Origin of the sequence: Prevotella sp. P6B1 (genome assembly GCF_000702825.1) — a bacterium.
Classification (GTDB): Bacteria; Bacteroidota; Bacteroidia; order Bacteroidales; family Bacteroidaceae; genus Prevotella.
Genome location: NZ_JNKF01000011.1, coordinates 57,672 through 115,342, shown reverse-complemented (window position 1 = coordinate 115,342; position 57,671 = coordinate 57,672). Strand labels below are relative to the sequence as shown.

At 45.8% G+C, this 57,671-nt stretch carries 57 protein-coding genes, 1 other RNA gene and 1 pseudogene (2 of these 59 cut by a window edge); 32 read left to right on the top strand and 27 right to left on the bottom strand.

What is annotated here, in order from left to right; all coding sequences use genetic code 11:
• The 3 genes from T495_RS0104480 to T495_RS15550 all read right to left on the bottom strand — a co-directional run.
• Nucleotides 1-82: the 5' end (the start) of a DUF2238 domain-containing protein gene (locus T495_RS0104480; protein WP_033147776.1), read on the bottom strand. 533 nt of this gene lie to the left of the window's left edge; 82 of the gene's 615 nt are visible here — the first part of the coding sequence; it begins with the start codon at nt 80-82; its stop codon lies beyond the left edge, outside the window.
• 16 nt (nt 83-98) lie between these two features.
• Nucleotides 99-677 carry a DapH/DapD/GlmU-related protein gene (locus T495_RS0104475; protein ID WP_033147775.1) on the bottom strand — a complete coding sequence of 193 codons (579 nt, stop codon included), beginning with the start codon at nt 675-677 and terminating at the stop codon, nt 99-101.
• Nucleotides 678-925: 248 nt separating this feature from the next.
• The gene (locus tag T495_RS15550) at nt 926-1,066 is read right to left on the bottom strand and encodes a nitroreductase family protein (protein WP_081773315.1); all 141 of its coding nucleotides are present in this window, start codon (nt 1,064-1,066) and stop codon (nt 926-928) included.
• A 90-nt stretch (nt 1,067-1,156) separates the two neighbouring features.
• Here T495_RS15550 and T495_RS16125 point away from each other — a divergent pair, with 90 nt between their 5' ends.
• From T495_RS16125 to T495_RS0104460, 4 genes and pseudogenes are all read left to right on the top strand, one after another.
• The gene (locus T495_RS16125) at nt 1,157-1,762 is read left to right on the top strand and encodes a GNAT family N-acetyltransferase (RefSeq protein ID WP_033147774.1); all 606 of its coding nucleotides are present in this window, start codon (nt 1,157-1,159) and stop codon (nt 1,760-1,762) included.
• A pseudogene (locus T495_RS15780) lies at nt 1,763-1,873 on the top strand (nitroimidazole resistance protein NimJ); the annotation flags it as partial.
• On the top strand, nt 1,870-2,424 hold the full coding sequence (locus T495_RS0104465) for a sugar O-acetyltransferase (RefSeq protein WP_028903514.1): 555 nt from the start codon (nt 1,870-1,872) through the stop codon (nt 2,422-2,424). The pseudogene T495_RS15780 and the gene T495_RS0104465, both read left to right, overlap by 4 nt.
• Nucleotides 2,421-2,759 (top strand): hypothetical protein, encoded by a 339-nt coding sequence (locus tag T495_RS0104460; protein WP_028903513.1) that lies wholly within the window; start codon nt 2,421-2,423, stop codon nt 2,757-2,759. The genes T495_RS0104465 and T495_RS0104460 overlap by 4 nt, the downstream gene beginning before the upstream one ends.
• A gap of 414 nt (nt 2,760-3,173) precedes the next feature.
• Here the strand turns inward: T495_RS0104460 and T495_RS0104455 are convergent, their stop codons facing one another.
• The 4 genes from T495_RS0104455 to T495_RS0104440 form a co-directional block, all read right to left on the bottom strand.
• Nucleotides 3,174-5,459: a glycoside hydrolase family 2 TIM barrel-domain containing protein gene (locus T495_RS0104455; RefSeq protein ID WP_051651894.1), complete on the bottom strand. Its 2,286-nt coding sequence runs from the start codon at nt 5,457-5,459 to the stop codon at nt 3,174-3,176.
• Nucleotides 5,460-5,553: 94 nt separating this feature from the next.
• Nucleotides 5,554-6,882, bottom strand: a complete 1,329-nt coding sequence (locus T495_RS0104450) for a TolC family protein (RefSeq protein ID WP_051651851.1) — start codon at nt 6,880-6,882, stop codon at nt 5,554-5,556.
• Between the two features lie 99 nt (nt 6,883-6,981).
• Nucleotides 6,982-10,059: an efflux RND transporter permease subunit gene (locus T495_RS0104445; RefSeq protein WP_033147771.1), complete on the bottom strand. Its 3,078-nt coding sequence runs from the start codon at nt 10,057-10,059 to the stop codon at nt 6,982-6,984.
• A gap of 29 nt (nt 10,060-10,088) precedes the next feature.
• Nucleotides 10,089-11,111, bottom strand: a complete 1,023-nt coding sequence (locus tag T495_RS0104440; protein ID WP_033147770.1) for an efflux RND transporter periplasmic adaptor subunit — start codon at nt 11,109-11,111, stop codon at nt 10,089-10,091.
• 161 nt (nt 11,112-11,272) lie between these two features.
• Here T495_RS0104440 and T495_RS0104435 point away from each other — a divergent pair, with 161 nt between their 5' ends.
• The gene (locus tag T495_RS0104435) at nt 11,273-12,169 is read left to right on the top strand and encodes an AraC family transcriptional regulator (protein ID WP_033147769.1); all 897 of its coding nucleotides are present in this window, start codon (nt 11,273-11,275) and stop codon (nt 12,167-12,169) included.
• A 19-nt stretch (nt 12,170-12,188) separates the two neighbouring features.
• Here T495_RS0104435 and T495_RS0104430 read toward each other — a convergent pair whose 3' ends face one another.
• From T495_RS0104430 to T495_RS0104415, 4 genes are read right to left on the bottom strand one after another with little or no spacing between them, the layout of a single operon-like run.
• Nucleotides 12,189-12,920: a peptidylprolyl isomerase gene (locus tag T495_RS0104430; RefSeq protein WP_033147768.1), complete on the bottom strand. Its 732-nt coding sequence runs from the start codon at nt 12,918-12,920 to the stop codon at nt 12,189-12,191.
• Between the two features lie 14 nt (nt 12,921-12,934).
• Nucleotides 12,935-13,855 carry a bile acid:sodium symporter family protein gene (locus T495_RS0104425; RefSeq protein WP_197020354.1) on the bottom strand — a complete coding sequence of 307 codons (921 nt, stop codon included), beginning with the start codon at nt 13,853-13,855 and terminating at the stop codon, nt 12,935-12,937.
• Between the two features lie 38 nt (nt 13,856-13,893).
• Entirely contained in the window at nt 13,894-15,813 is a 1,920-nt protein-coding gene (locus T495_RS15085; RefSeq protein WP_051651850.1) for a PAS domain-containing sensor histidine kinase, read from the bottom strand.
• A 19-nt stretch (nt 15,814-15,832) separates the two neighbouring features.
• On the bottom strand, nt 15,833-17,767 hold the full coding sequence (locus tag T495_RS0104415) for a PAS domain-containing sensor histidine kinase (protein WP_033147766.1): 1,935 nt from the start codon (nt 17,765-17,767) through the stop codon (nt 15,833-15,835).
• Between the two features lie 175 nt (nt 17,768-17,942).
• Here T495_RS0104415 and T495_RS0104410 point away from each other — a divergent pair, with 175 nt between their 5' ends.
• Both T495_RS0104410 and T495_RS0104405 read left to right on the top strand, forming a co-directional pair.
• A complete protein-coding gene (locus T495_RS0104410; RefSeq protein WP_033147765.1) occupies nt 17,943-18,266 on the top strand; it encodes a nucleotidyltransferase domain-containing protein in 324 nt (107 codons plus the stop codon).
• Between the two features lie 3 nt (nt 18,267-18,269).
• Entirely contained in the window at nt 18,270-18,611 is a 342-nt protein-coding gene (locus T495_RS0104405; protein WP_033147764.1) for a HigA family addiction module antitoxin, read from the top strand.
• 113 nt (nt 18,612-18,724) lie between these two features.
• Here T495_RS0104405 and T495_RS15545 read toward each other — a convergent pair whose 3' ends face one another.
• The 4 genes from T495_RS15545 to ssrA form a co-directional block, all read right to left on the bottom strand.
• Nucleotides 18,725-19,135, bottom strand: coding sequence for a DUF86 domain-containing protein (locus T495_RS15545; RefSeq protein WP_081832015.1), 411 nt, complete (start codon nt 19,133-19,135; stop codon nt 18,725-18,727).
• Complete coding sequence (locus T495_RS0104395) at nt 19,107-19,409, bottom strand: nucleotidyltransferase family protein (RefSeq protein ID WP_033147763.1); 303 nt, start codon at nt 19,407-19,409, stop codon at nt 19,107-19,109. The genes T495_RS15545 and T495_RS0104395 overlap by 29 nt, the downstream gene beginning before the upstream one ends.
• An 88-nt stretch (nt 19,410-19,497) precedes the next feature.
• Nucleotides 19,498-19,842 (bottom strand): HU family DNA-binding protein, encoded by a 345-nt coding sequence (locus T495_RS0104390; RefSeq protein ID WP_255347594.1) that lies wholly within the window; start codon nt 19,840-19,842, stop codon nt 19,498-19,500.
• Between the two features lie 193 nt (nt 19,843-20,035).
• Nucleotides 20,036-20,436, bottom strand: a transfer-messenger RNA (tmRNA) gene (gene ssrA / locus T495_RS15540).
• A gap of 181 nt (nt 20,437-20,617) precedes the next feature.
• Here ssrA and T495_RS0104385 point away from each other — a divergent pair.
• From T495_RS0104385 to T495_RS15535, 8 genes are all read left to right on the top strand, one after another.
• Nucleotides 20,618-23,146, top strand: coding sequence for an SLBB domain-containing protein (locus T495_RS0104385; RefSeq protein ID WP_033147761.1), 2,529 nt, complete (start codon nt 20,618-20,620; stop codon nt 23,144-23,146).
• Between the two features lie 461 nt (nt 23,147-23,607).
• Nucleotides 23,608-24,492 (top strand): lipopolysaccharide biosynthesis protein, encoded by an 885-nt coding sequence (locus T495_RS0104380; protein ID WP_231495054.1) that lies wholly within the window; start codon nt 23,608-23,610, stop codon nt 24,490-24,492.
• 191 nt (nt 24,493-24,683) lie between these two features.
• Nucleotides 24,684-25,559, top strand: coding sequence for a chain-length determining protein (locus tag T495_RS0104375; protein ID WP_197020344.1), 876 nt, complete (start codon nt 24,684-24,686; stop codon nt 25,557-25,559).
• Entirely contained in the window at nt 25,549-26,751 is a 1,203-nt protein-coding gene (locus T495_RS0104370) for a hypothetical protein (protein ID WP_033147759.1), read from the top strand. The genes T495_RS0104375 and T495_RS0104370 overlap by 11 nt, the downstream gene beginning before the upstream one ends.
• The gene (locus T495_RS0104365) at nt 26,748-27,590 is read left to right on the top strand and encodes a glycosyltransferase family 2 protein (protein WP_051651847.1); all 843 of its coding nucleotides are present in this window, start codon (nt 26,748-26,750) and stop codon (nt 27,588-27,590) included. Before T495_RS0104370 ends, T495_RS0104365 begins: the two co-directional genes overlap by 4 nt.
• Nucleotides 27,587-28,309 (top strand): glycosyltransferase, encoded by a 723-nt coding sequence (locus T495_RS0104360; protein ID WP_033147758.1) that lies wholly within the window; start codon nt 27,587-27,589, stop codon nt 28,307-28,309. The genes T495_RS0104365 and T495_RS0104360 overlap by 4 nt, the downstream gene beginning before the upstream one ends.
• Before the next feature lie 33 nt (nt 28,310-28,342).
• Nucleotides 28,343-29,479, top strand: a complete 1,137-nt coding sequence (locus T495_RS0104355) for a glycosyltransferase (RefSeq protein WP_033147757.1) — start codon at nt 28,343-28,345, stop codon at nt 29,477-29,479.
• A 167-nt stretch (nt 29,480-29,646) separates the two neighbouring features.
• Entirely contained in the window at nt 29,647-31,125 is a 1,479-nt protein-coding gene (locus tag T495_RS15535; RefSeq protein ID WP_231495053.1) for a sugar transferase, read from the top strand.
• Here the strand turns inward: T495_RS15535 and T495_RS0104345 are convergent.
• Nucleotides 31,122-31,529 (bottom strand): lipocalin-like domain-containing protein, encoded by a 408-nt coding sequence (locus tag T495_RS0104345; RefSeq protein WP_197020342.1) that lies wholly within the window; start codon nt 31,527-31,529, stop codon nt 31,122-31,124. The genes T495_RS15535 and T495_RS0104345 overlap by 4 nt on opposite strands.
• 47 nt (nt 31,530-31,576) lie before the next feature.
• Nucleotides 31,577-33,103 (bottom strand): capsule assembly Wzi family protein, encoded by a 1,527-nt coding sequence (locus T495_RS0104340; protein ID WP_033147755.1) that lies wholly within the window; start codon nt 33,101-33,103, stop codon nt 31,577-31,579.
• A gap of 160 nt (nt 33,104-33,263) precedes the next feature.
• Between T495_RS0104340 and T495_RS15530 the strand changes: the two genes are divergently transcribed.
• Nucleotides 33,264-34,136, top strand: a complete 873-nt coding sequence (locus tag T495_RS15530) for a hypothetical protein (protein ID WP_033147754.1) — start codon at nt 33,264-33,266, stop codon at nt 34,134-34,136.
• Between the two features lie 3 nt (nt 34,137-34,139).
• On the opposite strand, the gene T495_RS0104330 is transcribed toward T495_RS15530, so the two are convergent.
• Nucleotides 34,140-34,646, bottom strand: a complete 507-nt coding sequence (locus T495_RS0104330; RefSeq protein WP_028903852.1) for a histidine phosphatase family protein — start codon at nt 34,644-34,646, stop codon at nt 34,140-34,142.
• 87 nt (nt 34,647-34,733) lie between these two features.
• On the opposite strand from T495_RS0104330, the gene T495_RS0104325 reads away from it, so the two are divergent.
• Nucleotides 34,734-35,378 (top strand): DUF308 domain-containing protein, encoded by a 645-nt coding sequence (locus tag T495_RS0104325; RefSeq protein ID WP_231495051.1) that lies wholly within the window; start codon nt 34,734-34,736, stop codon nt 35,376-35,378.
• Here T495_RS0104325 and udk read toward each other — a convergent pair.
• The 3 genes from udk to T495_RS0104310 are packed head-to-tail and all read right to left on the bottom strand — an operon-like array spanning nt 35,365 to nt 37,597.
• Entirely contained in the window at nt 35,365-35,979 is a 615-nt protein-coding gene (udk, locus tag T495_RS0104320) for a uridine kinase (RefSeq protein WP_033147753.1), read from the bottom strand. The genes T495_RS0104325 and udk overlap by 14 nt on opposite strands.
• On the bottom strand, nt 35,976-36,554 hold the full coding sequence (locus tag T495_RS0104315) for a uracil-DNA glycosylase family protein (protein ID WP_028903855.1): 579 nt from the start codon (nt 36,552-36,554) through the stop codon (nt 35,976-35,978). The genes udk and T495_RS0104315 overlap by 4 nt, the downstream gene beginning before the upstream one ends.
• Nucleotides 36,551-37,597, bottom strand: coding sequence for an endonuclease/exonuclease/phosphatase family protein (locus T495_RS0104310; protein ID WP_028903856.1), 1,047 nt, complete (start codon nt 37,595-37,597; stop codon nt 36,551-36,553). The genes T495_RS0104315 and T495_RS0104310 overlap by 4 nt, the downstream gene beginning before the upstream one ends.
• 150 nt (nt 37,598-37,747) lie before the next feature.
• Here T495_RS0104310 and T495_RS0104305 point away from each other — a divergent pair, with 150 nt between their 5' ends.
• The 4 genes from T495_RS0104305 (at nt 37,748) to T495_RS0104290 (ending at nt 41,616) form a co-directional block, all read left to right on the top strand.
• Nucleotides 37,748-38,002, top strand: coding sequence for a type B 50S ribosomal protein L31 (locus T495_RS0104305; RefSeq protein ID WP_013064062.1), 255 nt, complete (start codon nt 37,748-37,750; stop codon nt 38,000-38,002).
• A 105-nt stretch (nt 38,003-38,107) separates the two neighbouring features.
• Nucleotides 38,108-38,659 (top strand): glutathione peroxidase, encoded by a 552-nt coding sequence (locus T495_RS0104300; protein WP_028903857.1) that lies wholly within the window; start codon nt 38,108-38,110, stop codon nt 38,657-38,659.
• 29 nt (nt 38,660-38,688) lie between these two features.
• On the top strand, nt 38,689-39,621 hold the full coding sequence (gene trxB, locus T495_RS0104295) for a thioredoxin-disulfide reductase (RefSeq protein ID WP_028903858.1): 933 nt from the start codon (nt 38,689-38,691) through the stop codon (nt 39,619-39,621).
• Between the two features lie 408 nt (nt 39,622-40,029).
• Nucleotides 40,030-41,616, top strand: coding sequence for a response regulator (locus tag T495_RS0104290; protein WP_197018853.1), 1,587 nt, complete (start codon nt 40,030-40,032; stop codon nt 41,614-41,616).
• Here the strand turns inward: T495_RS0104290 and T495_RS0104285 are convergent.
• The gene (locus tag T495_RS0104285; RefSeq protein ID WP_028903860.1) at nt 41,537-42,970 is read right to left on the bottom strand and encodes a sodium:solute symporter; all 1,434 of its coding nucleotides are present in this window, start codon (nt 42,968-42,970) and stop codon (nt 41,537-41,539) included. The genes T495_RS0104290 and T495_RS0104285 overlap by 80 nt on opposite strands.
• 113 nt (nt 42,971-43,083) lie before the next feature.
• On the opposite strand from T495_RS0104285, the gene T495_RS0104280 reads away from it, so the two are divergent.
• Nucleotides 43,084-44,445, top strand: coding sequence for a TrpB-like pyridoxal phosphate-dependent enzyme (locus tag T495_RS0104280; protein WP_028903861.1), 1,362 nt, complete (start codon nt 43,084-43,086; stop codon nt 44,443-44,445).
• Nucleotides 44,446-44,505: 60 nt separating this feature from the next.
• Here the strand turns inward: T495_RS0104280 and T495_RS0104275 are convergent, their stop codons facing one another.
• Both T495_RS0104275 and T495_RS0104270 read right to left on the bottom strand, forming a co-directional pair.
• The gene (locus tag T495_RS0104275; protein WP_028903862.1) at nt 44,506-45,288 is read right to left on the bottom strand and encodes a hypothetical protein; all 783 of its coding nucleotides are present in this window, start codon (nt 45,286-45,288) and stop codon (nt 44,506-44,508) included.
• 198 nt (nt 45,289-45,486) lie between these two features.
• Complete coding sequence (locus T495_RS0104270; RefSeq protein ID WP_028903863.1) at nt 45,487-46,008, bottom strand: hypothetical protein; 522 nt, start codon at nt 46,006-46,008, stop codon at nt 45,487-45,489.
• Between the two features lie 191 nt (nt 46,009-46,199).
• Here T495_RS0104270 and T495_RS0104265 point away from each other — a divergent pair, with 191 nt between their 5' ends.
• The 6 genes from T495_RS0104265 to T495_RS0104240 all read left to right on the top strand — a co-directional run bounded on the left by T495_RS0104265 (nt 46,200) and on the right by T495_RS0104240 (nt 52,757).
• Nucleotides 46,200-47,063, top strand: coding sequence for a helix-turn-helix domain-containing protein (locus T495_RS0104265; RefSeq protein ID WP_033147752.1), 864 nt, complete (start codon nt 46,200-46,202; stop codon nt 47,061-47,063).
• A 171-nt stretch (nt 47,064-47,234) separates the two neighbouring features.
• Nucleotides 47,235-47,531: a type II toxin-antitoxin system HigB family toxin gene (locus tag T495_RS0104260; protein ID WP_033147751.1), complete on the top strand. Its 297-nt coding sequence runs from the start codon at nt 47,235-47,237 to the stop codon at nt 47,529-47,531.
• A gap of 3 nt (nt 47,532-47,534) precedes the next feature.
• Nucleotides 47,535-47,900: a type II toxin-antitoxin system HigA family antitoxin gene (locus tag T495_RS0104255; protein ID WP_028908559.1), complete on the top strand. Its 366-nt coding sequence runs from the start codon at nt 47,535-47,537 to the stop codon at nt 47,898-47,900.
• Nucleotides 47,901-48,539: 639 nt separating this feature from the next.
• Nucleotides 48,540-49,367, top strand: a complete 828-nt coding sequence (locus T495_RS0104250; RefSeq protein ID WP_028903865.1) for a hypothetical protein — start codon at nt 48,540-48,542, stop codon at nt 49,365-49,367.
• A gap of 22 nt (nt 49,368-49,389) precedes the next feature.
• Nucleotides 49,390-50,244, top strand: coding sequence for a hypothetical protein (locus T495_RS0104245; protein ID WP_155950111.1), 855 nt, complete (start codon nt 49,390-49,392; stop codon nt 50,242-50,244).
• A 197-nt stretch (nt 50,245-50,441) separates the two neighbouring features.
• Nucleotides 50,442-52,757: a hypothetical protein gene (locus T495_RS0104240; protein WP_155993438.1), complete on the top strand. Its 2,316-nt coding sequence runs from the start codon at nt 50,442-50,444 to the stop codon at nt 52,755-52,757.
• Between the two features lie 44 nt (nt 52,758-52,801).
• Here T495_RS0104240 and T495_RS0104235 read toward each other — a convergent pair whose 3' ends face one another.
• From T495_RS0104235 to T495_RS0104225, 3 genes are read right to left on the bottom strand one after another with little or no spacing between them, the layout of a single operon-like run.
• Entirely contained in the window at nt 52,802-53,263 is a 462-nt protein-coding gene (locus T495_RS0104235; RefSeq protein ID WP_028903867.1) for a DUF4293 domain-containing protein, read from the bottom strand.
• Nucleotide 53,264: 1 nt separating this feature from the next.
• Complete coding sequence (locus tag T495_RS0104230; protein ID WP_028903868.1) at nt 53,265-53,603, bottom strand: DNA-directed RNA polymerase subunit omega; 339 nt, start codon at nt 53,601-53,603, stop codon at nt 53,265-53,267.
• A 3-nt stretch (nt 53,604-53,606) separates the two neighbouring features.
• Entirely contained in the window at nt 53,607-54,434 is an 828-nt protein-coding gene (locus tag T495_RS0104225) for an outer membrane protein assembly factor BamD (protein WP_028903869.1), read from the bottom strand.
• 109 nt (nt 54,435-54,543) lie between these two features.
• Between T495_RS0104225 and uvrB the strand changes: the two genes are divergently transcribed.
• The 4 genes from uvrB to T495_RS0104210 form a co-directional block, all read left to right on the top strand.
• Nucleotides 54,544-56,583 (top strand): excinuclease ABC subunit UvrB, encoded by a 2,040-nt coding sequence (gene uvrB, locus T495_RS0104220; RefSeq protein WP_033147750.1) that lies wholly within the window; start codon nt 54,544-54,546, stop codon nt 56,581-56,583.
• Between the two features lie 146 nt (nt 56,584-56,729).
• Complete coding sequence (locus T495_RS0104215; protein WP_033147749.1) at nt 56,730-57,350, top strand: DUF4468 domain-containing protein; 621 nt, start codon at nt 56,730-56,732, stop codon at nt 57,348-57,350.
• 2 nt (nt 57,351-57,352) lie between these two features.
• Nucleotides 57,353-57,517, top strand: coding sequence for a hypothetical protein (locus T495_RS16035; protein WP_197018854.1), 165 nt, complete (start codon nt 57,353-57,355; stop codon nt 57,515-57,517).
• Between the two features lie 3 nt (nt 57,518-57,520).
• A protein-coding gene (locus tag T495_RS0104210; protein ID WP_033147748.1) for a putative porin crosses the window boundary here: on the top strand, nt 57,521-57,671 show its 5' portion. 2,186 nt of this gene lie beyond the right edge of the window; 151 of the gene's 2,337 nt are visible here — the first part of the coding sequence; it begins with the start codon at nt 57,521-57,523; its stop codon lies off the right edge, out of view.

Here is a 57,671-nt window from a genome sequence, read left to right as displayed (position 1 = left end):
CATGTGGATATATTGGGTTAATACAAGTGATGACAGTAATGACCGCAAGTATTAAGAGAGATGTACATTTTATCTTGTTCATATTTATAAATTCCGATTTATCTGTCTTTTATCTCTATCTTTTTTATCACCTTGGCTGGAACACCGCCAACAATCGTATTGGGCTCTACGTCTTTTGTCACCACAGCACCAGCAGCTACTACGGCTCCATCGCCGATAGTCACGCCTGCAAGGACGGTGGCATTGGCTCCAATCCATACGTTCTTGCCGATGTGGATGGGTGCATAGCTCATGCTCTGACGGTTGGCTGGGTCAAGGTCATGGTTGATGGTTGCCAGCACGACATTATGGCCTATGAGTGCACCCTCGTCAATGGTGATGCCGCCCTGATCCTGGAATTTGCAACCCATATTGATGAACACCCGCTCACCAACAATGGTATTCTTACCGCAATCGGTATGAAACGGAGGAAACATGCCTACCGTCTTGGGCACTTCACGTCCCCAAAGCTGTTCCAGCAAATCGTGCAGCTGCTCTGGAGTATGATACTTTCCGTTAATCTCAGCCGTAATCTTCAGTGCCTCCTGCGACAACTGATGAAACATCATGTGGACATCACCACCGCCAACGACGGGTTTGCCCGATGCCATGTAATCACGAAATTCTTGTATTGTCATTGTTCTTTATTTCCATTTTACCACATCTAAATCAATCTAATACAGATAAATACTTTGAGCGAATAGCCTTTGGAAGTTTCGATGCAATGAGTTGGTATGACTCTTTAATCAACCCCTTTACTATTGCTTCGTCCATTTATATCCTCACAAAACGCCTGGTCTTCGGTCACTTCTGGAAGTGACAACGTGTACTCTCTGACCTCTTCTATATTCATACCCAATCAAAGTTGACTTCTCCAGCACCAATCTCAAAGCTGTATATGCAACTTACCCTCACGGTTCAGTACCGCGATTTTCTCTTCTAGCACCTTGACTACATTCTCTGCCAACGGCTGTTCCTTATATGCCCTTACACTGTGACGGGCTTCAATAGCTTCTTCTAGGGTCATTTCACAAAACATATTAAATCTGGGTGTAAAGATACGAAAAAATGAAGAATTATTGCTATCTTTGTGCCAAGATTTGAGAATTATTAGGATTTGATTCAGAAACAGATATCTACAGAAAATGCTAACGATGGGCAATTGAAACAGCTCTACGAAACGGCATTCCCCAAGGAAGAACAGATTCCCTGGGATGACTTGGTGCGACTAATTGGTGAGATGCATCTTGACTTCACAGCCTATTACGAGGGAGAAGAGTTTATCGGCTTTACGATTGTCTATCCCAGACCCTCGTTGACTTCGTCTTCGTCCGTCGCGACTCAGCCGTGCTCGAGCGAGCTCGGACGGCCTTCGCTGCTCCGTCCGCTCAACTGGTACTGGTATTTCGCCATTAAGGAAGAACTGCGAGGGAAAGGTCTTGGTCAGAAGATTCTTAATCAACTGATAGAACGTTATAAGGGACAGTCATGTGTCCTGGACATGGAGTCACCTCGTCAGGAGTGTGACAACAAGGAGCAAAGGCAGCGCCGCCATGAGTTCTATCTCCGTAACGGGTTCCGCGATACTAGTGTCTATCGCTGTTGGGACGACTTGGAGATGACCATTATGATGATAGGGCCAGGAACGTTCACCCTACAGGATTGGGAGGAGATTGTTGGAGAATTAAGGAAATATTGGACATGGGATAAAAATAAGGATTAACTGCAAAAGGAAATAGAGAGTGGCTTCGCCCGTATGCTAATGATACGCTTTGACATCGAGCATTTGACGGGCAAGGAGGCAATTGAATTGGTAAGACAAAGAAATATATGACAGAAAAAGAGAAGATGTTAGCGGGCGAAATTTATTCCGCTGTTGACCCGCAGCTGATAGAAGAACTAACGGAAGTTAAGGAGATAATCCATGACTATAACCTGTTGCGCCCGTCGGAGAAGGAGGAGGCAAGGGAGATCCTGAAAGGTCTCTTGGGACACATCGCTGATGACAATATTCTGATTAACCAGCCCTTCTATTGCGACTATGGCAAGCAGATTAGTGTGGGCAAGCGGTTCTTTGCCAACTTCAACTTCACCGTGCTCGACGAAGCACGTGTCACCATTGGAGATGACTGTTTTATCGGCCCTAATGTAAGCATCTACACGGCCAGCCATAGTACAGACCCCGTGGAGCGCAACAGCCGTAGAGAGTGGGCAGAACCAGTCACCATTGGCAATAATGTATGGATTGGTGGCAGTGTGACCATCCTGCCTGGTGTGACAATTGGTGACAACGTGACCATAGGTGCAGGTAGTGTAGTGACGAAAGATATTCCTTCGAACTCCATTGCAGTAGGCAACCCCTGCAAAGTAGTAAAGACTATATGACACTACGTGAACTCATAAATTCAGTAGATTCTGAGCAGTACAGCGAATCAACGTTGTACCAGAAGCTACGTGAGACGAAGCCTGAGTATGGTTCCAATAGACGTATTCAGGTTAAGTTGGTAAATGGTGAGGTCGCTATTACCAACGTTCACGTCGGCTCGTTGGGCGATATTCTTACTTACCAGATTGATGTGGCTCCAGACCTGCAGGTTACGAAGATGCAACTGTTGGATGAAATCCTCAAAGAGATGGCATCGAACACCTTCAGCGATGAAGAACAGGCAGAGTTCTGGGATGACTTCGATAACCTGCAAAAAGCAAAGATCGTAAGATGACTGACTACGATTCCATATGGCGCACGCAAGATGAGATTTGAATGCCTAAATAATCGAAGTCATTGACCTTTGTCGCTTAGCAAGGCTAAGAACTTATCTGGCCAACAATAGAAAAAACTATTCACGTTATTCATTTATTCACATGTACAGGAAGGATTTGGCAAAATAAGCTTTGTAGGAAGAGTAGTTAGTATTAAATTATATATATTATATATTATATTATAATATAATATATAATATATATAATTCTTCATTCTTCAACAAACAGATTACAAAAACCTTCTTGTACATGTGAATAAATGAATAGTGTGAATAAACAGCTCAGACTGATCAAAACAGAAGTATAACTTCTGAATGGCAAAAGCGTAACTTCTGGGCATCAGAAGTTACGCTTCTATATACTAAAAGTATTTACTAAATCGACAGCGTTGCCGTAGGCAGATCGCTCTTAATAGTAACCTTCGTTTTACCTTTCTTGATGGTACTGCGGACTACCAGTAGGGCACGTCCTTTCCACGTGGTGACACGGGGTGAGGTCTTAGGCTCGCGATCTGTGAGATCGGCTGTGGCAAAAGCCATCAGGCGGCCTTGGCCCTGGACGATAGCCTCACAGGGGATAGCGGCATCAGGACATACACGGCCCTGAGCATCAACCACCTCGACAGTGACGTAAACAAGGTCCTGACCATCAGCCTTGAGTGCAGGCTTGTCGGCAGTGAGACGCAGCCGAGCAGGCTCTCCGGCCGTGCTCAGCGTGACGCTCTTACCTCCTGCCTCAGCACGCAGTGTTCCTGCCTCGTAGGGCACTGTAAAGACTGCCTTATACTCTGTTTCCTCGCTCACTGCCTTAGTACCAATCAGTTTGTCATTAAGATACAGTTTCACTTCTGGCGCCTTGGTGTAAACTTCGACCTCGATGGGCTTACCTTCCCATCCCTGCCATGTCCAACTCTCCCAAGTGGGCCATACGCTCCAGGATGTCATGTTTATCTTGCCACGGTAGCCATCGGGCTCTTTTACGGCCATGTACAAATCCTTAGAATCGCTCCACAACATCTCGCGATAATGACTGATGGGTTTGCGCCAACCAGTGATATCCACATCGCCACAATAGGCTCCATGCCACTCGGGCACACCACCTTCGCGCCAGCTTTCGCCAGGTGTCTCGCCATCGTAATAGTTACGACCGATACCCGACTCGCCAAGGTAGTCGAGACCTGTCCATACCATGTCGCCCATAACGTATGGATTGTCGCGAACCACTTTCCAGTTCTTGAAAGCATCGCGCGGAAAGCTCTCGGTCTGCCACATCACACGTTTGGGATTGCGCTGATGATCGCTGGCATGCTTATGAATCATATAATTATAACCACCGATATCGAGTACATCGAAGTGTGGATCGTATATTTCCCAATCACTGTCCCAAGCACACAGAGCCTCAGTTACTGGACGTGTAGAATCGTATTTCAGTATAGCCTGCTTCAACAGTTTTGCAGTATGTACCACGCGGATATCCTTGCGCTCTATTACCTCGTTGCCGATGCTCCAACAAATGATGCTGGGATGGTTGCGGTCGCGCACTACCATCGCACGGACATCCTCCTGATAGCAAGAATCAATCAGCGTAGAATAGTCGTAGGGTTTCTTGGCTGTGCGCCAGCCATCGAAGGCTTCGCCGATGACCAGCATACCGATAGAGTCGCAGGCATCTAAGAAGGCACGTGTGGTAGGATTGTGCGAGGTGCGGATGAGGTTAAAGCCTGCATCCTTCATCAGACGCACCTTACGAATCTCTGCAGCATCGAAGGCCATAGCACCCAGCACACCATCGTCATGATGCACGCAGGCACCATTGAGGAGCAGAGGCTTGCCATTGAGCACAAAGCCCTTCTCGGCAGAATACTCTATGGTACGGATGCCATATGTAACGGGCAGCACATCGCCCTCGGCCTCGATAGTAGTATGGTATAGGTAAGGATCATCAGGCGACCACAGGTGAGGGTTCTCTACATGCAGCGTCTTCGAAACAGGTTTGCGCGAGCCATCTTTCATCACAACCTCGGCCTTGATGTTTACGGTATGGATATCGGGCGTTGTAACGCATAGGCTCTCTCTGTCGATGTACTGCTTTCCTTTTGTCACCAGCCACACGTGGCGATAGATGCCCGAGCCAGTGTACCAACGACAGTTGGGCAGCTCTGAGTTATCAACCTTTACCAGCACCTCATTCTGGCGCTTGTCTTTGTGCAAGTAAGGTGTAATATCGACGGTGAATGGCGTGTAGCCATAGGCATGCTGACCAGCTTTGACCTTCGGTCGAGCCTGCTCACACTCGGCTGAGCTGATGTGATCATCGCTCTGCTCTCGCTCAATCACAGCCTTGTGTCCGTTGATAAACACCTCGGCCTTCTGATACACACCCTCAAAGTGCAGTTCTACCGTCTCGCCCTTGGGGGTGGCAAACATCTTGCGATACTCGCCCTTACCACCTGGATACCAACCACCATCGGTGCCATTGGTTGCTTCGGCTGTGGGATCAGAAGCATACGATATAGCCCAATCGTGGGGCAGATCTACACTGATGGTCTTACCCTCGTGGGTAAACTTCCATCCATTATCGAACAGCTGGCGCTGTGTTTGTGCCGAAGCACCAAAAGCCATGAGCCAAAGCCCCAAGGCAAGAAAAATGTTCCTTTTCATATATTTTATGGTCATTGTTACTAATTTTGGGCACAAAGATACGTCTTTTTATTGATAAAAACGACATATAAGAGAAAAATGTACCCAAAATTCTTTACTGACCAGTAGCCTGCTTGTATTCCAGAAGCTTATTCTGGTAGTCGGCGAAGGCATCAGTATGCTTGTCAAGCGACTGCTGGTAGAGTAGCTGGGCTTCAAGCAGGTCGCTCATCTTCGAGGTGCCGGCACGATAGTAATTGCGGTTCAGTCGCAGATTCTCGGTGGCTTGTTCGATGCTACGTTCCGCCAACAGCAGCTGCTGAAAGCTCTCCTCTACCCCATTCCACGCGTTCTGCATACGGATCATGAGCAGTTGAGTATGATCCTCCAGTTGATCAACGGCTTTCTGGTGCTCTATCTTCTTGCGCTTGACGGCATGCGAGCCGCCCCACCAATCGCTGATGGGCACACTAACGGTGGCGAACACCATCCCGAACGAGTGGTTGTTTTCCAACAGATTATGGTAGTTGTAGCCAGCACCCACAGCAACGGTCGGCAGATTCTGACCTACAGCCAGTTTCTTCTGCAGATTGGCAGCCTCGACCTGCTTTTGCAGGAGTTGATACTCCTGCAAACATTGAACATTGAACATTCTTGCGTCCCGTTGGTAGCAAGCGTCCTTCGGCCGAGCGGAACTTTGAACTTTTTCAGACAAGCCTGTTTGGAAGGAAATGGTGAACGACGTGTCGCGAAGCCCGCAGTATTGCGACAACAGCAGACGCACGATAGAGATGCCATTCTGCAACTTCAGGCGCTGGCTTTGGATATCGTTCTGGCGCAACTGTACCTGCAGCAGATCGTTGCGCATAGCCACACCAGCACGCACAGCTACATCCACATCTTTATAGATATCGCGCAACAGGGTATCGACAGCCTCAACAGTCTTCATCTTCTCCTGTAGCGAGACCAACTGCCAGAAATACTGTTCGGCAGTCTTCTCAACCTCGTTCTCCGAGAGCTGTAACTGCAAACGGCTGACATCCTCGCCCACCTTGGCAAGTTTGTTGCCATTGATAATCTGTCCGCCAGCAAATACCGGCTGTACAGCCATCAGCGAGCCGATGGTACCATTTTTCATCATCGAGATACTGACGGGATTGCCCAAGGCTGCGAGTGCTTCAGCAGGCAAAGATGCAGCCAACGAGGTGGCTAATGAAGACGGAATGAATTCAGAGGGATTCATGGTGGTTTGCGCCATACCCTTATTGGCATTAAACCACAGGCCTGTGCCACTCACGCTGGGGAAATACTTGGTAAACGCTTCCTTACGCTGCTGCTTGGCAGCCTCAACTCCGTAGCGGGCACTGCGCACGGCAAAGTTGTTTTGCAGAGCAGAATCCTTTATCTGCTGCAGCGTGAATACACGCTGAGCAGATAAAGGCAAAAAGGTAAAAAGGTTAAAAAGTAAAACACCTAATACCTTACATTTGCACCTTGCTTCTATTTTAATCATCTGTCTCATATTTTTTACCTTTTTACTCTTTTACTTTTTTTCCTTTTTCAAACTTACCTTCCAATAAACTACCGGCAACATGGTGACTACCATGATGAGCGAGCCGATGCCACCCGCAAAGATGGTTACACCCACGGGCATCCAGAACGAACTCTGGGCGATAATCATCGGCACCACACCAACGGCAGTGGTTGCCGTGGTGAGGAAGATAGGCACCATGCGACGCTTACCAGCATCGTAGGCCGCCTGCTTAACAGGCACACCTTTCTTAATCAGGTCGTTGGCATGCTCGAAGATAAGAATCTCATTACGCATAATCATTCCCATCAGCGTGATAAGTCCGAAGATGGAGGTCAGTCCCAAAGCACGGTCCATCAGTCCAAGCCCAATCAGCGCGCCAGGCGTCATCAGTCCCAAGGCTGCCATACAAACGGTGGTGATGCCGTACTTCTTGAAGTTGAACAACAGGAAGAAAAACACGATGACCATCGCAATGATGATGCCACCATAGATCTGCGGCATAGCCTCGTCGCCATATTCTATCTCGCCACCCACCTCGGCACGGACGCCCTGTGGCAGCTTAATATCCTCGTTCATAATACGGGCAATCTCCTTCTCTACAGGTGCCGTAAACACCCCCTGCGCAAACTGGGCAGTAACGGTGATACAACGCTCGCCACCACGATGCATGATGCGACTCTCGCTCCACTTGGGCTGTACCTTGGCTATCTGGCGCAGAGGTACTGTGGAATTGGTGCTATGCAGGCCGCCCGACACCAGCGAAGCCGGCGAAGCGATGCCCAGGTTAGCCACATCCGAGAAGGTCATATCGGTATCGTCTTTTACGACGATAGGCAGTTCGTAGTTGCCCTCCCAGATCTGCCCCACACGCAAGTCGCTTGAAGTGGCACTCAATGCCAACTGGGCGGTAGTACGGGTGATGCCCAACTGCGCCGAAGTTACGGGATCGAGTTCGACGTTGATGATGGGGTACGGCTGCAGATAGTCGGTATGTACCCACTCCAGTTCAGGCATCTTTCGCATGCGTTCCATCAGTCGTTCTGCTACCACATGCAACGAGTCGAGATTGTCGCCATAGAAGCGATACTCCAGTTCGTTCACCTCCAGATAGTCCAGACGCTTGAACTTGACGTAGGCATTGGGGAACGCCTCGCTCAGCTGTGGCTGATATTGCGCCAAGAGGGCGAGCGTAGCCTTATCACTCTTGGTATTGACAATGAACTGGGCATAGTTATTACCAGCCATCTGGGGAGCATAGGCATCCATGAATCGTGGTGACGAGCAGCCGATGAAACCTGTGATACTCGTGATGCGTTCATCCTTTTCAAGCACATGTTGTACTGAATCGGCTATAACCTCAGTCTCGGCCAAACCCTTGCCTTCGGGCAGGAATATCTCTACGGCAAACTGATCGCGATCGGCGTATGGGAACAGACGAATCTTCAGTGTGGGAGCAATCAACGTAGAGAGCAGAATCACACCAATACCACCCCAAATCGTCAACCACGGATGGGCGAAAGTAAAATCAAGAACATTATTATAAGTGCTTTGAACCCAATTAGTTATCGCATTCCCATCAACGCTCACTTTATCCGGTTTGATAATACGTGTCTCTAAGAACGGGATCACCGTCACAGCCAGCACCAGCGACACCATGAGGTTGATGGTGATGGTAACGGGGAAGTCCTCCAGACAGTCGTGGAACATGCCCTTCATCGTTATCAGGAACGGATAGAAAATGGCGCAGATACAGATAGTGGCCAGCAGCATGGGCATGAAGTACTGACGTGCCGACTCGATGGCAGCATCGTGAGGTTTAAAGCCTTTACCCAAGTACTCCAGATAGCCATCGATGACCACAATCGAGTTATCGACAATCATTCCCAATACCACAATGAGTGCAGCCAGCGTTACGATGTTGAGCTCGATGCCCATCATATACATGATAGCCACACTGACGAAGGTACTCAGCGGGATGGTGATAGCCGACACAACGGCCGAACGCAAGGGGAACAGCACCATCATGACCAGGATAATGATAGCCATAGAGATGAGCAGGTCGCGTAGGAAATCGCTCACACTCATAGCCACCACTTTGGGTTTATCAGCAATACGAGTCACCTTTACATCCTCAGGCAGTTCGTTCTGACAGAACTCCTTCAGTACTTTATCAACCTGCTCGCCATACTGCACCACATTATTGCCAGGCGTCATCTCCATCGACAGCAGCACGCAAGGATGGCCGTCCTGTTCGATACGACTCGACATGGGTTCGTACTCGCGCACCACACGCGCCACATCGCGAACACGCGCCACCTTGCCCGTTGCCGGGTCGCTGAAGATAATCTGGTTGGCAATCTCCTCCTCGCTATTCTCCTGAACCTCAACGTGGATAGGTATCTGCTGGTCGTCGTCGCTGATAGCGCCGCTCATGGTGGTGATGCCTTGGGCCTGTAAGCGTGAGAAGAGCATCTGCTGACCAATGCCATAGGCCTGCAGGCGCTGGCGATCGATATAGAGCGATATCTGCTCTTTCTGTTCGCCAAACAGTTTCACGTTGGCTACCGAGGGGATACGGCGCAGACGATCGCTCAGGTCGTCGCTGTACTGTTTCAGTTCGCGGTAGCTACGCTGGTCGCTCTCAATGGCGATGAGCAGTGCCGAAGTGTTACCAAAGTCATCGTTCACCACGATGGCCAGCACACCACTGGGCAGCTGTGCCTTAAAGCCGTTCAATCCGTGTTTGATTTTGCTCCACACCTCGTCCTTGTTGTTCACATCATCGTTCAGTTTCACCATCACGATACACATGCCATTCTGACTCTGCGTGGTGGTTTTAACACGGTTCACCTCGCCATAAGTAAACAGATAGCGTTCCAGCGGACGGGCCACCTGCTGTTCAACCTCCTCGCTGGTGGCACCAGGATACACAGCCACAACCACCCCTTGACGGATGGTGGCATGGGGGAATTCGTCCTTCGGCATGATGTACATGCCGTAGATGCCCATCACAAACAGGATACCCACGATGAGCAATGATATCGAGTAATGCTCCAAAGGCCATCGGAGCCAGTTCACGTTCTTCATTTACAATTTAACAATTTACCATTTACCATTTAGTACACCACCTTGGTGTTTTCACTCAGTTTCTGATAGCCCTCGGTCACCACACGATTACCATCGCTGATGCCAGTAGTCACCACGATGCGATTGCCAGCTGTCTCACCAGTAGTTACCGTCGTGCGATGAGCCGTACTATCGCCAGCTACCGTCCATACGAACAGCGTGCCGTCGGCCTTGCGCTGCACAGCCGTTACAGGTACCGAAAGCTTCTCGCTCTGCACTTCGCTCTTCTCACTTCCAAAAGAAACCGAAGCCACCATACCTGGCAGCAGCTTACGTTCGCCATTAGCCACCAGAATACGGATATCATAGGTATGCGTGAGCGCATCGGCCTGCACACCTTTCTCTATGCGGCCACCAGTAAAACCGCCATTCACAGCCTCGACCTTAATCTTAGAAGAGGTGTTGGCACCAATGCCACTGATTTCGGCCTCGGGGATGGCTACCTTAACCTTTACGGACGATATGTCGAGAATGCTGACTACCGCCTGCGAAGGCAATGCCGTCTCGCCAGCACCAACCAAGCGCTTGCCTACGATACCACTCACAGGAGCCACCAGTCGGCAATCGGCGAGGTTCTTACGTGCCACCTCTAATTGCGACTTGGCCTGAGCCACCTTGCTCTGTATCTCAACCCACTGCACCTCGGGCAGCGATCCGTTGTCGTGCAGCATCTTGTAACGCTCCAAGGCATCGTTGGCCTGCGTCATCTGTGCCTCAGCACCATTTAATAGGTTACGCGCCTGCGTATCGTCCATCTCGGCTATCAACTGCCCCTTAGCTACCGACTGGCCTTCGTTCACCAGCATACGCTTGATAACGCCCATGCCTGTAAAACTAACAGCGGTAGCCTCGCACTCTTCTACCATACCCACGTATGTTTGACCGCCCAGACTTCGGGCTGTCGACACCACTTCTGTCATCACTCTCGTAGGAGCCTTTGCACTCTGCTCCTTCTTACTTGTGCAGCTGCTTACCACAATCACCGAAAGCAGCATCAAAATACTCTTCTTCATAACAACATGTAAAATTTGGGGGCAAAGATAGTGCAAAATCAACCATTATCTATGTTCTATTTCGCCACATTTATTATCAAATCAGCCTTCAGCGTCCAAATAGAACATAAAAAACGCTAAATAAAACACCAACTATGCGAAATAATGACTATTTTTGCCACATGAAACAGCAAGAAGAAATTACCATTCAGTCATTGGCTAACAATGAGGACATACAGATTGGCTATTCGGACAACGAGATAGTCATTGTTGACGGTATTCAGCAATTCACACAGTTAAACGCTGCTCATGTGGCCATGAATGCCATTGTTATCTGCACCAGCGGCAAAGCACAGGCGCAGATGAACGGCAGGCAGATGGAGCTGCATAGGAACCAGGTAGGCATCATACCGCAGAACGTGACGGTGACCGATGTGATGATCAGTCCCGACTTCGATCTGAAAGGCTTGTTTCTTACCAATCGTATCCTACGCAGTTTTCTGAACGAGAAAATCAGCGTTTGGAACGACATGATGTATATCCATCGCCAGCATATCGTAACGATGGACGAGGATGAGATACTCTTCTACACCCACTTCTACGACATGATAATATTGGCCATCGAACGAGGCAAGGAGAATCCGTATCACACTGAAATCATCCAGGCCTTGCTCCGTTCGGCCATCCTCGGTCTTTGCGGTGCCATGAAGTGGATGCTATCAGCCGAAAACCAATTATCAATTGCCGATAATCAATTATCAACTGGGAAAAGTCACTTCCAGCGGTTTCTCGACTTGCTAAACTCTACCGACGTAAAACGTCGCACGGTAGAGGCCTATGCCAACGAGCTCTGCATCTCACCCAAATACCTCACGGCTATCTGCAAAAAGAATTCTGGAAAAACAGCCAACGACTGGATTACGGAACAGGTATTAGAGGACATACGCTATTACCTCAAGCAGACCGATCTCAGCATCAAGCAGATTTGCGACCAGTTGGGATTCCCTAACCCATCGTTCTTCGGCAAATATGTCAAGGACCACTTCGGCATGACTCCTATCATGTTCAGGAATAGCTGAAGCAGTCCTTGATAAACTATTATTCAATAACCGACATTCTCATTTCAATATCATCTACAGGTCTGTCGGCACGTCCTGTAGCTGCACTTTGAATCATTTCAACCACATCGAGACCTTCCTCTACCTCGCCAAATACGGTATATTGCCCGTCAAGATGGGGCGTGCCGCCAACAGTAGAGTAGATTTTCATCTGTTCATCAGTCAACCCCAACTTCCCTACTTTGCTTTCTGCTTCTGCAACCAGTTTGTCCTGCAGTTCCTGAAGTCCTTCACGATTCCTGTCACGGCGCATCTGCATAATCTCTGCACGATGCTCGGCAGCCAGCGCATTAAAGACATCCTGCACTTTCTGCATTCTCAGCTGCTTGGCGAACTGACGAAGCTGACCCTCGTTGTACACATCGCCCCAGACAATATAGAACTGCGAACCGCTACTACGGCGCTCCGGATTCACCTCGTCGCCCTGACGTGCTGCAGCCAATGCCCCACGCTTATGCAATAAGCCATCCTTTATCTCTGCTTCGAGGGTGTAGTCAGGACCACCAACGCCCAGCATCTTGCCTGCAGGTGCGCCTTTGGAATCAGGATCACCACCCTGAATCATAAAGTTCTTAATCACACGATGGAACAAGGTACCATCATAATAACCATCCTTCGCCAACTTCATGAAATTGTCGCGATGGATGGGAGTCTCGTCGTACAGGCGAACCACGATGTCCCCCAGCGAGGTCTGAATCTTTACTTTTGTCATAAACTATCTTATAATTACTTTGATGAATACAATTTGGCAACCAAGGCACCACTGATGTTATGCCATACGCTGAACACGGCGCCAGGGATGGTGGCTAAAGGATAGGCTGCGAAATGCAATACTGCCAATGATGATGCAAGTCCGGAGTTCTGCATACCCACCTCGACGCTGAGCGCCACACACTTGGGTTTCGCCAGATGCAGCAGGCGACCAGTCAGGAAACCGATGCAAAGCCCCAGGAGATTATGAATCATCACCACCGCCATCACCAGCAGACCAGCCACCATCAGACGGTCGGCATTATGCGATACGATAATACCCACCAGCAGCGCTATCACTATCGACGAAAACGCAGGCAGATAAGGTTTCACACGTCTGGTCAGATCAGGAAGGAAACGCTGGCAAAGCAGTCCGCACACGATGGGAGCAATGACTACATAGACGATACTCATAAGCATGCCCAGTGTATCCACATCGACCATCGTTCCTGCCATCAGCCAAACCAGAAGCGGCGTCAACAGGGGTGCCAGCAGCGTTGAGGCAGCTGTCATGCCTACAGAGAGCGCCAAGTCGCCTTTTGCCAGAAAGGTAATGACATTGGATGCTGTGCCACCAGGGCAACAGCCTACCAGAATGACACCGATAGCCAACTCCTCGGGCAGCGAGAAAGCCCACGTAAGTGCGAGAGCCAGCAGAGGCATCACCGTGAACTGTGTCAAACAACCGATGAGTATATCCCTGGGGCGACTCAACACTACCTTAAAATCCTGCATAGTAAGTGTCAATCCCATTCCAAACATGATGACACCCAACATAGGATTAATGACCCACGTGCCGATCCATGAGAGCGAAACTGGTGCCATCAGCGCCACTGCTGCCACAAGCAGCACCATCACTCCCATCCATCGGGCTATAAAATCACATATTTTTCCCAGTTCTCCTGACTGTATTTCCATTACATATTATTTTTCAATTACTGCGAAGAGGCTGAAAGTGGAATCCACATCCAGAACACAGAGCCTTTTCCCTTTCCTTCAGAAATCACGCCGATATCGCCGTGACAGGCATCTGTGAAGGCCTTACAGATAGAAAGACCGAGACCTGTACCCTGCACAAAATCATCGACTTTGAAGAAACGATCGAATATCCTGGGCTGAGACTCTGGTACAATACCATCACCCGTATCTTCACAGTACACATACAAACCCTCAAGCTGTTTGCCCCCGACGGTTCTGGTCTCCGTACGGTAGCCCAACTTGATATGCCCCTGATGGGTATATTTCACGGCATTGGTCACAAAGTTGGTGATGACCTGCGACACACGGTCGACATCTACCTTGATAGGAAGTGCGGCATAAGGATTATCCTTAACGAACTCCACACCAGGCTCCTGCACTCTGGGGCGCAACGACTCAAACAACTCATTAAACGCCTTGGAGAAATCCACTTCAACAGGCTTGATATCCATCTGTCCCAACTCCAGCGAAGAGGCTGTCAGTATATCGTTGATCAATCGCAGCAGCATGTCGCAGTTATTCTTGACAATCTGGATGACTTCCTTTTTCTCTTCCTCCCCTGTCAGCGACGACAGCACTTCTGTGAAGCCCACAATCGCATTGATAGGAGTACGTATCTCATGCGTCATATTCGCCAGGAACAGACTTTTCATCTGCCCTGACTCCTTGGCACGCATCGTCTCTTTGCGCAGCTGATCCTGCTTGCACATCAAGTCGTTGATGTTTCGCCACACGCCGAATGCTCCCAACAGCTTTCCATGCTCGTCGAATTCCGGGATACAGTTAATCTGCACCCACTGATTCTCAGTGGAGCTCTGCGTCACTACAGGATACATCTGACCTACATATACCAATGGTTTCTTCAGGACCTCCGAGGGGTTCGACAGGGCCTTGACAAACTCATGCTCCTGATCCACGAATATCTTCTGCATCTGTCGCAGGTTGAACGAACGCGCCACAGTGTTCAGACCATTATAGAACTCCAGAGTATCACGCTCCAGACTGATGCGCCACGTCTGCATCTTCGATGCCTCGAGCATATAGCGCAACTCGGCCTCGTAGTTCTTGATGGCCTCGTTCATCTTCTTCATTCTGGCATCGTTCTCCATCACGTTGAGATACATGTTACGTTCCTCAGTCACGTCGTTGGCCGTCACGGAGATATACATCAGTTTATCGTTCTCATCGTAGATGGGGTGAACACTTATTTCCAGAAAAACACGCATATTGCGCTCAGGAACGATACTCAACGAGCAGGCCCAATAGTCTTCTGGATGCACACGATCCAGCACCTCGTTGAAAGGCATCATATCAAAGAGGTTCACCTTCGAGAAGAACTCATCGCTCGTATCGCTATCGAAATGACAGATCTTACGCATGATCCGGTTGGCATCGATAAGCCAGCCTTCGGGCGAATAGAACGACATGCCGATGATGGAATTCTCGAAGATCGATTTGTATCGCTCCGACAGCTGCTCCACCTCGCGTTCCTTCTGCTTCACCTCCGTTTCATCCGTAAGCGTGGCAATGATGTTCACAGGCTTTCCGTCTTCATATTCGGCAATAGCACGACCATACATATCGTGCCAGTCAGGCTTACCTTTTCCTGTATAGTTGTAGTCCCAGCGATAATGACAATCGGCCACCTTATCGGTGCCGTTGCTCAGGCGTTCTATGAAGGTACGGAACTTGTCACGGTCGTCAGGATGGATATAAGTATAACATTCCTCTATACCCACATTATTGCCGAACATCGCCTTACCATGCAGGTCGTACACAATATTGTCCTTCAAGTCAAGACACATCACGTGGTTGCCGCTGATAGTAAGCGCCATCATCATGACCTGCTGCTCGTCAAACATGATATTCATCTTCATACCTTAAATTACATTGTTCCTATACCCTTTTCTTTTCAATCTCAGAGGCTGTGCAAGGTATCGACACCCATACACTCGTGCCCTTACCGTAGTCAGACTGTATCTCGATGGTACCACCCATCTGCTTGGTCAGCAGCTGAGCGATAGGCAGGTCGAGGCCAGAGCCAATCAGTTCGCCATTCGCATTACGTGCGAAGTTATGATCGAAGATGTGGGGCGCAACCTCTTCCGTAAATCCAGAGCCTGTATCTTCAATGCGGATTGTCAGTTCGCCACGATGATACTCGTAGCTGACAGTAATCGAGCCGTGCTCAGTCATGACACAGGCAAAATAGCATAGACGCTGGATGACCATCGCCAAATGACTGCTATCTATATCAACTACCAGTTTGTTGTAGGGCTGCACCACGACAGGCTGCACACCAGGCTTGATGCTCGACAGCGCATTCTGGCAATACCCTTCAAAGTTAAAGGCAAAATCCACAGGCACCTTCTTATATTCCTCCATATTGGCCTCCAGTCGGGAGATGTAAAGGATATCGTTCACCACCAGCAGCAGCTCGTTGGTACTATTCTTAATCTGGTCGATAAAGAAAGGCTCGTCGCTCTGGTCATGATCGCCGGTAAAGAGCCCAGCATAGCCAATGATGTTATTCAGCGGTGTACGTATCTCGTAGCTCATATTCGTCAGGAAGGCCTGCTTCAGCACCTCCGTCTCCTGCGCCTTCTTCGTTTCTACAGCCAATCGCTGCTCCGTTTCCACCACATCGGTAATGTCACGATACGTGCCGAAGTAACGCTCCACCTCTCCCTTTTCATTCAGCATAGGCACCATATTGAAGAGCAGCCATATCTGTCGGCCCTTCTTGTCGCGTATCTCAATCTCAATGGCCTGCACAATGCCGCGTGTAGTCAGGTGGTCCATCCTGTTCAGCACACTGTTTACCGTTCTGCGGAAACGTGGTGTAGCCAGACGGATACAGCGCAACTGCGACATACATAGCCTCTTTTTCGACTCACGGTTGATGAGTTCGAACGTATAAGAGTGAGGATAATAGTTCACCAGTTGCACACCGCTCACGCTCAGGGCATAATCGATGTTGGCGATATACTGCTTGATACTGTCGGTACCCTGCTGGAGTTGCTTCAGACCGTTCTGCAGGCGATGGTATGAGTTCACCATCTCCGAGATGTCGTGTCCCGACATATAGACACCCTCCAGCTCCCCCTCGTCGTTGCGGATGGGGTTGATGGTCGATTCATAATACATCTTACCTGTCAGTCCGAACTCCTCCAAACGGTATTCTGGCAGACCGAAGTCGCGGAAATCAATAATACTGCCTGTCAGCGTATTCGTCATCTCATTCAGCGGTATCTGACTGTAGAAGGGGTTGTTCTTCAGGAGGAAGCTGCCATCGAGCACCTGCTCACGGCTTTTCACGTTAAAAGACTTACAAGCACGCTCGTTCAGGTCGGTCAGCACGCCGTTCTTGTCGTAGTACAGCATATCGAGCAGCGACGAGTTGAATATTGTGTGGTAACGCGCCAGCAACTCATTGATCTTCTGCTGTCGTTGATACTCCTCAGTCACATCGTGCTGAATAGCCATCAACGAGGTAGGCAGTCCGTCGTCGCCTCGGCTCATCACCGAGAAAGATATCTCGTAATGTCTGCAGTCCGATTCCTTATCCGCCCTACTGCGTGCACTCACCTTGCCCGTATCCATCTTGCCTTCACAAATGGCGAAGACCACATCACGCATATGATCCACGTCGTCACGATGGAAAAACAGCGCAAAATCGGCAGGGTTATATTCACGCTCATAGTTACCTGCTTCCGACAGGTAACAAAGATGACGCGACGCAGTATCGTAAAACCACAGACGCAGCTTACTGGTTTTCATGATAAGAGCCAGACGGGCCTTCTGTTTCATATTGCCAATTTCTTCACTCATTAGCTATGTAATAGCAGTTTTTAGTCTTACATTTACTGCAAATATAGCTCAAATTCTGCACATATTGCCAAGTTGAGTTCATTTTTAAGTTTTATTTGCATTTCCTATTTTCAAAACATTTGGATGTTTGGAGTATTTTGTCTATTTTTGCAGCAGAACAAACAAACATCGTTGTATGACAGATAAAAACAGAAAGGTACTCGACCAGATCAAAGCAGTTGCACGTGAGTCTGCCCCCAAAGGCAGTCTGGTCATTCTGTTTGGTTCCAGAGCGAGAGGCGAAGCAAAAAGAGGTTCCGATTGGGATATACTGATTGTTCTTCCCAAGAGCCGCCTGGAACAGAGCGATTACGATGATGTCAGTTTCCCCTTTGTTGAGTTAGGTTGGAAACTCAACGAGCAAATCAACCCCGTTATGTACACCAAAGCCGAATGGGAAGCCAGCAGCATTACCCCATTTTACGATAATGTGGTACGTGATGGCATAAACCTTATATAGTATATGGCTAAGGATAATAATTCAGCAGAAAAGATTGCAAACAACATGACTTCATCGATGTTGATTCATCCAGGTGAGATGATTAAGGATGAGATTATGGCGCGCGGCCTTACCCAAAAGGATTTGGCCCAGCAGATGGGAGTATCATATACAGTGTTTAACGAGATATTGAATGGTAAGCGACCTGTTACAACAGAGTATGCCCTTTTGCTGGAGGCTGCACTTGGTACAGATGCCAATATCTGGCTTGGCTTGCAGGCAGACTACAACATGCAGAAGATGAAGCAGGACAAATCATTCATGTCTCGCTTGGAAAAAATTCGCAAGATCGCAGCTATTTTTTAACCCTCAGTATATAGCTTATCTTTCTCGAAGGTGATGCCTTCGTAGAGTTCTTGTTTGCCTTCGTAGCTTTGGGGAAGGAAGTGGAGGCGGATGCCAGTAAGGATTTTGAGTTACTATAATTCTTCGAATGGAACAATCTCATAGAGATGCTCCAAGAAATAATCTACAGCATCACGGAGGGGAGTCAGATCGTTTTTAACCACATCCCACACCATATTATTATTTATATCGAAATAACCATGGGCTATGTGGTCGCGCATACCTTTTACAGCCTTCCAAGGAATTTCAGGACGAGCAGTCAACAATTGTCCTTGCGTTCGCTCGTCAATACGTTTAAATCCTTCGCCAATTGCCTCAATCAGCATGCAATCTGCTGCTAAGGTCTTAGCCCCTTCTGGCGAAGTAAGCATATCGTTGACATCACCAAACGGAGCATTCCACAACTCCAAGTTGCGGATTGATTCGCGGATCTGCTTTAGCGTATCCTCGACGATTCTAAGCTGCTGTAAAGATATCGATGCCATCGCGTTCTATTTGTTCGCGGAAGAATGGACGCAGGTTGTCGTGATCCTGAATCAGGTCGACTTTGCACCCCAAAAGTTCCTCTAAATACTGAGCAGCCAAAATGTAGTTGAAGAATTTGGCTGGCATGACTACAAATAGGTCAATATCGCTACCATCGTGATGATCGCCACGAGCCACAGAACCAAAAAGTCGCATGCTTACAATTCCGAACTGCTGCTGCAACTCAGACTTGTGCTCTCGTAACAGAGCGATGTACTCTTGCGACGTTTTCATTTTTACTGCCTCTATTAATATTTATCACCGCAAAGATAAGGAGAATAATCGAAAGTTCCAAACTTTTCTGCAAATTTTTGATTTATAATCATTCCTCTGTATAGAGTTTGTCTTTCTCGAAGGTGATGCCTTCGTAGAGTTCTTGGTGGCCTTCGTAGCTTTCGGGGAGGAAATGGAGGCGGACGCCACGGATATGCTTTTTGGCCTTAAAATCTTTGAGATTGTCAACCTTCTCGCTTTCAATCTCGAGTTTCATCATGCCCCAGTCTGGCAGACGAACACGATCGCCCTCACGCAAATGTGAATTGACAACTGCGGCAACACTCGATAAGACGCCAAGTACATTGGATGTATGGGTACCCATGCGCTGGGCAGTTTCCTTGATGAGCTGTTTGCTATCTACGGTATGATAGTGGTGGAGCCTGGGCGATATCAGTCAGCTGTTAGCCAACCGCTATGCCAACTTCGACCCAGAAACACCCTTCCAAAAGATAGGCAACGCCTTGAACGATGTGCAGTTCAACTTTAAGAGTAAATGCAAAACCAACCACATAGAATACTGGTTGATTGAGAAATAAAGCAAAGAGGATATGCCTGATACTCAGACATATCCTCTGTTTTAATTAAAGTGGAGCTGGAGGGAGTCGAACCCTCGTCCGCACAAGGAAACCATACGCTTTCTACACGCTTATCTTGGCCTTCATTTTCGAGCTGCAGCAAGACCCAAGCCACCAACTGCAACCTTATCTCCTAAAGCTTCATCCCTGCATCGGAGCCTACATGGACTATTTCCGATTTAACCTGCGCCGCTTGATCTCTGGATTCGGAACCACATCCTCGGAGCGACGTCTCGTTCCTCTACCTTGTAAAGGAATAAAGCCAGTAATCTACTATACTTCGATTAGGCAGCGAGAGCATACTCATTGTTGCCAATTATAATTTCCTTGACTCAGATTATGGAGGGAACCAAAGAAGCCTCCGCGTGCTTACGTACCATTTCATCTCGCCGTCAAATCCAGTCAACCCCAAGATGAAAATCGTCGTAACGAGAAACGCTCGCTTGCGATTTCGCCTGCAAAGATAGCACTTTTTCCGCTACAAACAATATTTTTAGCCATAAATTTAGTATTTTTGCCCTCAAAAAACAATAAAAAGCGCCACAAATAGTTATTATAATAAATATGTACGTATAAAATAAACTCAACGATATGAAGAAGTTATTTGCACTCATTATACCACTCATGCTGGCAGCTACAGCCAGCTGGGCACAATCGGGCATGACCGACAATCAGGTGATGGACTACGTCATTGAGCAGAATACCAGAGGTAAGTCGCGTCAGGAGATTGTCACCCAACTCATGCAGCGTGGCGTTACCATCGACCAGATACGCCGCATCCAGAAGAAGTATCAGAAGCAGGTAAATAACGGTACATTGGGAGGCAAGGATATCACAGCCGGTTCGAAGGATGTGAAGAGTCGCATGCGCGAATCGAACAGCGAGAAGCGCGAAGAACAAAAGGCGCTCGACAAGAAAAACGCCTCGCAGTTCAGAATTAAAGACACCAAAAAGAATAATCAGATACAGAAGCATACATACGACGAATATGATGCCGACTATATGGAGATGGACGATGCTATCGACTTTATGATGCCCGACTCTCTCAAATACTTCTACGAGAAAGAAAAGCCAGAGAAGCGCAAGATATTTGGTCACGACGTGTTCAACAACAAGAATCTGACCTTCGAAAGCAGCATGAATCTTGCCACACCACAGAACTACCGGCTGGGACCTGGCGATGTGGTAAATATCGACATCTGGGGCGCCTCGCAAGAGAGTGTCACAGAAACCATCTCGCCCGATGGCACCATCACCATCGACGGCATCGGACTCATACAATTGGGCGGGCTCTCAGTAAGCGCTGCCAAGGCCAAACTGAAACGTGTAATCGGGCCACGCTTTTTAGATTCGAAAATAGAGCTAACCCTTGGACAGACTCGAACCATCACCATCAGTGTGATGGGCGAGGTAAAGGTGCCTGGCACTTACACCATGTCGGCCTTTGCCTCTGTTTACAATGCCCTCTACATGGCTGGCGGACCTAACGAAATCGGTACTCTGCGAAACGTCAAAGTATTCAGAAACGGGCGATTGCTTTCAAACGTCGATGTCTACGATTTCCTGCTGAACGGCAAGTTGACAGGCGATGTTCGTCTGCAAGATAACGATGTAGTAACGGTAAGTCCATACGAAGCACTGGTAAACATCACTGGAAAGGTGAAACGCCCTATGTACTATGAAATGAAGCACAACGAGAGTGCAGCCACCCTACTCCGCTATGCAGGCGGATTTACTGGCGATGCCTATACCAAAGCTATACGTATCAATCGCAAAGCTGGTCAGCAATATTCCGTATTCAGTGTTGGCGAGTTCGATCTGAATACTTTCAAGCTAATGGACGAGGACTCCGTAAGCGTCGACTCGACCCTGGCCCGCTATCAGAATATGGTCGAGATTAAAGGTGCTGTATTCCGACCTGGCATGTATCAGGTAGGCGGACAGATTTCAACAGTCAAGGCATTGATCGAAGCTGCCGCAGGGCTTAAAGAAGGTGCAATCTCACAACACGCCGTAATGCATCGCATGAAGACAGACCGCACCCTCGAAGTGAAAAGCCTCGACATCAGAGGCATCCTCGAAGGCACCGTGCCCGATGTCGCCCTACAGAACGAAGACGTCATCTACATCGCCAGCTATCAGGAGCGAAACGAGCAGAAAACCGTTACCATCAATGGTGAGGTGGCCTATCCTGGCGTTTACAGATATGCAGAAAACGAAACCATCGAAGACCTGATTCTGCAGGCCGGAGGTCCTACTGAAGCAGCCTCACTGGTCAAGGTCGACGTAGCCCGTCGAATAGTCGACGCCAATGCCACAGAAGCCACCGACCTGATAGCCCAGAACTTCAGTTTCAAGCTGAATCCCGACTTCACCATCAGCGACCAGCCCGACTTCACCCTCCAGCCATACGACGAAGTATATGTACGCCGTTCGCCTAACTATACTGAACAGCAAAACATCACTATCGAAGGCGAAGTGCAGTTTGAAGGCATCTATGCCCTATCCGACAAGGGACAGCGACTGAGTGACGTCGTCCGTCTGGCTGGTGGTCTGACCAATCGGGCTTACACAGAAGGCGCCAAACTGCTACGTCTGATGACACAGGATGAGCGCGACATGATGGAAGTAATGCTTCGCACAGCCCAGCGCAACTCAGGCAAAGACTCTATCGACGTGAAAAAACTACTCACCAACGCCACCTATCCCGTTGGTATCGAGCTGGATAAAGCCCTGAAGAACCCAGGTAGCGATGACGACCCCATACTGCGCGAAGGCGATCGTATAGTAGTACCACGCTACGATGGCACCGTAAAGATTAACGGCGAGGTGCTCTATCCCAACACCGTACGATTCAAGGAGAATAAAGACGCCAAGTATTACATCAATCTGGCAGGTGGTACCACATCGACTGCCAAGAAGAGCCAGACCATCATTATCTATATGAACGGTATGGTGGCCAAAGCCGATCGTAAGCACAAGCCTCGCCCAGGCTGCCAGATAGTAGTACCCACCAAACGCGCCCGTCGCGGCTTAGGCCTCCAAGAGTGGCTTAGCATCGGCACCAGCGCCGCCTCTCTCGGCACCATGATAGCCACCATCGCAAACCTGACAAAGTAAAAGAAAGCGAAATGAGCCTATCAAGTAGCCAACAACGTTCTATCCTACTGAAGAAGAACATTATAGCGTCCTTTTTAATAAAAGGATGGTCGGCTCTTGTCCTATTACTCATGGTTCCTGCAACACTTCATTGCCTGGGTGTCTACAAGAATGGAATCTGGCTAACCATCAGCAGCATGTTGGTATGGATAGACAATATGGATGTAGGATTAGGCAATGGATTACGAAACAAAGTTGCAGAATATATGGCTCATGATGACACATATCGTACCAGGCGAATAATATCGTCGACCTTTGTCTTGTTAATATGTATTATCATCCCTATCCTGTTTGCTCTTATAGCTCTCATTCTTGCATGTGACACCTACAGTTTTTTCAACGTTTCACCCTCGATAGTTGACAATCTCGACCAAATACTGATAGTCACATTATTATTTGTTTGCACCTCTTTTGTTTTTAAATTGATAGGCAACATCTACATGGGACTTCAGTTGCCAGCCATCAGCAATCTGTTAATAGTCATTGGTCAGTCATTAGCCCTTATTGGCACTTATATTGTCTATTACAAAGGAAGTCATTCCTTAATGCAGATTGCCTTAGTCAACACTATTGCTCCTCTTGTTATCTATTTATTATCTATACCATATACATTCTACTATAAATACCCACAACTGCGTCCTTCGCTCAAGTTTGTTGATCTGACTGAAGCAAGAACTATTATCAAAACAGGATTGCATTTCTTTATCATTCAGATATCAGGGATTATACTGTTTGCAAGCTCCAATCTGCTCATCTCTAAGCTATTCTCACCTGACATGGTGACACCATATCAAATCACCTATCGCTATTTCAGCATCATGCTTGTTGTATTTACTGTCATATGCATGCCATTCTGGAATGCGACTACTGATGCCTATGAGAAAAAAGACATGCAATGGATACGACAGGCTACCAAGAAATTACGAATCATGCTGATAGGCATACTCATCGGTATGATTATCATGATACTCGTCTCGAAATACGTTTATGCCATATGGATTGGGCAGATAATAAGCATCGACCTCAATATGAGCATTATCATGGCTTGCTACATCTTTATTCTGATATACAGTATGCGTTACAGCTATTTTTTAAATGGTTTGGGTAAGTTACGCCTTCAATTGTATTTCTCAACAGGTGCAGCAATTGTTTTTATTCCATTAGCATATTTAGTAACATCGTTGACCCACAATATAATATGGTTTATTGCAGTCATGTGCTTTGTCAACATACCTGGTCTGATAGTAAACAGAATGCAATTCTGTAAGCTCATCAACCATAAAGCGAAAGGGATATGGGCATTATAACAAGTTCTCACAATAATCAAAATAAAGAAATGACTACAGATTCTAAGAAACAGCTAAGTGATATGAGTATCATCGATATGATCCGATTGATACTAAGCTATAAGAGGCTATACTTCATTACATGTGGTATTGCATTCATATTTGGAATAATTGTATCATTCAGTATTCCAAAACAGTACAAGTCAAGGGTTATGCTTTCGCCAGAAAGTAGTAATGGAACCAACTCATTAGGTGGCCTCAGCACATTAACCTCATTGATTGGTGCCGATATTAATTTAAGCGAAGATGCAATAAGTCCCATGTACTATCCTAACATCTTAAAGTCAAAGAAGTTCATTGTCAGCATCTTCGACATTCAGGTAACGTCGCTTGACGGCAGCCTTAAAACAACATTATACGAATACTGCAAGAGTCATCAGAAAGAACCTTGGTGGTGCATGTTGAATCCAATGAAATTATTATCAAGCAATAATAGCGCCCCCCAATTATCGGAAAAGGTTAAACCTTCGAACTATCTTTCACAAGAAGAATGGAAGATAGCCGAACAAATAGAAAACATGTTAACATGTAAGCTTGATCCCAAAGATGGTTTTATCACCATCACAGCCACAGCTCAAGACCCACTCATTAGTACAGAATTGGTTGACTCTGTAAGCAACCGCCTGCAGTCGTTCATCATAAATTATCGCACATCAAAAGCCAGACACGACGTAGCCTATCTACAGGATCTATACAACAAGGCAGAAATAGAATATGATAAAGCCAGAATACGATATGCATCTTATTCTGACGCACATGATAGAATCTCAATGAAATCATATTCAACAAAGGAGGAAGAACTCGAGAATCAGATGCAGATAAAATTCAACATCTGCACACAGCTATTACAACAACTTCAAATTGCCAAAGGAAAAGTATTAGAACGTACTCCTGTCTATGCTGTTATTGAACCAGCCATAGTCCCTATCAGGAAATCCTCACCCAAGACGATGCTTATCACATTAGCCTTTATGATTATAGCGTTTATGGGCACATCCGCATGGATTCTATATAAATATGATGCTTAAATTAGGGAAAATAAACATAAAGGATATCATACGCTTTATTGGGAACGCTCTGTTTCTGATGCTGATATTCGTAATCCTTATTGACCCAGCCAACACCTTACTGCATAAAAAAGACATCCTGTTTATATTGCTAACAGCATTCTGCATTATCTTTTATAAGCCAGACTTCTCAAAACTGCCTTTAATCTGCATGATGTTCCTGGCAGTTTTAATACCTTGGCTAATAGCCGCAATAAATATGAGGAATATTGATACCGAAGATGTACTACATATTTTCAAGTCAATCTCCCCTATCATTCTGCTGCTATGGGTACGCGAGTTTGATTTATTAAACCTTTCGCGCATTCCTACCCTCTTCTGCTGTATATTAATGGATACTTTTTTCTGTCTGATATTAATATTTCCTGAGGTTGAAGGAATATTATACAATACTGATTCTATTGAGAATGAAAGCATCTTCATGACAAGAAGATGGTTCTGGGGGCACGAATTCTTTTTAATGTACCTCAAATCAACAGTGGCAATGTTCTTGGTGGTGACATTCTACTTCTACAAATTTATCGATAAGCGTCTTAGAACGTTTGGTTCATTTCTGACTTTTATTTTCATACTATTCTATTTCCTATTCAGCGGCACACGTAGCACCATGCTGATACCATTCTTTATCATAGGTATATGTTTATTCAGTATATATAGGAATAACCCTCAAGCAAAAAGAATATTCTATCCACTTTTCTTCATTGGTGCTATCATATTCGTATCTACAATTCTGATTCTGGCCAGCGAGACACAAGAGTATTCAAATGCCATCAAATACGGACACATCGTATCCTATATCGAATTATTCGAGAACAATCCTTGGATATTAATCACTGGTCAAGGACCTGGAGCCAACTTCTTTACAGAAGGTTTTGGTAGCTGGGTATTTCAAACCGAGTGGTCTTATCTTGATCTTATACGCTGGTTTGGATTATTCTCACTACCAATTATTGGTGTGTTTGCCTTTCCTCTTATTTCATTATGGAAATATCGTGCAGATAATCTGACCTTTTCTCTTTTCTGGACCTATGTAGCTTATCTTGCGATAGCTGGTACCAACCCTCTATTATTATCGTCCACAGGAATGTTAGCACTACTGATTGCATATTCATACAGGGAGAAAATCACCAAACAATTCAGCACTACACAATGAGAGAACAAGTCGGCATCTTAATGGCAACATATAATGGAGAGAAATATATAAGAGAGCAAATTAACTCCATTTTGTCACAGACATATGAACTGTGGCACCTCTATATACACGATGATGGCTCAACGGACCAGACCTGTAGCATCTTGCAAGAATATGCAGAAAAGCATCCCAATCAGATCACCTTTCTCAACTATCCTCCCCAAGGAGGAGCCATGAAGAATTTCATGAGTTTATTGGAAAGAGTAGATGCAACTTATTATATGTTTTCAGACCAGGATGACGTTTGGAAAAAAGACAAGATAGAAAAAGAAGTTGAGCAAATGAACAGCGAAGAGCTCAAATATGGAGGAAACAAGCCTATCATTGTTTTTTCTGACCTTTTCGTTGTTGATTCCCAATTGAACTTGATATCAGAATCCTTTCTGAAATATTCGGGCATCCATCCTGAATTCCTAACATCCTTCGACGAGTTAGCTGCATCCAACCTTATTACAGGTTGTACGATGCTGTTTAATCATGCTGCCAAAAAGAGTATTCAATATCCATACACGTCAGCAACGATGCACGATACGTGGATTACACTATGTACAGCAAAAGCTCATGGAGTATTATCCTATTTATCAGAACCTCTTGTATATTATCGTCAACACGGCAATAACACATTAGGTGCTGTTAACATTAAACATCTAACCATTTCATATAGAGTACGCCACTTATATCGCATTCTGAAACTCAACAAAGATACCTATTGTATGATGCGTGCTTTAGGATATGGTTCAATTATAAAATACATATACAACAAATTAAGATACAAATACAGAACAAACAAGCGCTTATGATCTCTGTTTGCATTGCGACATATAATGGTGAGAAATTTATTCGTCAACAATTGGAATCCATATTACCCCAATTGTCGATGAATGATGAGATTGTTATATCAGACGACCATTCTACAGACAATACAATAGAAATCATCAAATCACTCAAAGATGCACGCATCCATCTATATTTCCATGAAGCGGATATTCACGCCATGTTCCACATTGATAGAAGCACTCACAACTTCGTTAATGCATTATCGCATGCGAATGGAGATATTATTTTCTTAGCAGACCAAGATGATTTCTGGCTGCCCAACAAGGTGGAAACCACAATTCAACAACTCAAATCATACGATCTGGTTATTTCGAACTGCATCATAGGGGATGAGGCATTAAATACAACGGGCAAGATGTATTCAGACATCAGACCCTTCAAGACTGGCGTACTCAATAATATAATTAAATCTCATTATCTGGGGTGCTGTATGGCCTTCAGAAAAGATGTATATCAGAAAGCACTTCCTTTCCCCAAACATGGAGTGGCACACGACCTTTGGATTGGATTAACAGCAGAACGTTTTTTCAGGGTTGGTTATATAAAGCAACCACTCGTTATTTACAGACGACATACAGGAACCGTAACGTATAGTGGAAAAGAAAACAAGACTTCATTGGCATTTAAGTTAAAATATCGATTACTTATTGTTAAAGCACTTATCTCACACAATAATATGTAAGGCATATCGTTATTAAAGTATAACATATAGCCGATGAGGAAAACTATACTTCAAATAGCGAAATACTACCACCCCGTAGAAGGGGGCATTGAAACTGTAACGAAATATATGGCAGAGGGACTGACATCCTTCAGGCATATAGTTGTATGCTTCAGTCAAGACGGTATTACACGAATGGATGACATCAATGGAGTAAGAGTATATCGTATAGCCCCATCAATAAAGATTTCAAGCCAGGATATTGCATTCAGCTATTACTATTATCTCAAAAAGATTATTTACGAGGTTCAACCAGATATCATTCTGCTTCACTGCCCCAACCCGTTTCTCTATCCTATCACAGCTAAGCTGACTCCCCGAAATACGAAACTGGTATTATACTGGCACTCGGATATTCTTGGCAAAGGATTGCTATACCGCCTGATCAGTAATTCCGAGAAGAAGATTCTAAGAAAAGCAGACATGATACTGGCTACCAGCAACAACTATATACATGAATCAAGTCCGATTTTTCCCTATAGCAACAAAACAAAAGTTGTAGCAAATGGCATCATCAAAAAGGATTTTCAATGGAGACTTGGCGATGAGATAACCATACAAGAGATTAAGACCAGATATCACAATAAGAAAATCGTATTCTTTGTTGGTCGTCATGCTACCTATAAAGGGCTTAACTACCTGATAGAAGCAGAGAAATACATCAAATCTGATTGTATCATACTGATTGGTGGAAGAGGATCTGAGACAGAAAAGCTCAAAGCATCATGTCACTCTGATCGAATCAAGTTTATTGGGCGTATTCCTAATGAGTATCTTCGATGCTATTATTACGCATCAGACATCTTTGCCTTTACTTCATGCACTAAGCAAGAGGCATTTGGCATTGCATTAGCAGAAGCCATGTATTGCGGATGCGTACCTGTTACATTCAGCATTGAAGGATCGGGGGCAAACTGGGTTTCTGTCAAAAATGAGACAGGCATCGAAGTGGAATTAGGCGATGTCAAAGCCTATGCAGAAGCAATTGATAAGCTACTGAGCAATCACGATATGTATTATCAATATGCAGCAGCTGGCAAGAAGCGTGTAGCATCCATGTTTACAAGTGAACAAGCTAATATCGAAGCTGGGAAAATACTTAACGAATTAATAGACAATAATAACTTATGACTATATATTTACTCTTCGCATTTATATTAAGTACCATTTGTGGGTTTGCATTCACACCTGCAATTCTGAGATTCTGCAAAAAGAGGAAACTCTACGATATACCAGCGGAACGGAATATCCACAAGAAAGCTATTCCCAGACTTGGAGGGATTTCATTCTTTCCCAGTATGATGCTGTCGTTCATTGTACTGATAACCTTCTTTTATATAAATGGTGAAGACCCAATTCCTGTTAACATTTGGAATGCAAGTTTTCTGATTGGTATTGCCATCATCTATGCAGTAGGTATCGTTGATGATCTGACTGGACTAAAGGCCAGTTCAAAGTTTGCTGCACAAATCGCTGTGGCGTGCCTGTTACCACTTTCTGGATTATACGTAAACAACCTATATGGCCTGTTTGGCATCTACGAGATACCTTATATAATAGGTGCGCCTTTGACAGTTCTTCTCATCGTATATATCGACAATGCCATCAATCTCATTGACGGTATCGATGGTCTGGCCTCTGGATTATCGCTGTTTGCATTCACTGGGTTTCTGGCTTATTTTGTTTACTACGATGTGTTTATGCAAACATACAGCATCATTATCTGCGGCATGATTGGTGCACTCATCGCCTTTATGTTTTTCAATCTGTTTGGAAAAGCCAAGAATAACACAAAAATATTCATGGGCGACTCTGGCAGTTTGACATTAGGTTTTTCATTAGGTTTTCTGACTATCAAATGCGCCATGGACAATACAGCCATCTGGCCGACACGTCCAGAAGCTATTATGATACCCATTTCGCTACTGTTTGTATCATGCGCCGATGTGGTAAGAGTGACACTCTATAGACTGCGCCACCACTACCCTATCTTCGATGCCGACAAGAACCATATCCACCACAAACTGATGCGAGCCGGCATGTCACAACATCAAGCGCTTGTGTCAATCTTATTACTCGCAGCATTCTTTGCTATACTAAACTATATGCTACATGGTACATTAACACAAACATGGATTCTATTCATCGACTCTGTTATTTATTGTATCATCAACATGTGTATCAACCAATATATCAACAGCATGTATCTGAAGCGTGCCTTTGACTGCGTAACAGCTTTTGCATGCTTGATACTGTTCTCACCATTGATGCTGACATGCTTTCTGGCTATAAAGCTGGGGGGAGGTCCAGCTATCTATAAACAAGAACGAATAGGATTAGCGGGGAAGCCATTTTACATCTATAAATTCAGAACGATGAGAACTGATGCAGAAAAGGATGGCGAAATGCTTTATCAACATGAGAACGAAGACAGAATGACGAAAATTGGCAAACAGCTACGCAGACATCATATAGACGAACTACCACAACTGTGGAATGTGTTTGTAGGCGACATGTCGTTTGTGGGCTATCGTCCTGAGCGACCTTATTACATCAAACAAATTATGGAACGGGATGCCAGATATGAAAAGATGTACCAGATAAGGCCAGGCGTTACAAGCTATGCCACCCTGAACAACGGATATACAGACACCATCGAGAAAATGCTGAAAAGACTGGAATACGATTTATACTATCTGGAGCACCAATCACTCTTGATGGATATGAAAATTCTCTGGGTAACATTCGTTAGAATCATATCTGGAAAGATATTCTAATATTTCTTGAACTGCAAACGAACAGTTTCAGATTGTAGAATCATGTCGCTACTATTTAGTGTTATGATTTGAAACGATTCGTTTAAGTTATATAATCCCAAAGTATTCAATACCGCAGGATCGTCAACAGCAGGATCATCGCCAACCTCTTCGATAAAGCGACCTGAGTAATGTGGATCAGAAACCTCTAACGTCTGCCCTTCGTGCTTAAAGCGGCATATCACTTCAGTAAACTGAGTATGGGTTTCGGCAAACATCATCAACAAATCGGCCTGAATAGACCAACGTACTTCATTCTGACGTCCATCAGTTATCTCTCCTGTCTTCAGATTCTCAATAGTTCGCAACTGCCACAAACCATCAAGATGACCATTACTCGAGGAATCAAGATTACATGATACCATCAGAACACATATACCTATTATATATAATAACGAACGTTTTTTCATAATTACTTCAATTTTAATAGTCCTGTTTTAGCAATTGTGAACTGCGCGCCATAGTTATTGCCATACAACTTACCTGAATCTGTACCAAATGCAGCCTTAATGCGCCAACCCTTAGGCAAACAATAGTCAACCTCAGCTAACAAACTGACTGTTTCACGCGGATTATCAAAAAGGTGATAATATGTACCATACCCCTTCTGCCAAGTAGCCAACACACGATAATGAAGCTGACGAACTGGCGAACCACTCAAACCTATATGCCAGGCAACAAAACGGTTATTCATGATTTCAATCCGTCCATCATGATTATAAAGTGGCGACATGTATAGAGGGTTACCCATTACCATCCCCCAATGCTGCCAACCTGTATATAGATTGTGGTTATAATAATTATCACGACCACACAGATGGTCACTGATAGTTTGGGTATGATCATGGTAAACAGGACCGCTTTGGTATTTCGTATACATATACTCTATTACCAGATTACTAAGCCAATCAACATTCTTCAATTTCAATTCCGCACCTAACAAGCAATCCTTCATATCGTATAAAAAGTAACGACTACTTTCTTTGGAATTCCATTGCTCACCAGAACCATAACCATTATATCCTAATAAGAACATACCAGATGCATCTTCAAAGAAGTGATCGGCATAGAGACCTAAATTCCATTTAGGATAATCAAAATTTAATCGAGCCACCCAACTTCCTAAGTGATTACCTGACGCATTCTGATAATCACCATCAGTAGCATCGCTGCCACCAGGAATCAATGCTTGCCACAAAGCTTTGAAACCTGATGAATTCTTATATACCTGTAAATCTTCACCAGAATAGTAATAGCTCTTGCCACCAAATTGACAAGCCATCTCGGCGCCTAATTCCAGCGTGATCCTCTTTGGACCTATCTTCAGATAGCCGGCTTTGCTGTGATAGAGGGTGTTTTCTGTATAGCGCAGATTGGGGCCAACAAAATCCTTTTGCCAATTATCATCGGTGGTCTTGCCGTAAGCGATGTGGCCTTTCAGCGCTAACCAGTTATTTGTACCAGGGATTGTCCAGTATTCAGGCAACGCCAAACGTACCTGAGGCACTGGGCGGGCATTGATACCAAGCGTCTGTGAGCCTGTACTCAACTCCTGGTTCTTCAGTTCCATGGGATATTCCTTGGCTCCGACAGTCAGCGTCCCCTTCAGCCATCGGCCTTCTACATATGCCTGCTGTAAAATCACTGTACTTGTAAAACCAGCAGCCACCGCGATATCAGCACCATAACCTATCCCCCACTTCCGATTATCATCAGCAGAAAGCGGGCGCTCTATAGATTCACGCAGATAGCCATTGGCTGTTTTGAGTGAACTGAGTCCATACTTATTAGCATTCAGCCACAAAGGGGTATGGTCACCATCAGATAGCGTAGCCTGCATCTCCGCCCGATAATGAATGCTATCGGTAAGCGAACGTTGTTGAGCGCTCATAACCAGAGAGCTACACATTATTAATAATATAGATACAAATTTCTTCATATTGGGGGCAAAATTACACAAAAATATTCATAATTAAAAGACATATAGGGATTTTCCTCTGCCCATTTAGGGAAAATCCTTTGTATATGAGATAGAAATGTTGTTTCTTTGCAACGTGAAACAATAATTTGAATGTCGAACCAATTAAAATGATACGATTATGAAGAAGATGATATTCGCACTGATGGTGATGCTGACCTCAACTATGACAGCAAGTGCAATGAGCTATGAGCAGGCTCGCAACGAAGCCCTGTTTCTCACCGATAAGATGGCGTACGAGCTGAATCTCACTGACGAACAGTACGAGGCTGCCTATGAAATAAACCTCGACTATCTGATGGGAGTAGCTGGACGCGATGATGTATTCGGCACTTATTGGGAGCGCAGAAATCTCGATTTGAGCTACATCCTGTTCGACTGGCAGTGGAATGCCTATATTGCAGCATCCTACTTCTACCGTCCACTTTATTGGGAGGCTGGATACTGGCACTTCGGCATCTATCGTCGCTATCCACATCGCGATTTCTTCTACTTCGGTCGTCCTCACTTCTATGCAACTTATCGTGGTGGACACGCTTGGCACATCCACGGTACACATGGCTACTACTATGGACGTAGAGAGCACTTCCGCCCTACTCACAGAGAGCACTTTGGCATGCACGATCGTTGGACTCGTGGAGACTTCCGCAATCTTCGTCACAGTTCTACCCGCGTAACTGGTCGTCACGATAGTCATCGTTTCGAGAGTCGTCCCAATAGCCATCGTATCGAAAGCCGACCAGAGAACCGCCACTACGAAAATCGCAGCAACGGCATCAATCGCCGCAACGACACCCATCGAAACGACGATGTATACCGCCATTCCGACTCACATCGCAACAACAGTTCGTTTGGAGGCTATCGCGGTGGTTCATCACACAGCAGTTCACACGGAACTCGCAGCGTAGGCAGCAGCAGTTCGCATAGCAGCTCTAACAACTCTTCTTCAGGCTCAAGCCACTCTGGTGGTAGCCGCATGGGAGGTCGTCGATAGGAACTATAACTCAAGGATGCGGACTTCAGCGTTCTGCATCCTTTGAATCTCGCTCATTGGTTTTTGATAGTAATATGATTGTATAGCTTTGTTGATGATGCCATGGCCTACGGCCAATACCTTCTTTCCCGGGAATGTCTCTCTGACATAAGCGATGAATTCGCCTGCCCTGGAAAGAAGGTTCTCTAATGTTTCAATATCATCAGGCCATGTCTCACCTTTTAAATCCGGAATATAACGACCAGTAAAACTACCCCAGTCGCGTTCGCGAAGCAAGGGTGTCGTCAGTACCTCCAACTGATGTGGTTCGGCAATGATACGTGCAGTATCAATAGAGCGTTTCAAGTCGCTGGCCAGAACAACATCAAGTGGTTTATCCTGCCAATCACGACTGAACTCCTGAGCCTGGCGAATACCATTCTCGTTCAGTTCACCTTGGGTCTGTCCCTGCATAATCTGATTAGCGTTATCTATCGTCTCGCCGTGTCTAACCAAGTATAAAGTTGTCATCATCTTTTAAATTTTGCTGCAAAATTACAGAATTATTTGCTCATTCCACCTTATTTTACTATATTTGCACCGTAAAACCAAGAAATTATGAAGATGAAGATACTACAAAGTTCCATTTTCCGTGCCATTTGCGCCATAGCCATTGGTATCATGCTGATTAAGTACCCAGATAACACCGTTACATGGATCACAGTTGCTATTGGCATTCTGTTCCTATTATCAGGTGTCATATCGATGGTTGTGTATTTCAACGCCAACAAACATGTATCCGACTATAAGATTTCCGATGCTGAAGGCAATGTCATCACGGGCGAAAAACCAACATTTCCACTTGTTGGATTAGGTAGTATTATCTTAGGATTGTTGTTAGCCATCACCCCACACATCTTTATTACAGCGCTCATGTATATCATTGGAGCTATACTGATACTTGGCGCTATTAACCAGTATATGGTACTTGTAAAAGCACGCAGATTCGGGAAAATGAGTTTTGCTTATTGGATATTTCCATCTGTAATCCTGCTTACAGGTCTTTATGTCATACTCAGGCCAATGAGCCCTGCCAGCATGGCTATGCTCATACTTGGTTGGTGCTCACTGTTGTATGGTATAACAGAAATCATCAACTCGCTGAAAATCCAGTCAAACAAGCGAAAAGCAGAGAAAGCACAGGAGATTCCTGTAGCTGAGGAAGTAAAAGAAGATGTTACGGAAGTGACTACACTCCCGTAACGATTCCTTCGATATATGTTTTGAGGATGTGGATACCCGTACGGTTATCACCTCCCCAGGGAACTATCAGATCAGCGAACTTCTTGGTTGGTTCGATAAACTGTTCGTGCATGGGCTTCAGTACCTTTTCATAGCGGTCCAGAACCATATCTACCGTACGTCCACGCTCTACAACATCGCGACGGATGTTACGAATCAGTCGTACATCGCTATCCGTATCCACAAAAATCTTCAAATCCATCATATCACGGAGTTTCTTGTAATGCAAAGCCATGATTCCCTCAATGATAATCACAGGCTTAGGCTCTACATGGATGGTTTCCTTCAGACGGTTGCTCTCTATATATGAATAGGTAGGCTGTTCAATTGCTTCACCATTCTTCAGTTTCTTGATGTGTTCCGTCAGGAGCTTCCAGTCGAAAGCATCAGGATGGTCGAAGTTGATAGCCTTACGCTCTTCGGGCGTCAACCCTGTAGTGTCGTTGTAATACGAGTCGAGGGGCACAACTGCTGCACAATGTGGAGGCAGAGCTTTGGATATTCTCTTAACAACGGTAGTCTTACCAGAACCTGTACCTCCTGCAATTCCAATGATTGTCATAATCCTAAGTATTTAAACACAATATTATAAAAGTCTGCTTTACGTTCTGTTTTCATGGGATAGGCCCTCGAACTGCTGGGCATGCGATAAAGACGCAGCATTCTGCCATCGAGCTTAAAATCTGCATACTCCCCCACCTTGGGGCTCATGATTCCATAATGATTACAAAACAAATCTGTAGCCAATTGGCCTGCTGTTATCACAGCCTCGCAACAAGGTAAGCTTCTGAGCATAGCATCGAGATCGGTTGGTTCAACAATCTCCAGATCCTTATCAGATGCATTATCCTTGGTTCTGCGAATACGGGTGGCGGTATCATACATGGCTATTCCCTTCTCATTCAAGAAAGGAATGATACGTTCCAAGTCGAACCGCTTCTCCTGTTCAAGCACAAAATGCTGCTTGTCATCAAAGAAACAGATGCCAAAAATACGCCACATATCATTAATAAAATTGGGATAATAGAAACGCATACACCATCGTTTCTCTGCAGGCGGGAAAGTACCAAGCATCAACAACTTGGCATTCGCAGGCAGAAACGGTTCGAATGGATGTCGCTCTACTATCTCACTCATTTCTCCTTCATTAAGTAAACCAAAGTTGGCAAATGATCACTATAACCGTTCAACCACTTACCACCAGCACTTGTACGCAAGGTATTTCCCCTAAACGGTCCATCTTGCTGAATCAGATAATCGCGGCGGAAAATCTGATAATCCAGAAGTTTCAAGGTAGAGAAGTCCTTCTGACCAGTCTGATTGAGGAGATTAGATGATAGGATAATCTGATCGAACAGATTCCAAGAACCTTGGAACTGGAGTGTACCCTGACCAGAAGCCAACATATTCCACCAAGGATTAAATAGACCCCCCTCTTCTACTTCACTCATTTCGCGCTTAGCACCTAAGCACTTCGACATCGACAAATCCTGAGGATCGTCGTTCATATCGCCCATAATGAATAATTTCACATTAGGATCGTCTTTCTGTAACGAATCCTTGACTGCGCGTAGCTGCATTCCACCATCCTCACGAGTATAAGAAGCAGCTCCACGCGAAGGCAGATGGTTAACGATAATAGTTACATGCTCTTTTGCCAGCATGCCGCTCACCACCAGGAACCCACGGGTGGCACGGCCCGCATCCTCAGGCCTATTATATATATAAGGTACGAGCTTATAGTTCTTCACCTTAAACAGTTGGGGATTATAGAGCAATGCACAATCGATGCCACGCTGATCGGGACCTTCCACATGTACGAACTGGATACCGCGCGCTTTGAGTGCCGGCTGGTTCACAAGATCGGTCAAGCACTTGGCATTTTCCACCTCAGCCACACCAATAGCTGCACAACCTACATCCGGAAGCTGATCTGTTCCCATATCAGCCAACACACGAGCCATATTCTTTAACTTATTGGTGTATTTTTCCGTATCCCATTTAAAATTACCCTCTGGCAGAAATTCGTAATCATTCTTTCCTTCATCATGAGTCGTATCAAACAGGTTTTCCAGATTATAGAAACCGATACCATACACCTGCTGTCCTTTTTTGTTTTTGGCATGGCATCCTACCAAAACGAGGAGTAAAAATAACGATAAAAACTGAAATCTTCGCATATTAGTACTAATTATGATGCAAAAATAGCACAAAAATCTGAGTAAACAAAGAAAAAAACACAAAAAGTTTGTAAATTCAGAAAAAACTTCGTAACTTTGCACCCGCTTTATGCGAAATTTATATTTATAACATTAATATTTAAACTCAAAATGAAAAAAGGTATTCATCCAGAAAACTATCGCCCCGTCGTATTTAAGGATATGTCCAACGGCGATATGTTCCTTACGAAGTCTACTGCAAAGACAAATGACACTGTAGAATTCGAAGGCGAAACTTACCCAGTGGTAAAAGTCGAAATTTCAAGCACCTCTCACCCATTCTATACAGGTAAGAGCAAGCTCGTTGACACTGCAGGACGTGTCGATAAGTTCATGAGCCGCTACGGTAAGGCTGCGAAGAAGTAAGATAAAACCGCAAAGAACATTAAAAGATGCGTCCATGGTAGTTGCATATGCCAAGGCCGCATCTTTTTTTATTATATTACAATAGGAATATTATTACAACACGATATGAAAACAGTTTATGACTTCACTGTCAAAGACAGAAAAGGTAAGGACGTATCTCTGAAGGAATACGCCAACGAGGTGTTGCTGATTGTAAACACAGCAACAAAATGTGGATTTACACCACAGTACGATGAATTGGAGAAACTTTATGAAAAGTACCACAGTCAAGGTTTTGAGATTCTCGATTTCCCATGCAACCAGTTTGGTCAGCAGGCTCCTGGTACTGATGAGAGCATCCATGAGTTCTGTAAACTGAACTTTGGTACAGAATTCCCTCGCTTCAAGAAGGTAAAGGTAAATGGCGACGACGCTGATCCTCTTTACAAGTTCCTTCAGGAACAGAAGGGATTCGCCGGTTGGGACATGACCCACAAGATAGCCCCCATCCTCGACGACATGCTTTCAAAAGAGGATCCTGACTATAAGCAGAAAGCAGATATCAAGTGGAACTTCACTAAATTCCTTATTAATAAGAAAGGACAGGTAGTTGCACGCTTCGAGCCCACTGAGAACATCGACAATATTGCCAAGCAGATCGAAGAACTGCTCAAGTAATAGCCAACATCATAATAAACAGTTATCATATGGAACATACCAAGTGTTTAATTATCGGTAGTGGCCCCGCAGGTTATACTGCAGCCATTTATGCCTCACGTGCCAACTTGAGTCCAATCGAGTATAGCGGCATGCAGCCAGGCGGACAGCTCACCCAGACCACAGAGGTTGAGAACTTCCCAGGTTATCCTCAGGGTGTTGACGGCAATCAGATGATGATGGATCTGCTGGAACAGGCTCAACGCTTTGGAACAGATATCCGTAGTGGAGAGATTGTCAAGGTTGACTTTTCGAAAGCTCCATACGTTTGCACTGCCGACGATGGTACAGAGATTGAAGCTGATACCGTAATTATTGCCACTGGTGCTTCTGCCAAGTATTTAGGACTTGACGACGAGCGCAAGTACAACGGACAGGGGGTTTCTGCATGCGCTACCTGCGATGGTTTCTTCTATCGCAAGAAGACTGTGGCAGTAGTAGGTGGCGGCGATACCGCTTGCGAAGACGCTCTCTATCTGGCAGGACTGGCCAAAAAGGTCTACCTGATTGTCCGCAAACCTTTCCTTCGCGCTTCTCAGGTGATGCAACAGCGCGTAAAGGAGAACGAGAACATCGAGATTCTTTTCGAGCATAATACCCTTGGTCTTTATGGCGAGAATGGTGTTGAAGGTGCCCATCTGGTTAAGCGTAAGGGTGAAGCCGATGAGGAACTGGTTGACATTGCTATCGACGGATTCTTCCTTGCAATTGGCCACAAGCCCAACACCGACATTTTCAAGGAGTGGTTGGATATGGACGAGACAGGCTATCTGAAGAAGATTGACGGTACGCCAAAGACCAAGATTCCAGGCGTATTTGTTGCAGGCGATTGCGCTGACCCCGTATATCGACAGGCTATCTCCGCTGCAGGTTCTGGCTGCCAAGCAGCTATCGAAGCTGAGAGATTCTTGTTGAACAGGTAATATAATTTGAAAAGGCTCGTCTCACGACGAACCTTTTCACCAAATTACTTAAAAAACTAAATTAATCAACCATAAACCTTAACCATTAAAATCTTTTTCTGCTGCAAATATACATCAAGTTTTTTAAATACGTGTTTAAATTAAGATTTTTAATGTTTAAAATGCGTGATTTAACTAAAAATCAACATAAAATCATCATTTTTAAACATTTTAACGCTTCAAAAAGCAAATTTTATCGAAATAATTAGGCTCGTATTAAAAAAATAACTATTTTTGCACAAGTCAATTTTATCAATAATGGACAGCCGTTTACTATTAACCCTCCTAATAATGGCGATAGTGACCATTATTTTCTTCGCAGGAAGACGTCTGTATCTGCGAAGCCAACAAGTACGGAGAAGAATTCAGATGAGTGCGATTTTTACAAATATCACGCACGAGTTACTCACCCCGCTTTCAGTCATCTCTGCTTCAGTAGACAAACTTCGTGATACGGAACCCCAGTATTGTCACGAATATGATCTGATGCAATTCAATATCCAGCGCATGGTAAGGCTACTGCAACAGATATTGGAAACCAGCAAATCAGAGGCTGGCCAACTCAGACTGATGGTTGCTCAAGGCGATGTGATGAAATACATCCGCCAAACAGCAGAATGTATTGGGCCACTCATTGCCAAAAAGGACATGAAATTCACCATCACCTGTCAACCAGAGAGCATGATGGGGTGGATTGATACTGACAAATTGGACAAAATCATCTATAACCTTCTGTCGAATGCTGCAAAATACGGCAAAGAAGGCGGTAATGTTTCCATCAGTGCCATCACCAATACCAATTACGACGAGATAGAAATCACCGTGAGCGATGATGGAGACGGCATATCCCCCAAACAGATGAAACACCTGTTCAAGCGTTTCCATGATGGTGACTATCGTCAACATCAAACGATCGGCACAGGTCTGGGCCTCTCATTGACACGTGATCTGGTGTATCTGCACAAAGGAACCATCAATTGTAAAAGCGTAGTTGGGCAAGGAACCGAGTTCATAGTAAAACTACCTATTAATAAAGAAGCGTTCGCTCCTAATCAGATAGATGAACAGCACAAGATAGACTTCAATATTCCAAAGAATGCGATTGTTGATATCAACACGATTATACCAGATATAAATGCAGACCCAGAAGAGCCTACAGAGGATGGCTACAAGCTGCTTGTAGTTGAGGATAATCTGGAACTTCTGATGCTGATGCAACAACTGCTTAAGTCGAGCTACCATGTGTATATAGCCCGAAATGGCAGCGAAGCCATGAAAGTGATTCGCGAAAAGGATCTCGACTTAATCATCTCTGATGTGATGATGCCCGAGATGGATGGACTGGAACTGACAAAAGCCATCAAAACAGACCCCAATTTCAATCACCTGCCCATCATCCTCCTGACAGCAAAGACCCAGGAGGAAGACGAGAAGGAGGCACTCCAATGCGGTGCCGACGAATATCTCAGAAAACCATTCCGCCTGGGTGATCTGAAACTACGCATCGATAATATCATTGAGAACCGAAAGCGAATGCAGACGGAATACAGTCAGATGTCGGCAGAAGAAGAGATACACCATATTTCGAAAGCCCCAAATCCTGACGAGATCTTTGTCAACCACGTATTAGAACATATTCATGCCCATATTGATGACGAATCCTACGATAGAGACGCATTAGCTGCTGATATGGGAACCAGTGCTTCTACCTTATATAACAAGCTGCGCTCAATTACAGGCATGAACGTATCGACCTTCATCCGCGATGTCAGAATGAAAGAGGCCAGACGACTGGGCATGGAGAATCCTAATCTGAGAGTCAGCGATTTGGCATACAGTGTTGGATTCCACGACCCACGTTATTTTGCCACATGCTTCAAGAAGCAGTTTGGCACTCAGCCGAAGGAGTTTTTGGAGAGTTTGCAGAACTTGAGACGAGGAGGCCAAGAAAAGTAAACGCACCATTCATCATCAATAGTTCATAACCGAAGTGATAGCCTGCCAAATACCAGGTTAATGCATCAATGGCATAACACACCAATGGCGATGCTATACAGATATATGGCACATAATGGTCACGAGGCATACGCTTGGTCAACATGCCAAAGGCAAAGAGGCCTAAAAGCGGACCGTAGGTATATCCGCAGATGGTATAGATGGCATCAATAACGCTGGTAGAGTTCAGCATTCTGAACAACAGAATCATCACCACAAACATCAGACTGATCATCAGATGCGCCCGTTTGCGTAGTATTTCGTCACCTGCCCTACCCCTGATATCCACACAATAGCTGGTAGTTAGCGAGGTCAAGGCAGAATCAGCACTCGAGAACGATGCCGCCACGATACCTATTGTAAAGGGAACCAATACCGACAGTCCGCTACGCTGAACGAATCCAGGCAGCAGCGCATCAGACACCCCACTCTCGCCCAGCATCACCAACAGAGCCCCCAGCGAGAGGAACAACAAATTAGCAGGTACAAAAGCCACGCCATACGTACACATATCCTTCTGGGCTTCGCGCAGCGATTTGCAAGTCAGGTTCTTCTGCATCATATCCTGATCGAGGCCCGTCATCACAATGACGATGAACACACCACTCAGAAACTGCTTCCAGAAATTCTGCTTCGAAACCCAATCATCCATCACAAACATCCTGCTATGTTCATCGGCAGCTATGGCACTAACAGCCTCAGGTATCGTCAATCCCAATTCGCCCACCACCTTATATATAATAAGGAGAAGAGCAGAGAACAGACAGATGGTTTGAAATGTATCCGTCCAGACCAGCGTCTTGATGCCCCCGCCCCGTGTGTATAACCAGATAAGGGCAACCATCGCCGATACGGTTACCACAAACGGGATGCCCATCTCATCGAATACGAACTGCTGCAGAATCATACAGACCACATAAAAACGCACCACGGCGCCTATCATCTTAGATAGCAGGAAAAACGAGGCCCCAGTCTTGTAGGCACGCTGCCCCAATCGCTGTCCCAGATAGGAATAGATGGTTGTCAGGTTCAGGCGATAATAGAGGGGAAGCAGAATGAAAGCCACAGCGATATAACCCAATATAAATCCCAAACAGGTTTGCATATAAGTCATATCGATTTGGGTCACCATACCCGGCACTGACACAAAGGTCACACCAGATATCGAGGCTCCCACCATGCCAAATGCCACCATATACCAAGGCGACTGACGATTGCCGCGAAAGAAGGTTTCATTCGTAGCACGCCGTGCAGTCAGTCGGCTGATAGCGAACAAAACTGCAAAATAGCCTAATATTATTGCAATCATCCACATAATTGGGTGCAAAGTTACACTTTTTTTCAAAATTATCAATTACCAACTGTCAATTATCAACGAAAAATGTTATCTTTGCAGTCGGAATTCCAAATTCTAAAACGTATTATATTATGTCTAAACAAAAAAAATTCATCCTCCAAGAGAGTGAGATTCCCACACAGTGGTACAACATTCAGGCAGACATGCCAACCAAACCAATGCCTCCCATCCATCCTGCCACCAAGCAGCCTCTGGGTGTAGACGATCTGGCACACATCTTCCCTCGTGAGTGCTGTGTACAGGAGCTTGATACTGAGCATCGCTGGATTGATATTCCAGAAGAGGTGCTCGAGAAGTACAAGTTCTATCGTTCTACTCCATTGGTACGCGCCTATGCACTTGAAGAGGCTTTGGGAACACCTGCCCATATCTATTTCAAGAACGAAAGCACCAACCCATTGGGTTCACATAAAATCAACTCTGCCATTCCTCAGTGCTACTATGCCAAGCAGGAAGGCACCACTAACGTAACCACCGAAACCGGTGCCGGACAGTGGGGAGCAGCCCTTTCATACGCTGCCAAAATCTATGGTCTCGACTGCGCTGTTTATCAGGTAAAGATTACCATGCAGCAGAAGCCATACCGTTCAAGCATCATGCGTACCTTTGGTGCTGTGGTAGAGGGTTCACCTTCGATGTCAACCCGCGCCGGTAAGGACATCCTGACTAAGGATCCTACCCATTCAGGTTCATTAGGTACAGCCATCTCTGAGGCTGTTGAGCTGGCTACAACTACACCAAACTGTAAATACACCTTAGGTTCGGTATTAAACCACGTAGGTTTGCATCAGACCATCATCGGTCTTGAGGCCGAGAAGCAGATGGAGATGGCTGGCGAGTATCCTGATATCGTGATTGCTTGCTTTGGTGGTGGTTCAAACTTCGGTGGTATCGCCTTCCCATTCATGCGCCACAACCTGTGCGATGGCAAGAAGACCGAGTTTATCGCTGCCGAGCCCGACAGCTGTCCTAAGCTCACACGTGGTCAGTTCCGCTACGACTTCGGCGACGAGGCTGGTTATACCCCACTGCTGCCTATGTTCACCCTGGGTCATAACTTCAAGCCCAGCAACATCCACGCTGGTGGTCTGCGCTATCATGGTGCAGGTATGATTGTGAGCCAGTTGCTGAAGGACGGTCTGATGCGTGGTGTCGATATTCCACAGCTCGAGACCTTCGAGGCTGGTATGCTGTTTGCACGCACCGAGGGTATCATCCCTGCTCCAGAGAGCTGTCACGCTATCGCAGCCACTATCCGTGAAGCCAAGAAGTGCAAGGAGACAGGCGAAGAGAAGGTTATCCTCTTCAACCTCTCAGGTCACGGACTTATCGATATGCCAAGCTATGATTCATTCATCAAGGGCGACTTGCAGAACTACACCGTTACTGACGAGATGATTGCCCAGAACCTGGCCGAACTGGATAAGCAGTAATCCTATTTTATCTGAAATAGTAATCCCCACTCGTTTGTGAGTGGGGATTATTGTTTTTGTTTAGAATATGCGTCCTGTTATCGTAAGTTTCAGCACTGGATAAACTGTCAACTTATCAATAAGCTTCGAAATGTCGTCATCGCTATCATTCAACTCGTTTATCTTAACCTCCTTATTGTCCTGATATACTTTAAGTTTTCCCATAAACTGGCAGCCAGCCTCGAAACGGAAACCTACGCGATGCTTGGGTACCAGGCGTCCCACACCCAGTCCGACATATGGACGGAAATTCTTTACGCGGATGTCACCGTTGATATCACCCTTGTCGTCAAACTTAACATTATATTTGTCAAGTTCGGCAGAGATGCCATTCAGAATCACGTCTTTAAATGCAGGATAATCTTCGATAATACCCTGTATAGCGTCGCTGTGACCATTCAGTTTGCCAAGCTTCTCGCCGCCAAACGAGAAACCACCAGCCACGAAGAAAGTGGAATTACCTCCGAATGGATAGATATTCAGCTTCACATCCATCGTTGTGCGCTTCAGGTTTCCTGTAATTTTTACTTTGTCTTTGCTGGGTACATATACTGGTATGTCGGGAGAAATGTTGTAATTTACGTTAACGTCTCCTTTAATCTTGATGCCTGGCATAAAGTTCACACCAGCACTCAGTTCCAGATAGTCGGTAATAGGTGCAGCTACACCCACACCGATACCCTCGGTGCTTGCCGATACATTCAAACCTACGTGGTTAAAAACCCCACGCTCATAAGACTCTTGTGCCGATGCAGTAGTTATTCCCATCAACAGCATTAAACATGCAATCAGTCGTTTTTTCATAAGCTTAATTATTTCAGTTAGAACTCTTTCGATATTTCTCAATTGCAAAGATAAAGATTATTATTGATATTTGCAAGAAATTATATTTAAATTCTAATTAAACTATTAGTAAATGCCATTCTGAGTATATAAAAATCTACTTCTTCTCCATCTTCATTCAAGTTAGATAAGAATCCGCCTCAGGCTTCCTATTCTCATTCACCAACTTATATTCGACTTGTAGAAATAGGCTATGGTCAGACGGTGATGGGTTTCGTTGTCTGAGGTGGTGGCGATTTGGCCTTGGCTTGCGTCGTAGTATTGCGGCTCCTTGAGGAAGAAGAGGCGGCTGGCCGTGTCGCGCACCCAGAATGTAGAATCGGGGTTTATGGGCATTCCTGCCTTCTCGAATATATTGAGGAGGCTTGGGTCTTTTTTTAGGATATCTAGCACAGTCTGTAGTTCTTTCATCAACGGGAAACGGAAACTGTAATATGTGTCGAAGTTAAAGCCCTCGTACTTGTCGTCCTTACAAAAAGGTTTACCACCCTGCATCGTGATATACTTACGGGGTGTCTTGCCCAGTACTTTCAGCAGAATGCCGCGCTGACCCTCGGATTCCTCACGTATGCAGATGTATCGCGAGGTTATCATATACTCATATTTCTTGTTGATTTGTGAGGTCAACCATGGTAAATCTGCGATTTCGCCTAATGTAAAGCTCTTCTTGTCTGTTTCCATTCCTATTAAATATACCTATCTATGTTCAGAGATTTTTAAAATTTCGGCAAAAGTACTGCTTTTTTGTGAGGTGTACAACTATTGCAGAAATAAAATATTGTCGATTCTTGTCTTTTTATTGTCAAAAAGTGTGATTTGCTGCTGAAATTTGAAATAAAAGTTGTAATTTTGCAGCCATAAATGTCAAAAGAATGATGCAGACAGAGCCAACGTTAGCACAGTTGTTACAGTTCGTTGAGCAAAACGGAGTGCGTGTGGATAAGGAGATACACGGTTTCCACTTTACGGGCGAGGATATCGTGTTTCCTCATGTAGTTTCTCTTTTATGTCTTCGCGGTAGTGCGCGCGTCAAGTTCGACATGCAGGAGTTTACAATTGAAAAAGACGATTATGGAATCCTCATGCCCGGCCATGTGTATCGAAGCATCGCGTGTTCAGACGATTTCACTTATACACGCGTTTTTATCTCTGCAGAAATGATTAGCGAGCTGAAGGCGCATGGCTTTAGTCATGATTCACACAAGTTCAACTACGCGCCACACTGCCATCTTACCGATGTGCAAGCCAAGCGCATGATGGCGTTGCTCGAACTGTTAGAAGCCATTGCTTCGCACGACACCACTGACCTGCAACTGCGACGGCAGATATTATTGTCGCATCTGGCTGTGTGCTACGAGTTTGTCAATTACTATCGTCGCGAGCAGGACAGACAATGGACGGAGAGCCGTCCGGCTACGATTTACAAACAGTTCTGCGATCTGGTGGTAGAACACTACCGCGAGAATCGCAATGTAAATTACTATGCGGGGCTGATGCACTACGATCCGCGTTATTTCTCAAAAATATTCCGTCAGTACAGCAACGGTCTCTCGCCTTTGGAGTGGATTCAGCAGTATGTAGCAACACAGGCGAAGCTTATCATGGATATTCATCCCGAAAAGACGGTCAAGGAGACAGCCTACCAACTCGGTTTCTCATCCACCGCTAATTTCTGCCGATACTACAAGCGTGCCACCGGCATATATCCGCAGGAGTATAAAAAGAAACATGCATAAATAACGTGGTAGGTGATTGCCGATTTTGAAGGATTTTTACAAGGCGGTACTTATCTAGGAGATTGCCGTAACTTATCTATTATCATGATTATACTATAAAATATTTAGATTTTCCGAAAAACGTTTGGTTATACCGAATTTTATTCGTAATTTTGCCGCAAAAAGAAAATAATGCGTGTAATATCATTTGCCATGATACGAGAGTTTATAGCCAAACATGCTGATGCAGATGTGGCTCTCCGCGATTGGTACAAAAGAACTTGTAAGGCAGAATGGACGTGCTTGGCTGACATCAAGAAAACGTTCAATACCGTTGACTATGTTGGCAACGACAGATATGTGTTCGATATTAAGGGCAATAACTATCGTATAGTAGCCATCGTTATCTTTATACACAAAAAGGTATATATGCGATTTGTTGGCACGCATGAGGAATATGACAAAATAAAGGATATTAAAAACATATAAGCTATGACACAGATTAAAAACGAAATGCAGTACAAAGCAGCTTGTGATAGAATAAACGAGTTGTTGAAGATTGTTGGCAACGACACCCCTGCTGACGATAAAAACATGTTGGAACTGGATTTGATTTCTGACCTCGTAGCAGATTATGAGGAGGAACATTATCCTATTGAAGCCCCCACGCTAATAGAAACCATAAAACTGCGTCTCTACGAAATGGGGATTACTCAGACCAAACTTGCAGAAATGCTCGGACTGAGCACCGCTCGCGTAAGCGAAATTATGACAGGAAAGAGTGAACCCTCTCTTAAAATCGGGCGCGAAATAAGCAAAAAGCTTAACATCGACCCCGCTATTGTTTTAGGCGTATAACCCTAAATAATTGCTACTATTAGTCCTCGCAATTGTTACTATTAATCGTAGCAATTGTTAGCATTAATAGTGCCTAAACTGGCGTTTTTGAATAGTTTTTACATGCAGTAAGCAATCTGGGAGATTGCAGTAATCTTTCGGGTGGATAAAAGTAATTTATCTGCCAGATATATTACGGCTCGGTTTTTACGCGCAGGTTAGGGAAATTTTTCTCCCTAACTAGGGAAATAATTTTTCTGTATTTGAGCGCTGGCACGCATAGCAACACGCAAGATTTCTGCTCCGTACAAGCGGCAGCCACGAGCTATACACTCACAACGAAAAAACAATACATTTGAGCCGCACAAACAGTACATTTTCACCATCCTGAGCACACACACGCTAACAGGTAAACGTTGCAGCGTTGCCGTTGCAACGTTGCAATAAGGACTATCCTACCCCTACACAGGATGGATATCCGATATATATTAGCGGATTATGATAAATAGAAATAATTTAAAATAGTTATTATACTCCTTCATGCAACGTTGCAACGGCAACATTGCAACACTTGCTCGCAACAATAGCCTCGAAAACATTTGGTGGGTTAAATAAAAAGCCGTACCTTTGCAAGCAGTAACAGTAAACTTACCCAAATTTATGCAATACAAAATAGAATCACTTGAAAAGCTTGACCAACTATTGGCCGATCCGCAGTTTGACATTTGCCGTCGCGAGGGGCAAACACCGCTGCAAGCATTGGCTTGGCACTTGATAACTCACAAGCCATTCGATATTAACGTTATATTAAAAGGTACGTGCGCGCGCGAAGATACCATAGTTTGCGAGCCGCATTGGAACGACGATGACTTTACGGAGCAGATAAACGCCATGTACGCCCCACAGTTCACACTCGACAACAAAGAACTGCGAACATGGCTGGAAACCACACCGCTGCACGATGTTGCCGCATGGACAGCCTACATAGTACGACGTGTGGAGTTGGATAAGATATCGAACTATTACGATGCCGCCCAGGATTTTTATGCCGACAGCTGGTACGAATGGAGCGACTACGAGAGTGGCAAGCTGGCAGCAAAAGATTTTGTAAACGTAGTGATAGCCAAAGTTGACGAGGTGAACGCTCACATAGCCGATGGCAAGCAGCACGGCTTATCGATGGACGAGATAGTACTGCACGATGCCATGTGGGGATTGCTACCTAAGAACATCGACGACGAACTGGGTGCTATTGCACGCGACACCCTGAAAACCGCCATCAGCAGTCTGCCCTCACGCCCATACATCTGGAGCGAGGCTGGAAAAGAAAACTATGCACAGGACATGGTAAAAATGGCAGCCGAAAAACTGCAAGCACAGGGCTACGACATTAATTACGGCAAAGGCTACTCGATAGAACAAGGCTACCTGCTGGATTACTTCAGCCGCCTGTATTGGAGAGAAGCTGCAGCAAAACCCGAGGATTAACCACACAAAAGCTAGCAACACTATGAGAAGTTTTGACGAAGAAGCCCCCCACTCAACAGCGCGCAAAGAATTCGTAAATCTTTCAGATAGCGAACTCAACAAAACATTTGATTTAACCGCAATAAGAAGTGAGGTTTACAGATTGATACGCAATGAGGGCACCAAGCCCTGGAATATAAAAGAACAAGAACTGCTGGAGACCGACAGCGACAAGCGTGCCGAATGGATATTTGCCACCCGGCTATTAGCTTCGTACGGCACATCCATACCACAGATTGAGCATCTGCTAAAATCGGCCCCACCTGCATTAAAACTCCAAATGCTAAGTAAGAAACGTACCGAACTCATTAACCAGTTTGCTGGCACCGAGGCAGGGCAACATTGGATGATGTGCATGAAGGAGCAAGATGGATGGAAATATGTAGCGCAGTATGCCTATGGTGCAAACGGCATACAGGATTCGGGGTTGTTGGATAGATTTATGCTGATGCTCGACCAGATAGCGATTATCCACGACGTAATTAATGGTCGTGGTCGGAAATATGGTTTCGACATAAGTATAGTAAGTACAGAGAGCATAAATGCCACCAAACAATACTGCAAGCATCCAGAGCATGCACATTTAATTTTGCAACTACTGCACAAGATGATTGATGGCCAAAACACGCCTAAACGTTCATCGCGCCCTATACGCGCAGCACTCCAATCGGGTGCATTCTGCGAAAGGCCCTCGTACGCATGGTTCGACAACGAATTTGGTAACTCATGCAAGAACGACAGTTCAAGCTATTACTCATATACCGACATGGAGAAAGAATGCCCGTACGACGACAAGCTCTATGATGAATACAAAAACGATTTCAAGAAATTCAAATAAAGAATTATGTCCGAGCGGGTGTCCGAAAAACCACCCGTTCGGACTACACAACAAACTATTTTCGGACTAAGAAACCACCCATTCGGACACCTCCGGAAGAATCCAATCTTGCATTATTTTTATTACTAGTTTTGCACTCGCTAAGGTCAAACGAAGGCACGGTGCCGGGGAGGCCTAACCAGCAATACTAGTAATATATGCGACGTATTTTTATTGTGAATGGAAAAAAGATGGCACAGCCCATCAACTCGAAGGAGGAGTACTTTAACCTGCGCAACAGCGAGCAGAACCGAATGCGCCTAGCACTCGCCAGAAAGGGCGACGAAGTGGCCAAGAAACAGCTACTGCAGATGGCCTACAACGACTTGATGCCCGACGGCAAAGTAGAAGGCGCCTGCCACCCCAGCTCGATGTTTGCCTACGACATTGATTGCGAAAGTCTGGTAGAGAGCAACCGCATCGCCAAGAAGCTGATGGAGATGAAAAGCGAAATCGGCCTGCTGGAGATGAGCCGCTCGGCCCGCTACGGCCTGCACCTGGTGCTGCGCCGCGAGAAAGGTAAGACCATCCTGGAGAATCAGGTACGCGTATCCATCCTCACCCAGACCGAGATGGATAATGGGGCGCACGACCTGGGACGTGTGATGTTTACCACCACAGCCGATGCCGAAGAACTGCTGTACCTGGACGACGCCATCTTTGATGAGACAATGACCATCGAAGAGAGCGAACAGGAGTACAAAACATTGAAGGAGCGCGAGAAGCTGGGACTTGAAGAGGTACCCGCAGGCGCCAAGAAGGCCAACAAGCACTATCGCCCTTGGGAGGACAGCTGCACCAAAACAGCAGTCCAGCCCGCGATGGAAGTTACTACTATTAATGATGTACCCGCGAAGCCCGACATGCGCTACCTGAAAGTGTTCGACCTGTTTATGGAAGAGGCAGGACTCACAGAGCGTTCGCTGCAGATAGAGGGTGTACGCCACAACTCGCTGCTAAGCATTCTCTCGATAGGTGCCAGCCGATTGATTTCTAAGGCACAGATGATTGCAGTAGTGCGCCATCGCATGCCTGAGTATGCTACTGAGGATGATTGCCAGAAGCTCATCGACGACTTCTACAAGAAAACCGATCCCAACGCAGCCCTTACCAAGCGCCAGCGTGAGATACTGGCCGAGGCCTTTGGCGACAACGACGATGAAGAAGCCATCGAAGCCGAAGATGCCCAGGAAACCAGCAACAAGCACCGCCGCAAACTGATAGCCAAACTGCTGCCCTCAGGCCTGCGTGAGCCCGTAATGGCTGCACCTAAGGAGATGCAGATGAACGTACTGTGCGCCATCATGCCCATTGCAGCCACCTATGCCGACCAGGTAGAAGTGATGTATGCCGACGAGAAGAAGCAGTACCTCGGACTGATGTCGATTATCGTAGCCCGCCAGGCAGGTGGTAAATCGGGCTGTAAAGAGGCCGTAGAGTGCTGGATGAAGATTCTGAAAGACGAGTCGGATGCCTATCGCCGTCAGGAGGATGTAATCAAGCAGAAGAACAAGTGCCGCAAAGCCAACGAGCGTGCCGAAGAGATGCCCAAGTTCCCCATCCGCAAGCTGCCCATCACGGTATCGTGCTCTACCCTACTGAAGCGACTGAAGAATACTGCCGGGCATTGTGTGTATTCGTTCTGCGAAGAGCTCGACACACTGCTGAAAACCAATTCGGCTGGCAACTGGAGCGCCAAGTACGATGTATATCGCTACGGGTTCGACCGTGCCGAATGGGGTCAGGATTACAACAGCGATCTGGCCGAATCGGGCGATGTACAGGTAATCTACAACTGGACCATCTTTGGCACCTACGGCTCGTTCAACAAATGTTTCCAGCGCGACAATGCCGAGAACGGACTGGGTGGTCGTGTACTGATTTCAGAGTTGCCCGACACCCGTTTTGCCAAGATGCCCAAGTATCGCCCCTTGACAGACGAGGAGCAGGAAGCCATCCAGCAGGCAGCACGCCGACTGAGCGAACTGAAAGGCTATGTCGACACGCCTCGCCTGCGCAAAGCCATCGGCAAATGGGTCGAAGAAAAGCGCATACTGGCCCTGAAAAACAACGACGAAGTGATGGATAACTTCCGCCGCCGTGCAGCAGTCATCGCCTTCCGTTGTGCCGTAGTGTTCTATCTCCTTTCAGGTGAGGAGCGCGAATCAAAGGTCTGTGTAGATTTCATGCTGATGATGGCCGACTACTGTCTGGACACGCAGATGCGCATGCTGGGCAATATGATTGAGAGTCAGCAGGCACAGAACGCCCCCGCCGAGGTTCGCACCATCAGCGACAAAACCACCTTCGACAAACTGCCCAAGGAGTTTACCTACGCTGATGTGAAGGATGCCAAAGGCCCTGGCTACAGCGACTCATCCTATCGCAGCTCAGTAAGCCGATGGAAAAAGTTCGAACTAATTGAAGAAATTGGCGTTGGCGCGAACAAAAAGTTCCGAAAGAAAGTGGCCTAACCTTAACAATAATCCCCTCCAAAATGTGGAGGGGATTACTGTGTTTATCGGATTCTGTCCATCGAGCGGACCAGCTTTTCATCTGCCAGGATAGCTCGGCGCGCCATCAGATAGAGTATCAATGCGATAGCCGGGAACACAGCCGGCCATGTGGGACGGAAACTAACAGCACCCCACGACTTATCGCCCACCATCTGACCTACAACAAAGAATACCACATACCAGCCAATGATAAACAACACATTGAAGAGACAGAACAACGCCTGCATCTTGCGGTTGTTATACATAAATATGGTATAGGCAGCAATCGCTGTAGTAGGCAACAGCACAGCCATAAGAGGCCATGTATCGAAATGGTGCTTGCCAACTGGATCGGTAAACCAAAGATTATACACTCTGGCCACCTCGATGCCTCCCAGCTTAAACGAGCCTATCTGCATACAAAGACAAATGACGGTCATAATAATGGCCGCCAAAAGATATAATGTCTGCTTACGCTGTATCATATTAATCTTCCTGGTTCTGGTTCTCGCGAGAAGGATCACGCCAGTAAACCTTATCCTCAATAAACTCCTGAGTAGCCAGAAGACTTGGTTTTGGCAGCTTTTCGTAGTAACGAGAAATCTCGATCTGCTCACGATTCTCGAATACCTCCTCGAGCGAATCGTTGTATGAAGCGAACTCAGCCAGCTTCTTTGAGAGATCGTCCTTAATCTGCAGGCTGATCTGATTAGCACGCTTGCCAATGATAGCTACGCTCTCGTAGATATTACCTGTGTCATCACACAGATCCATAATGTTACGTGTTACGGTGTTAACCGGTGCTTTTGACTTCTTATAATCCATATCTTAATCTTTAATAACTTTTTTGCACTTATTGATATATTTCTCTGCCAACTGGGCATTCTTTGACTCGGGGAACTCATTGAGGAAACCATAGCACTCATCCTCTGCATCACGATAGCGGTCCAAGCGTTTCTCTTCCGAACTGTTCTCAGCCAACTCGAACTTTGCTTTCATAATCAGCAGCATCAAGTCCTCGCGAATACTGCAATAAGGATAGCTCTTCAGACAATTCTGAGCCGTAATGATGCAGGCATTATAGTTACTCTCATCATTCGAGTTGATATTTCCGAAATAGCCTCCCAGATTGTAGTAGAGTTCTGCTGAGAGATACTCCTTCTGAATCAGTTTATCATGCAGCTCATAAAGACGAGCCTGCGCCTGAGAACGGAGTTGCGACTCAGGGAAGAGATCTATGAACTGCTGATAGGCAGTGATGGCACCATTGGTAGGCGACTGATCGAGACGGGGTTCTGGCGCACTCTGATAGAGCGACTGACCAACATAGAAATAAGCCAGTTCAGCATAAGTACCACGAGGATAGCTGGACGTATATTTCCTGAAGGTCTCCGAAGCAGCATCGTAATCCATATTACCATACTGAGCCATACCTAACATATAAAGACATTCCTGAGCCTCATCAGAGCCCTTCTTGATAGTCACCAGTTCTTCCAGAAGCGTAGTAGCCTGCTGGAACTTTCCACATGCGAATGCCTCTTTTGCGTACTCATACTTATAATCAGCGTCTCCATACTTGTAGACACTGTTAAACTCAGAGGCGCAACTGCTAACAAGCAAGGCCACACATGCTAATGTTATGATACCTTTATTCATATTCGGGGTGCAAAATTAGCACTTTTCGCGCAAATAACAAAGTTTTAATACATGTTTTTGGTGTTTTTTGATGTTTTTTTAATAACTTATTCGTATCTTTGCACACTCAATGAGTAAATTTATACTAACATCGGAATACAAACCTACAGGCGACCAGCCTGAGGCAATACGCCAACTGACTGAAGGATTGGATCGCGGAGACCGTGCTCAAGTACTACTTGGAGTCACGGGCTCAGGTAAGACGTTTACAATGGCAAACGTCATTGCCCAGCACAACCGCCCCACCCTGATTCTGAGTCATAACAAGACCCTTGCTGCCCAGCTATACGAAGAAATGAAGGGCTTTTTCCCTCAGAATGCAGTCGAATATTATGTAAGCTATTATGACTATTATCAGCCAGAGGCATATCTACCGAGTACAGACACTTATATCGAAAAAGACCTGGCTATCAACGACGAGATCGATCGCTTAAGACTATCAGCCGTATCTAACTTATTATCAGGCCGCAATGACGTAGTCGTTGTATCATCAGTTTCATGTATTTATGGTATGGGCAGCCCCGTTGCCTTACAGGAGAACGTGATAGAACTGAAAAAAGGCCAGATTCTCGACCGCAACGCCTTGTTAAGAAAGTTAGTACAGGCTTTATACGTCAGGAACGATCTGGATTTACAGCGCGGCAACTTCCGCGTAAAAGGCGACACCGTTGACATAGCAATGGCTTATAGCGAGGTGGTGCTCCGCATCACATTCTGGGACGACGAGATTGACGCCATCGAAGAGATGGATGCTGTAACCTTCGACCGTCTGGCCAGCTTCGAGGAATACCGCCTCTACCCCGCCAACCTCTTCATGACCTCGCAAGAGCAGACCAACATCGCCATCCACCAGATTCAGGACGACCTGATGAAACAAGTACTCTTCTTCGAGGAAGCAGGCGACTCCATCAAAGCCCAGCGCATCAAGGAGCGTGTAGAGTACGACATGGAGATGATCAAGGAACTGGGGCATTGCTCTGGCATCGAGAACTACAGCCGCTATTTCGATGGCCGAAAAGCCGGAGAACGTCCGTACTGTCTGTTGGATTTCTTCCCCGATGACTACCTGCTTATTATCGATGAGAGCCACGTCAGCGTGCCTCAGATCAGCGCCATGTACGGAGGCGACAGAAGTCGCAAGCAGAACCTCGTAGAATATGGCTTCCGCCTGCCTGCAGCCTTCGACAATCGCCCGCTGAAGTTTGAGGAATTCCAGGAAGAGGTCAATCAGGTCATCTACGTCAGCGCAACACCAGCCGACTACGAGCTAAACGAGGCAGAAGGCGTTGTCGTAGAACAAGTCATCCGCCCCACAGGACTGCTTGACCCGGAAATCGAAGTCCGCCCCAGCGAGAATCAGATAGACGATTTAATGGACGAGATCCTGACCCGCAGAAATCGTGGCGAACGCGTACTCATCACCACCCTGACCAAACGTATGGCCGAGGAATTGACCGAGTATCTACTGAACCACAGCGTAAGCACCGCTTATATCCATAGCGACGTAGCCACACTTGATCGTGTAAAAATTCTAAGCGACCTACGCCAAGGCGTCTACGACGTATTGGTAGGCGTCAACCTGTTACGCGAAGGCCTTGACCTGCCCGAAGTATCGCTCGTAGCCATCCTCGATGCCGACAAAGAAGGATTTCTGCGCAGCCACCGCAGCCTGACACAGACAGCAGGTCGAGCCGCCAGAAACGTCAATGGAAAAGTGATTATGTACGCCGACACCATCACAGCTTCAATGCAACTGACTATTGACGAGACATTACGTCGCCGCATCAAGCAGATGAGGTATAACGAGGAGCATCACATTACTCCAAAGCAGATCATTAAGAACCTGACGTTCAGCGCCTTACAGAAAGAGAACAGAGCCGATACCAAGGAACTGATACGCGACATCTCCCTGGCAGCAGAGAATGGCGACACTGGCAAAATGATAGCAGCCGATCCAATTGAGCAGCGCATGACCAGACCACAGATGGAGAAGCTGATAGAAGAAACGACCAGGAAAATGAAAGAAGCCGCTAAAGCACTCGACTTCCTACAAGCTGCGCAATACCGCGACGAAATTGTTCGCCTACAAAAGGAACTGGAACTGAAGTAAGAAGTAAAAGCAATTAGAAATAGTGGATAGTTAAACGTGAAAATATACAAAAAAAACAAAAGCAGTAGCAAATTATTCACTATTCACCTTTCACTATTCACTAAAAATTAGTACTTTTGCACGGTTTTATTAATATAACAAAGAAAATGAAAAAGTTTTTGATAGCCATCCTGATGGCAATGCCCATGTTAGCAGCAGCTCAGGATAACACCTGGGAACGAATAGAACAGGAACCCGTTCAAAAAGAGAATCCTGATGCCAAATATCTGGCAGAAGGCGCAGTCCCCGTTGTTGACGGCAAAGTTTGCTGGCAGACAACCATCACTGCTCCAGGCAAGTCAGCTCAACAAATCTACGACATCCTGCTCAAGCAGATGACCAAAATGGTGAACGAGCCCAACCAGATTGCCAATAGCACCATAGCCCTTCAGAATTCAGAGACCTACGAATTGGGCGCCGTCTTTCATGAGTGGTTGGTCTTCAAGAGTTCAGCGCTTTCGCTTGACCGCACGAAATTCAATTTCCAGCTATTTGTTAAGTGCGCTAACGAAAAGGCTGAAATCAAAATAACACGTATCACATACGATTATGATATGGATCGCAAGCCTGTTCACTATGATGCAGAAACTTGGATCACAGACAAGTATGCAGTCAACAAGAAGCGCACTAAGCTTTATCCGCTCTCTTCTAAATTCAGAAGAAAAACAATAGATCGTAAGGACTTCATTTTCAACAAGTTCAATACGCTGCTTAACGAAAATAATTAATAATGAATAAAGATCAGATACGCAACATACTGAATATCATTTTTATGATTATGGCCGTAGTGGGAGTCATCTGGTACCTGACTTCCGACAAGACTACGGGAACCTATATTATCCTGTTTTCGATGTGCTTTAAGATAGCAGAATCATCAATGCGAATGATCAAGTAATCCATGTACAGAAGACTTACTACACTTATTTTAGCACTGCTGACACTTAGCCAACTAAGTGCCCAGACTGATCGTCAGTTTAATCAAATTGACGAGGACGGAAACATCTCTCAACGAAGTGGTAACGGAAACTTCAACAAACACAGCAAGGATA

Coding starts and splice junctions, on each gene's coding strand:
- T495_RS0104235 (WP_028903867.1), bottom strand. CDS start 53,263: ATGATACAGCGTAAGCAGACATTATATCTTTTGGCGGCCATTATTATG.
- T495_RS0104430 (WP_033147768.1), bottom strand. CDS start 12,920: ATGACAAAAGTAAAGATTCAGACCTCGCTGGGGGACATCGTGGTTCGC.
- T495_RS0104475 (WP_033147775.1), bottom strand. CDS start 677: ATGACAATACAAGAATTTCGTGATTACATGGCATCGGGCAAACCCGTC.
- T495_RS0104460 (WP_028903513.1), top strand. CDS start 2,421: ATGACACTACGTGAACTCATAAATTCAGTAGATTCTGAGCAGTACAGC.
- T495_RS0104290 (WP_197018853.1), top strand. CDS start 40,030: ATGAGTGCGATTTTTACAAATATCACGCACGAGTTACTCACCCCGCTT.
- T495_RS15535 (WP_231495053.1), top strand. CDS start 29,647: ATGATGCTGTCGTTCATTGTACTGATAACCTTCTTTTATATAAATGGT.
- T495_RS0104230 (WP_028903868.1), bottom strand. CDS start 53,603: ATGGATTATAAGAAGTCAAAAGCACCGGTTAACACCGTAACACGTAAC.
- T495_RS0104270 (WP_028903863.1), bottom strand. CDS start 46,008: ATGGAAACAGACAAGAAGAGCTTTACATTAGGCGAAATCGCAGATTTA.
- T495_RS0104395 (WP_033147763.1), bottom strand. CDS start 19,409: ATGAAAACGTCGCAAGAGTACATCGCTCTGTTACGAGAGCACAAGTCT.
- T495_RS0104250 (WP_028903865.1), top strand. CDS start 48,540: ATGCAATACAAAATAGAATCACTTGAAAAGCTTGACCAACTATTGGCC.
- T495_RS0104240 (WP_155993438.1), top strand. CDS start 50,442: ATGCGACGTATTTTTATTGTGAATGGAAAAAAGATGGCACAGCCCATC.
- T495_RS15545 (WP_081832015.1), bottom strand. CDS start 19,135: ATGGCATCGATATCTTTACAGCAGCTTAGAATCGTCGAGGATACGCTA.
- T495_RS0104440 (WP_033147770.1), bottom strand. CDS start 11,111: ATGAAGAAGAGTATTTTGATGCTGCTTTCGGTGATTGTGGTAAGCAGC.
- T495_RS0104330 (WP_028903852.1), bottom strand. CDS start 34,646: ATGACAACTTTATACTTGGTTAGACACGGCGAGACGATAGATAACGCT.
- T495_RS15085 (WP_051651850.1), bottom strand. CDS start 15,813: ATGAAGATGAATATCATGTTTGACGAGCAGCAGGTCATGATGATGGCG.
- T495_RS0104375 (WP_197020344.1), top strand. CDS start 24,684: ATGCTTTCGCCAGAAAGTAGTAATGGAACCAACTCATTAGGTGGCCTC.
- T495_RS0104260 (WP_033147751.1), top strand. CDS start 47,235: ATGCGTGTAATATCATTTGCCATGATACGAGAGTTTATAGCCAAACAT.
- T495_RS0104385 (WP_033147761.1), top strand. CDS start 20,618: ATGAAGAAGTTATTTGCACTCATTATACCACTCATGCTGGCAGCTACA.
- T495_RS0104315 (WP_028903855.1), bottom strand. CDS start 36,554: ATGAGTGAGATAGTAGAGCGACATCCATTCGAACCGTTTCTGCCTGCG.
- T495_RS0104355 (WP_033147757.1), top strand. CDS start 28,343: ATGAGGAAAACTATACTTCAAATAGCGAAATACTACCACCCCGTAGAA.
- T495_RS0104255 (WP_028908559.1), top strand. CDS start 47,535: ATGACACAGATTAAAAACGAAATGCAGTACAAAGCAGCTTGTGATAGA.
- T495_RS0104215 (WP_033147749.1), top strand. CDS start 56,730: ATGAAAAAGTTTTTGATAGCCATCCTGATGGCAATGCCCATGTTAGCA.
- T495_RS0104325 (WP_231495051.1), top strand. CDS start 34,734: ATGAAGATGAAGATACTACAAAGTTCCATTTTCCGTGCCATTTGCGCC.
- udk (WP_033147753.1), bottom strand. CDS start 35,979: ATGACAATCATTGGAATTGCAGGAGGTACAGGTTCTGGTAAGACTACC.
- T495_RS0104445 (WP_033147771.1), bottom strand. CDS start 10,059: ATGAAGAACGTGAACTGGCTCCGATGGCCTTTGGAGCATTACTCGATA.
- T495_RS0104360 (WP_033147758.1), top strand. CDS start 27,587: ATGATCTCTGTTTGCATTGCGACATATAATGGTGAGAAATTTATTCGT.
- T495_RS0104340 (WP_033147755.1), bottom strand. CDS start 33,103: ATGAAGAAATTTGTATCTATATTATTAATAATGTGTAGCTCTCTGGTT.
- T495_RS16035 (WP_197018854.1), top strand. CDS start 57,353: ATGAATAAAGATCAGATACGCAACATACTGAATATCATTTTTATGATT.
- T495_RS0104455 (WP_051651894.1), bottom strand. CDS start 5,459: ATGAAAAGGAACATTTTTCTTGCCTTGGGGCTTTGGCTCATGGCTTTT.
- T495_RS0104415 (WP_033147766.1), bottom strand. CDS start 17,767: ATGAGTGAAGAAATTGGCAATATGAAACAGAAGGCCCGTCTGGCTCTT.
- T495_RS0104365 (WP_051651847.1), top strand. CDS start 26,748: ATGAGAGAACAAGTCGGCATCTTAATGGCAACATATAATGGAGAGAAA.
- T495_RS15530 (WP_033147754.1), top strand. CDS start 33,264: ATGAAGAAGATGATATTCGCACTGATGGTGATGCTGACCTCAACTATG.
- T495_RS15550 (WP_081773315.1), bottom strand. CDS start 1,066: ATGACCCTAGAAGAAGCTATTGAAGCCCGTCACAGTGTAAGGGCATAT.
- T495_RS0104285 (WP_028903860.1), bottom strand. CDS start 42,970: ATGTGGATGATTGCAATAATATTAGGCTATTTTGCAGTTTTGTTCGCT.
- T495_RS0104405 (WP_033147764.1), top strand. CDS start 18,270: ATGGCTAAGGATAATAATTCAGCAGAAAAGATTGCAAACAACATGACT.
- T495_RS0104245 (WP_155950111.1), top strand. CDS start 49,390: ATGAGAAGTTTTGACGAAGAAGCCCCCCACTCAACAGCGCGCAAAGAA.
- T495_RS0104465 (WP_028903514.1), top strand. CDS start 1,870: ATGACAGAAAAAGAGAAGATGTTAGCGGGCGAAATTTATTCCGCTGTT.
- T495_RS0104370 (WP_033147759.1), top strand. CDS start 25,549: ATGATGCTTAAATTAGGGAAAATAAACATAAAGGATATCATACGCTTT.
- trxB (WP_028903858.1), top strand. CDS start 38,689: ATGGAACATACCAAGTGTTTAATTATCGGTAGTGGCCCCGCAGGTTAT.
- T495_RS0104410 (WP_033147765.1), top strand. CDS start 17,943: ATGACAGATAAAAACAGAAAGGTACTCGACCAGATCAAAGCAGTTGCA.
- T495_RS0104305 (WP_013064062.1), top strand. CDS start 37,748: ATGAAAAAAGGTATTCATCCAGAAAACTATCGCCCCGTCGTATTTAAG.
- T495_RS0104300 (WP_028903857.1), top strand. CDS start 38,108: ATGAAAACAGTTTATGACTTCACTGTCAAAGACAGAAAAGGTAAGGAC.
- T495_RS0104435 (WP_033147769.1), top strand. CDS start 11,273: ATGAAACAGCAAGAAGAAATTACCATTCAGTCATTGGCTAACAATGAG.
- T495_RS0104265 (WP_033147752.1), top strand. CDS start 46,200: ATGATGCAGACAGAGCCAACGTTAGCACAGTTGTTACAGTTCGTTGAG.
- T495_RS0104280 (WP_028903861.1), top strand. CDS start 43,084: ATGTCTAAACAAAAAAAATTCATCCTCCAAGAGAGTGAGATTCCCACA.
- uvrB (WP_033147750.1), top strand. CDS start 54,544: ATGAGTAAATTTATACTAACATCGGAATACAAACCTACAGGCGACCAG.
- T495_RS0104310 (WP_028903856.1), bottom strand. CDS start 37,597: ATGCGAAGATTTCAGTTTTTATCGTTATTTTTACTCCTCGTTTTGGTA.
- T495_RS0104345 (WP_197020342.1), bottom strand. CDS start 31,529: ATGGTATCATGTAATCTTGATTCCTCGAGTAATGGTCATCTTGATGGT.
- T495_RS0104225 (WP_028903869.1), bottom strand. CDS start 54,434: ATGAATAAAGGTATCATAACATTAGCATGTGTGGCCTTGCTTGTTAGC.
- T495_RS0104275 (WP_028903862.1), bottom strand. CDS start 45,288: ATGAAAAAACGACTGATTGCATGTTTAATGCTGTTGATGGGAATAACT.